The sequence below is a fragment of the Actinomadura sp. NTSP31 genome (genome assembly GCF_041951385.1).
Taxonomy (GTDB): Bacteria; Actinomycetota; Actinomycetes; order Streptosporangiales; family Streptosporangiaceae; genus Spirillospora; species Spirillospora napierensis.
The window spans coordinates 56,057-111,323 of sequence record NZ_JBGNUT010000033.1 but is presented as its reverse complement, the minus strand read 5'-3'; the positions used below and the strand labels follow the sequence as shown (position 1 = coordinate 111,323).

The 55,267-nt window shown below is 74.2% G+C and carries 55 protein-coding genes (2 of these 55 cut by a window edge); 36 read left to right on the top strand and 19 right to left on the bottom strand.

All coding sequences use genetic code 11. From position 1 onward, the window contains the following. The 3 genes in view from ACA514_RS39540 to ACA514_RS39530 are tightly spaced (at most 58 nt apart) and all read left to right on the top strand, a layout consistent with a single transcriptional unit that may run on beyond the window. Positions 1-220, top strand: partial view of a hypothetical protein gene (locus tag ACA514_RS39540; RefSeq protein WP_375046428.1) — the end only. It extends 494 nt beyond the left edge of the window; the window shows 220 of its 714 coding nt (coding positions 495-714); the start codon falls outside the window, past its left edge; its stop codon occupies positions 218-220. Positions 221-278: 58 nt separating this feature from the next. Next, complete coding sequence (locus ACA514_RS39535) at positions 279-896, top strand: TetR-like C-terminal domain-containing protein (protein WP_375046427.1); 618 nt, start codon at positions 279-281, stop codon at positions 894-896. Then, positions 893-1,306 carry a PaaI family thioesterase gene (locus ACA514_RS39530; protein ID WP_375046426.1) on the top strand — a complete coding sequence of 138 codons (414 nt, stop codon included), beginning with the start codon at positions 893-895 and terminating at the stop codon, positions 1,304-1,306. Before ACA514_RS39535 ends, ACA514_RS39530 begins: the two co-directional genes overlap by 4 nt. Before the next feature lie 13 nt (positions 1,307-1,319). On the opposite strand, the gene ACA514_RS39525 is transcribed toward ACA514_RS39530, so the two are convergent. Both ACA514_RS39525 and ACA514_RS39520 read right to left on the bottom strand, forming a co-directional pair. Next, the gene (locus tag ACA514_RS39525; protein WP_375046425.1) at positions 1,320-2,054 is read right to left on the bottom strand and encodes a maleylpyruvate isomerase family mycothiol-dependent enzyme; all 735 of its coding nucleotides are present in this window, start codon (positions 2,052-2,054) and stop codon (positions 1,320-1,322) included. A 56-nt stretch (positions 2,055-2,110) separates the two neighbouring features. Further along, the gene (locus ACA514_RS39520) at positions 2,111-2,992 is read right to left on the bottom strand and encodes an NAD(P)-dependent oxidoreductase (RefSeq protein ID WP_375046424.1); all 882 of its coding nucleotides are present in this window, start codon (positions 2,990-2,992) and stop codon (positions 2,111-2,113) included. A 95-nt stretch (positions 2,993-3,087) separates the two neighbouring features. Here ACA514_RS39520 and ACA514_RS39515 point away from each other — a divergent pair, with 95 nt between their 5' ends. The 6 genes from ACA514_RS39515 (at position 3,088) to ACA514_RS39490 (ending at position 10,006) form a co-directional block, all read left to right on the top strand. After that, complete coding sequence (locus ACA514_RS39515) at positions 3,088-3,462, top strand: winged helix-turn-helix transcriptional regulator (RefSeq protein WP_375046423.1); 375 nt, start codon at positions 3,088-3,090, stop codon at positions 3,460-3,462. 9 nt (positions 3,463-3,471) lie between these two features. After that, on the top strand, positions 3,472-4,101 hold the full coding sequence (locus ACA514_RS39510; RefSeq protein WP_375046422.1) for a LysE family translocator: 630 nt from the start codon (positions 3,472-3,474) through the stop codon (positions 4,099-4,101). Positions 4,102-4,130: 29 nt separating this feature from the next. Then, positions 4,131-5,432: a UDP-N-acetylglucosamine 1-carboxyvinyltransferase gene (gene murA / locus ACA514_RS39505; protein ID WP_375046421.1), complete on the top strand. Its 1,302-nt coding sequence runs from the start codon at positions 4,131-4,133 to the stop codon at positions 5,430-5,432. Positions 5,433-5,511: 79 nt separating this feature from the next. Then, positions 5,512-6,390 carry a hypothetical protein gene (locus ACA514_RS39500; protein ID WP_375046420.1) on the top strand — a complete coding sequence of 293 codons (879 nt, stop codon included), beginning with the start codon at positions 5,512-5,514 and terminating at the stop codon, positions 6,388-6,390. A gap of 90 nt (positions 6,391-6,480) precedes the next feature. Continuing rightward, positions 6,481-8,007: an FAD-dependent monooxygenase gene (locus tag ACA514_RS39495; protein WP_375046419.1), complete on the top strand. Its 1,527-nt coding sequence runs from the start codon at positions 6,481-6,483 to the stop codon at positions 8,005-8,007. A gap of 37 nt (positions 8,008-8,044) precedes the next feature. After that, positions 8,045-10,006, top strand: coding sequence for an aconitate hydratase (locus ACA514_RS39490; RefSeq protein ID WP_375046418.1), 1,962 nt, complete (start codon positions 8,045-8,047; stop codon positions 10,004-10,006). 73 nt (positions 10,007-10,079) lie between these two features. Here the strand turns inward: ACA514_RS39490 and ACA514_RS39485 are convergent, their stop codons facing one another. Then, positions 10,080-10,487 carry a DUF2795 domain-containing protein gene (locus ACA514_RS39485; protein WP_375046417.1) on the bottom strand — a complete coding sequence of 136 codons (408 nt, stop codon included), beginning with the start codon at positions 10,485-10,487 and terminating at the stop codon, positions 10,080-10,082. A 100-nt stretch (positions 10,488-10,587) separates the two neighbouring features. Between ACA514_RS39485 and ACA514_RS39480 the strand changes: the two genes are divergently transcribed. Together ACA514_RS39480 and ACA514_RS39475 are read left to right on the top strand one after the other, a co-directional pair. After that, positions 10,588-10,956: a hypothetical protein gene (locus tag ACA514_RS39480; RefSeq protein ID WP_375046416.1), complete on the top strand. Its 369-nt coding sequence runs from the start codon at positions 10,588-10,590 to the stop codon at positions 10,954-10,956. Positions 10,957-10,994: 38 nt separating this feature from the next. Continuing rightward, the gene (locus ACA514_RS39475) at positions 10,995-12,446 is read left to right on the top strand and encodes an aminotransferase class I/II-fold pyridoxal phosphate-dependent enzyme (RefSeq protein WP_375046415.1); all 1,452 of its coding nucleotides are present in this window, start codon (positions 10,995-10,997) and stop codon (positions 12,444-12,446) included. 20 nt (positions 12,447-12,466) lie between these two features. On the opposite strand, the gene ACA514_RS39470 is transcribed toward ACA514_RS39475, so the two are convergent. Then, on the bottom strand, positions 12,467-13,879 hold the full coding sequence (locus ACA514_RS39470; RefSeq protein ID WP_375046414.1) for a cytochrome: 1,413 nt from the start codon (positions 13,877-13,879) through the stop codon (positions 12,467-12,469). 143 nt (positions 13,880-14,022) lie between these two features. Between ACA514_RS39470 and ACA514_RS39465 the strand changes: the two genes are divergently transcribed. Continuing rightward, on the top strand, positions 14,023-14,211 hold the full coding sequence (locus ACA514_RS39465; RefSeq protein ID WP_375046413.1) for a DUF5302 domain-containing protein: 189 nt from the start codon (positions 14,023-14,025) through the stop codon (positions 14,209-14,211). A 92-nt stretch (positions 14,212-14,303) separates the two neighbouring features. Here ACA514_RS39465 and ACA514_RS39460 read toward each other — a convergent pair whose 3' ends face one another. Beyond that, positions 14,304-14,978, bottom strand: a complete 675-nt coding sequence (locus ACA514_RS39460) for a pyridoxamine 5'-phosphate oxidase family protein (protein WP_375046412.1) — start codon at positions 14,976-14,978, stop codon at positions 14,304-14,306. Positions 14,979-15,146: 168 nt separating this feature from the next. Between ACA514_RS39460 and ACA514_RS39455 the strand changes: the two genes are divergently transcribed. After that, positions 15,147-15,749, top strand: coding sequence for a TIGR03086 family metal-binding protein (locus ACA514_RS39455; RefSeq protein ID WP_375046411.1), 603 nt, complete (start codon positions 15,147-15,149; stop codon positions 15,747-15,749). Here ACA514_RS39455 and ACA514_RS39450 read toward each other — a convergent pair. Beyond that, complete coding sequence (locus ACA514_RS39450; RefSeq protein WP_375046410.1) at positions 15,731-16,768, bottom strand: MBL fold metallo-hydrolase; 1,038 nt, start codon at positions 16,766-16,768, stop codon at positions 15,731-15,733. The genes ACA514_RS39455 and ACA514_RS39450 overlap by 19 nt on opposite strands. A gap of 89 nt (positions 16,769-16,857) precedes the next feature. Then, on the bottom strand, positions 16,858-17,742 hold the full coding sequence (locus tag ACA514_RS39445; protein WP_375046409.1) for a hypothetical protein: 885 nt from the start codon (positions 17,740-17,742) through the stop codon (positions 16,858-16,860). A gap of 109 nt (positions 17,743-17,851) precedes the next feature. Between ACA514_RS39445 and ACA514_RS39440 the strand changes: the two genes are divergently transcribed. From ACA514_RS39440 to ACA514_RS39430, 3 genes are all read left to right on the top strand, one after another. Next, the gene (locus ACA514_RS39440; protein WP_375046408.1) at positions 17,852-18,496 is read left to right on the top strand and encodes a PadR family transcriptional regulator; all 645 of its coding nucleotides are present in this window, start codon (positions 17,852-17,854) and stop codon (positions 18,494-18,496) included. A gap of 149 nt (positions 18,497-18,645) precedes the next feature. Next, complete coding sequence (locus tag ACA514_RS39435) at positions 18,646-19,662, top strand: ATP-binding cassette domain-containing protein (protein WP_375046407.1); 1,017 nt, start codon at positions 18,646-18,648, stop codon at positions 19,660-19,662. After that, on the top strand, positions 19,659-20,435 hold the full coding sequence (locus tag ACA514_RS39430; protein WP_375046406.1) for an ABC transporter permease: 777 nt from the start codon (positions 19,659-19,661) through the stop codon (positions 20,433-20,435). The genes ACA514_RS39435 and ACA514_RS39430 overlap by 4 nt, the downstream gene beginning before the upstream one ends. Before the next feature lie 37 nt (positions 20,436-20,472). Here ACA514_RS39430 and ACA514_RS39425 read toward each other — a convergent pair whose 3' ends face one another. Then, positions 20,473-21,831 (bottom strand): M20/M25/M40 family metallo-hydrolase, encoded by a 1,359-nt coding sequence (locus ACA514_RS39425; protein ID WP_375046405.1) that lies wholly within the window; start codon positions 21,829-21,831, stop codon positions 20,473-20,475. 198 nt (positions 21,832-22,029) lie between these two features. Between ACA514_RS39425 and ACA514_RS39420 the strand changes: the two genes are divergently transcribed. The 9 genes from ACA514_RS39420 to ACA514_RS39380 all read left to right on the top strand — a co-directional run bounded on the left by ACA514_RS39420 (position 22,030) and on the right by ACA514_RS39380 (position 32,512). Beyond that, the gene (locus tag ACA514_RS39420; protein WP_375046404.1) at positions 22,030-23,652 is read left to right on the top strand and encodes an ABC transporter substrate-binding protein; all 1,623 of its coding nucleotides are present in this window, start codon (positions 22,030-22,032) and stop codon (positions 23,650-23,652) included. Positions 23,653-23,658: 6 nt separating this feature from the next. Then, entirely contained in the window at positions 23,659-24,585 is a 927-nt protein-coding gene (locus ACA514_RS39415) for an ABC transporter permease (protein ID WP_375046403.1), read from the top strand. A 19-nt stretch (positions 24,586-24,604) separates the two neighbouring features. Then, a complete protein-coding gene (locus ACA514_RS39410) occupies positions 24,605-25,585 on the top strand; it encodes an ABC transporter permease (RefSeq protein WP_375046402.1) in 981 nt (326 codons plus the stop codon). A gap of 22 nt (positions 25,586-25,607) precedes the next feature. After that, positions 25,608-26,642: an ABC transporter ATP-binding protein gene (locus tag ACA514_RS39405; protein WP_375046401.1), complete on the top strand. Its 1,035-nt coding sequence runs from the start codon at positions 25,608-25,610 to the stop codon at positions 26,640-26,642. Beyond that, complete coding sequence (locus tag ACA514_RS39400) at positions 26,626-27,657, top strand: ABC transporter ATP-binding protein (RefSeq protein WP_375046400.1); 1,032 nt, start codon at positions 26,626-26,628, stop codon at positions 27,655-27,657. Before ACA514_RS39405 ends, ACA514_RS39400 begins: the two co-directional genes overlap by 17 nt. A gap of 42 nt (positions 27,658-27,699) precedes the next feature. Continuing rightward, positions 27,700-28,560: a spermidine synthase gene (locus ACA514_RS39395; protein WP_375046399.1), complete on the top strand. Its 861-nt coding sequence runs from the start codon at positions 27,700-27,702 to the stop codon at positions 28,558-28,560. Further along, positions 28,561-29,532: an RNA polymerase sigma-70 factor gene (locus ACA514_RS39390; protein WP_375046398.1), complete on the top strand. Its 972-nt coding sequence runs from the start codon at positions 28,561-28,563 to the stop codon at positions 29,530-29,532. It begins immediately after the preceding gene. 18 nt (positions 29,533-29,550) lie between these two features. Next, a complete protein-coding gene (locus ACA514_RS39385) occupies positions 29,551-30,324 on the top strand; it encodes an SDR family oxidoreductase (RefSeq protein WP_375046397.1) in 774 nt (257 codons plus the stop codon). Positions 30,325-30,508: 184 nt separating this feature from the next. Further along, a complete protein-coding gene (locus ACA514_RS39380) occupies positions 30,509-32,512 on the top strand; it encodes a SpoIIE family protein phosphatase (protein ID WP_375046396.1) in 2,004 nt (667 codons plus the stop codon). Positions 32,513-32,515: 3 nt separating this feature from the next. On the opposite strand, the gene ACA514_RS39375 is transcribed toward ACA514_RS39380, so the two are convergent. From ACA514_RS39375 to ACA514_RS39355, 5 genes are all read right to left on the bottom strand, one after another. Further along, positions 32,516-33,691 (bottom strand): hypothetical protein, encoded by a 1,176-nt coding sequence (locus tag ACA514_RS39375; protein ID WP_375046395.1) that lies wholly within the window; start codon positions 33,689-33,691, stop codon positions 32,516-32,518. Between the two features lie 76 nt (positions 33,692-33,767). After that, positions 33,768-34,154: a DUF2267 domain-containing protein gene (locus ACA514_RS39370; protein ID WP_375046394.1), complete on the bottom strand. Its 387-nt coding sequence runs from the start codon at positions 34,152-34,154 to the stop codon at positions 33,768-33,770. A gap of 102 nt (positions 34,155-34,256) precedes the next feature. Next, positions 34,257-35,891: an ABC-F family ATP-binding cassette domain-containing protein gene (locus ACA514_RS39365; RefSeq protein WP_375046393.1), complete on the bottom strand. Its 1,635-nt coding sequence runs from the start codon at positions 35,889-35,891 to the stop codon at positions 34,257-34,259. Positions 35,892-36,089: 198 nt separating this feature from the next. Continuing rightward, positions 36,090-37,067, bottom strand: a complete 978-nt coding sequence (locus ACA514_RS39360; RefSeq protein WP_375046392.1) for a hypothetical protein — start codon at positions 37,065-37,067, stop codon at positions 36,090-36,092. A gap of 61 nt (positions 37,068-37,128) precedes the next feature. After that, a complete protein-coding gene (locus tag ACA514_RS39355) occupies positions 37,129-38,403 on the bottom strand; it encodes a cytochrome P450 (RefSeq protein WP_375046391.1) in 1,275 nt (424 codons plus the stop codon). Positions 38,404-38,604: 201 nt separating this feature from the next. Between ACA514_RS39355 and ACA514_RS39350 the strand changes: the two genes are divergently transcribed. After that, a complete protein-coding gene (locus tag ACA514_RS39350) occupies positions 38,605-38,862 on the top strand; it encodes a hypothetical protein (protein ID WP_375046390.1) in 258 nt (85 codons plus the stop codon). Positions 38,863-39,128: 266 nt separating this feature from the next. On the opposite strand, the gene ACA514_RS39345 is transcribed toward ACA514_RS39350, so the two are convergent. Beyond that, positions 39,129-40,274, bottom strand: coding sequence for an acyl-CoA dehydrogenase family protein (locus tag ACA514_RS39345; protein ID WP_375046389.1), 1,146 nt, complete (start codon positions 40,272-40,274; stop codon positions 39,129-39,131). Positions 40,275-40,341: 67 nt separating this feature from the next. Here ACA514_RS39345 and ACA514_RS39340 point away from each other — a divergent pair, with 67 nt between their 5' ends. Then, on the top strand, positions 40,342-40,986 hold the full coding sequence (locus ACA514_RS39340; RefSeq protein WP_375046388.1) for a TetR family transcriptional regulator: 645 nt from the start codon (positions 40,342-40,344) through the stop codon (positions 40,984-40,986). On the opposite strand, the gene ACA514_RS39335 is transcribed toward ACA514_RS39340, so the two are convergent. The 3 genes from ACA514_RS39335 to ACA514_RS39325 form a co-directional block, all read right to left on the bottom strand. Further along, positions 40,983-41,843, bottom strand: coding sequence for a DUF4253 domain-containing protein (locus tag ACA514_RS39335; protein WP_375046387.1), 861 nt, complete (start codon positions 41,841-41,843; stop codon positions 40,983-40,985). The two genes, ACA514_RS39340 and ACA514_RS39335, sit on opposite strands and share 4 nt — an antisense overlap. A gap of 156 nt (positions 41,844-41,999) precedes the next feature. After that, entirely contained in the window at positions 42,000-44,441 is a 2,442-nt protein-coding gene (locus ACA514_RS39330) for an FtsX-like permease family protein (RefSeq protein ID WP_375046386.1), read from the bottom strand. Next, complete coding sequence (locus tag ACA514_RS39325) at positions 44,438-45,169, bottom strand: ABC transporter ATP-binding protein (RefSeq protein WP_375046385.1); 732 nt, start codon at positions 45,167-45,169, stop codon at positions 44,438-44,440. The genes ACA514_RS39330 and ACA514_RS39325 overlap by 4 nt, the downstream gene beginning before the upstream one ends. Before the next feature lie 172 nt (positions 45,170-45,341). Between ACA514_RS39325 and ACA514_RS39320 the strand changes: the two genes are divergently transcribed. From ACA514_RS39320 to ACA514_RS39310, 3 genes are read left to right on the top strand one after another with little or no spacing between them, the layout of a single operon-like run. Further along, positions 45,342-46,586: a sensor histidine kinase gene (locus ACA514_RS39320; RefSeq protein WP_375046384.1), complete on the top strand. Its 1,245-nt coding sequence runs from the start codon at positions 45,342-45,344 to the stop codon at positions 46,584-46,586. Then, on the top strand, positions 46,574-47,212 hold the full coding sequence (locus ACA514_RS39315; protein WP_375046383.1) for a LuxR C-terminal-related transcriptional regulator: 639 nt from the start codon (positions 46,574-46,576) through the stop codon (positions 47,210-47,212). The genes ACA514_RS39320 and ACA514_RS39315 overlap by 13 nt, the downstream gene beginning before the upstream one ends. Next, on the top strand, positions 47,209-47,697 hold the full coding sequence (locus tag ACA514_RS39310; protein WP_375046382.1) for an NUDIX domain-containing protein: 489 nt from the start codon (positions 47,209-47,211) through the stop codon (positions 47,695-47,697). Before ACA514_RS39315 ends, ACA514_RS39310 begins: the two co-directional genes overlap by 4 nt. Here the strand turns inward: ACA514_RS39310 and ACA514_RS39305 are convergent. Continuing rightward, the gene (locus ACA514_RS39305) at positions 47,669-49,003 is read right to left on the bottom strand and encodes an aminotransferase class I/II-fold pyridoxal phosphate-dependent enzyme (RefSeq protein ID WP_375046381.1); all 1,335 of its coding nucleotides are present in this window, start codon (positions 49,001-49,003) and stop codon (positions 47,669-47,671) included. The genes ACA514_RS39310 and ACA514_RS39305 overlap by 29 nt on opposite strands. 130 nt (positions 49,004-49,133) lie before the next feature. On the opposite strand from ACA514_RS39305, the gene ACA514_RS39300 reads away from it, so the two are divergent. The 6 genes from ACA514_RS39300 to ACA514_RS39275 all read left to right on the top strand — a co-directional run bounded on the left by ACA514_RS39300 (position 49,134) and on the right by ACA514_RS39275 (position 54,630). Further along, the gene (locus tag ACA514_RS39300; RefSeq protein WP_375046380.1) at positions 49,134-50,072 is read left to right on the top strand and encodes a hypothetical protein; all 939 of its coding nucleotides are present in this window, start codon (positions 49,134-49,136) and stop codon (positions 50,070-50,072) included. Beyond that, positions 50,069-50,878: a deaminated glutathione amidase gene (locus tag ACA514_RS39295; RefSeq protein WP_375046379.1), complete on the top strand. Its 810-nt coding sequence runs from the start codon at positions 50,069-50,071 to the stop codon at positions 50,876-50,878. The genes ACA514_RS39300 and ACA514_RS39295 overlap by 4 nt, the downstream gene beginning before the upstream one ends. Next, positions 50,875-51,825, top strand: coding sequence for an ABC transporter substrate-binding protein (locus ACA514_RS39290; protein ID WP_375046378.1), 951 nt, complete (start codon positions 50,875-50,877; stop codon positions 51,823-51,825). The genes ACA514_RS39295 and ACA514_RS39290 overlap by 4 nt, the downstream gene beginning before the upstream one ends. 13 nt (positions 51,826-51,838) lie before the next feature. Beyond that, positions 51,839-52,777: an amino acid ABC transporter permease gene (locus ACA514_RS39285; protein WP_375046442.1), complete on the top strand. Its 939-nt coding sequence runs from the start codon at positions 51,839-51,841 to the stop codon at positions 52,775-52,777. A gap of 50 nt (positions 52,778-52,827) precedes the next feature. Further along, the gene (locus ACA514_RS39280; RefSeq protein WP_375046441.1) at positions 52,828-53,580 is read left to right on the top strand and encodes an amino acid ABC transporter ATP-binding protein; all 753 of its coding nucleotides are present in this window, start codon (positions 52,828-52,830) and stop codon (positions 53,578-53,580) included. A gap of 171 nt (positions 53,581-53,751) precedes the next feature. Beyond that, complete coding sequence (locus ACA514_RS39275; protein ID WP_375046377.1) at positions 53,752-54,630, top strand: alpha/beta hydrolase; 879 nt, start codon at positions 53,752-53,754, stop codon at positions 54,628-54,630. Here ACA514_RS39275 and ACA514_RS39270 read toward each other — a convergent pair whose 3' ends face one another. Further along, positions 54,631-55,267 carry the 3' portion of a LysR substrate-binding domain-containing protein gene (locus tag ACA514_RS39270; RefSeq protein WP_375046376.1) on the bottom strand. It continues 293 nt past the right edge of the window, so only the last 637 of its 930 coding nucleotides appear in the window; its start codon lies beyond the right edge, outside the window — the gene reads right to left on this strand; it ends in the stop codon at positions 54,631-54,633.

Here is a 55,267-nt window from a genome sequence, read left to right as displayed (position 1 = left end):
CGTCGCGCTGTGGTCGCCGGGCCGGCACACCCGCGCCGGGCTGGCGAGGCGCCTCCTGGCGACCCCCGAGCAGGTCCGGGAGGCCCTGCGGTACCTGACCCGGCGCGGGCTGCTCCGCGTCGGCGGCGCCGTGGACGGCGACCCGACCTCGGTGATCGCGCTGGTCCCGCTCCGCCCGCGGTCCCAGGACGCCGCCGTCCGGTGGCCGACGGCCGGCTGAGGGCGATCGTCCGCCGATATTTCGGATCGCTGATCCGGAATAGGGTACGGTCGGCGGCATGGGACGGCGGAAGACGCGGACGGACGCGCTGCGCGGCGACCTGCTCGCGGTCGCGGCGCGGCTGCTGGCCGCCGGCGGCGCCGGCGCGGTGACGACCCGGGCGGTCGCGGCCGGCGCGGGCGCGTCGCTGGCCGCGGTGAACGAGCTGTTCGGCGGGAAGGCCGGGCTCGCCCGCGCGCTGTTCGCCGCCGGCTTCGCCCGGCTGGCCGCCGACCTGCGCGCCCTGGAGCCCACCGGCGACCCCGAAGCCGACGTGCTGGAGTTGGCGCTCGCCGTGCGGTCGTTCGCCCGGCGCGAGCCGCACCTGCACGAGGTGATGTTCTCCCGGCCGTTCGCCGAGTTCCGCCCGGAGCAGGCCGACGCCCGCGCGGCCGAGGACATCTACGCGATCGTCGTCGGCCGGGTCGCCGCCGTCCTGGGTCCGGACCGCGCCGAGGGCGCCGCCAAGGACTCCGCCGTCGGCCTGTTCGCCACCGTGCAGGGGCTGCTCTCCCTGGAAGCGTCCGGCCTGCTCGGCGGCACCCCCGAGACGGCGGAGCGGCGCTTCCGGCTGACGGTCACCGCGGCGCTGCGCGGCCTTTCCGACGCGGACCGTTCCCCTCAGGAGGCGAGATGACCACCGCACCCGCGGGCTTCGTGCCCTACGACCGTCCGAGCCCGCTGATCACCGCGATCGGCGGCTTCGCTCGGCACGCCGCCGACCCCCTGCGCGCCGGGTTCGCCGTCGACGGCCCCAAGACGAACGCGCGCGGGCTGCTGCACGGCGGCGTGATCGCCGCCGTCGGCGACGTGGCGATCGGGCACGCCCTCGCCGTCCGCACGGACCCGCCGACGCCGCTCATCACCGTCAACCTCTCCTGCGACCTGGTGGGCACCGCACGCGAGGGCGACTGGGTCGACATCGCCGTCACCCCGACCCGGGTCGGCCGCAGGCTCGCGGCGGGAACGGCGGCGTTCACGGCGAACGGCCGCGTCATCGCCACCGTGACCGCCCTGTTCATGCCGTCCTCCGTCCCCGCCCGCTGACGTCGCGGACGGGTCAGGCGGCGTAGTTGCGGACGAGGCGGAGCGCCTCCGCGGCGTCCGGTCCCTCGGCGCGCAGGCCGGTCTGCTCGGGCGTGAGGCGGCGGGCGCCCACCCTGCAGAACTCCGCCGCCGGTCCGGTGATCCGGTTGGGCGCGGCGGGGTCCCCGAACGTCCACCGCGTTCCGTCGGGCGCGGTGAGGTCGCAGAAGACCGGCGCGTCCGGGCGGCCGGCGACGGAGAAGGCGTAGGGCAGCGTCCGGTGGGCGAGCCGCGCGATGTGCCGCAGGCGCGCCGTGTCCGGGTAGGCGATGCCCAGCGGGACGGTGATGTCCTGCGCGTGCGCCCAGTGCTCGGCGAGCCGCGTGGTGGCCAGCGTCCGCGGGGACAGCGGCGTTCGCACCCAGCTGAGGCGGGTGCCCGGCGGGTGGGCGCGCAGCGCGTCCGGCGTGGCGAACGCGGCCTTGCGCCAGCGTGCGAGCAGCTCGCCGGGCGGCGCTCCGCGCTCGGCGGCGACCAGTTCCGCCATGGCGCCGTCGACGGTGGTCGCGGTGGACGGCAGGAACGCGGCGCCGTCGGTGATGGACGGCGCGGTGACCACCTCTTCGCTCTGCGTGAGATGCAGGACCACGTCGGCGACCGTCCAGCCCGCCGCGTCCGACGGCGCGGACCACTGGTCCGGGGTCAGCGCCGCCAGGACGGCGTCCAGTTGCCGGTACTCCGCCGCCAGGTCATCGAAGACGTCCACCATCCCGCCACCATACCGAATGGCGTTCGGTTCGGTATGGCCGTGAGTGGCCGCGAGGCTCAGCGGGCGAGGAGGCCGACGACGCCCGTGGTCCCCTCGTCGGCGTGCCCGTCGTCGAGACGGCGCCGCATGAGGTCCATGAACGGGGTGAGCAGTTCGGGGCTGACCCGCTGCTCCTCGGCCGTGCGCAGGAGCGTCGCGTTGCCCCGGACCATCATGGCGAGGTTGGACGTCACGCCCCGGGTGTAGTCGCCGCTCTCCAGGTGTTCGGCGACCCCGTGCGCGTATCCGGCCATGGCGGTGAGCCAGCCCGTGAGCATCGGGGCGAAGTCCTTCAGCGGGACGTCCTCGTCGCGGACGAGCGCGAAGGCGTGCGCGATCCCCGCCATCATCGCCGTCATGGCGCTCAGCAGCGCCACGTCGTGGAGGGCGGCAAAGCCGGGGTCCGCGCCGACGAAGGTGGCGCCGGCCGGCACGGCGAGCGCGGCGCGGTGCTCCTCGAACAGCGCACGCGACCCGCTGTAGAGGACGTAGCCGCCCGAGCCCGCCACGCCGATCATCGGTGGGACCGCCATGATCCCGCCGTCCAGGAACCGCGCGCCCCGCTCCCCGGCCCACGCGGCGCGTGCGCGGGCCTGGCCGGGCGTGCCGGTGGTGAGGTCGACCACGTCCTTGCCCGCGAGGTCGGCGTCCGCGAGGACCGCGCGGACGGAGGCGTCGTCGAGCAGGCAGGTGACCACGAGGTCGCTCGCCGCCACCGCCTCGGCCACCGTCGCGGCGACCGCGGCGCCCTCGGCGGCGAGCGGCCGGGCGCGGCCGGGCGTGCGGTTCCAGACGGTCACGGGGTGCCCGGCGGCGAGCCACGCCCTGGCGAGCGCGGTGCCCATGGCGCCGAGGCCGAGCAGGGCGATCGGGTGCTTTCCGGAAGTGTCGTTGTCCATGCCGATTAGGCTGGTCGGCGAACCCGAAGATGATCAAGTACGCACTTCGAAGTGCGTGCGCACCTCCGGGTAAGCGACCAGGTGGGGGAGTGGCCATGGCGACCGGGCGCCGGCCGGGTGCGTACGTCTGCGGGATCGACGCGGCGATGGACGTGATCGGCGGCAAATGGAAGGTGCTGATCCTGTGGGCGCTCAACGAGCGGCCCTGCCGCTTCGGCGAGCTGCGCAGGAACCTGCCGGGCATCACCGAGAAGGTGCTCGCCTCGCATCTTCGGGAGCTGGAGGCGGACGGGATCGTGCACCGCGAGGAGTACGAGGAGGTCCCGCCGCGCGTCGAGTACTCGCTGACCGCCCTGGGCGTCTCGCTCAACACGGCCCTGGCGCCGCTGGGCGCCTGGGGGCGCGAGCACGTCCTCGGCGCCGCGGAGCACGCCCGGAACGCCGTTCACCAGGTGCCCGGACGGGCCTAGGATCCGATCATGCTGACCGCAGCGCTCGCGTTCGCCGGCGCCGCGTTGATCATCAACGTGGTACCGGGGCTGGACACCCTGCTCGTCCTGCGGACGTCCGTCGCCCAGGGGCGGTCCGGCGGGCTCGCGGCGGCGTCGGGGATCCTCACCGGCTGCTGCGTGTGGGGCCTCGCCACCGCTGTCGGTCTGACCGCGCTGCTGACCGCGTCCCACGTCGCCTACGACGTGCTGCGCGTCTGCGGGGCCGCCTACCTCGTGTGGCTGGGCGCGACGGCGCTGTGGAAGGCCCGCCGCAAGGAGGCCGTCCGGGAAGCGGTGCCGGAGCCGGTCGCGGCGGCGACGAGACTCGGGGCGTTCCGCGCCGGGGTCGGGACCAACCTGCTGAACCCCAAGGCCGGCGTCTTCTACATGAGCCTGGTCCCGCAGTTCATGCCGCACGGGGCGCCGGTGTTCGGCATGACGGTGCTGTTCACGGCCATCGACCTCGCGGAGCTGGCCGTCTGGTACTGGGTCGTGTCGGGGGCCGCGGCGAAGCTGGCGGAGCGGCTCCGGCGGCCGGAGGTGCGGCGGCGGCTGGAGCAGGTGGCCGGTGTCGCGTTCCTCGGTTTCGCGGCGAACCTTCTGGCCGATCGCGCCTGACGGGTCCGGATCGGCCGTAGGCTTCACGGGTGACCGAGAAGCTTTGGGAGATCGAGCCGTCGGGGCCGCTGCGCGGCGACGTCACCGTGCGGGGGGCGAAGAACGCGGTCAGCAAGCACATGGTCGCGGCGATGCTCGGCGCGGAGGCGAGCACGATCCGCAACGCGCCCGACGTCGGCGAGGTCGGGATCACCGCGGGGATGCTCGAGCACGTCGGGATGACGGTGGAGCGGTCCGGCGGCGAGATCGCCGTAGTGCCGGGGCCGGTGGCGGATCCGAGCGTCGGCAAGGCGTTCACCGGGCTGAACCGGATCCCGATCCTGATGCTCGGCCCGCTGCTGCACCTGACCGGGGAGGCGTTCGTCCCGCTGGTCGGCGGCGACCCGATCGGGCGGCGGCCCGTCGACTTCCACGTGGACGCGCTCCGCGCGTTCGGCGCCGAGGTCACGCTCGCCGCGGACGGCATCCACGCGCGCGCCTCCAGGCTGGTCGGCACGCGGATCGACCTGCCCTACCCGAGCGTCGGCGCCACCGAGACGGTGCTCCTGGCGGCGGTCCGGGCGCAGGGCAAGACGGTCATCCGGAACGCGGCGACGGAACCGGAGATCATCGAGCTGGCGCTGTTCCTGCAGCGGATGGGGGCGCGGATCTCGTTCGCGCCCGACCGCAGGATCGTGGTCGAGGGCGTCGAGCGGCTGAGCGGGGCGGTGACGCGGCTGGCCGGCGACCGGATCGAGGCGTTCTCCTACCTCGTGGCGGGCCTGGTCACCCGGGGCGAGGTCCGGGTGCACGGCTGCCCGCAGGACCGCCTCGTCACCGCGATCACCACGCTGGCCCGGATGGGCGCCCGGTTCGAGATCACCGACGACTGGATCATGGCGTCGGCGCCGGACGGGCTGCGCCCGGCCGCGGTGCAGACCGACACGCACCCCGGGTTCGCCACCGACTGGCAGACCCCGCTGATGGTGCTGTTCACGCAGGCGGACGGCATGTCGGTGCTGCACGAGACCGTCTACGAGAACCGGCTCGCCTACGTTCCGGCGCTGCAGGGCATGGGCGCCGAGATCGAGGTCTACGACACCTGCCTGGGCGGGCCCGCGTGCCGCTACCACGACACGGCGGCGCTGCACTCGGCCGTCGTGCGCGGGGTGACCAAGCTGCGCGGCGGCGACGTGACCATGCCCGACATCCGGGCCGGGTTCTCGGCGGTGCTGGCCGCGGCGGTCGCCGAAGGGCCGTCCACGCTGCGGGGCGTCCACCACATCGAGCGCGGCTACCACCGCCCCGTCGAGCAGTTCCGCGCCCTGGGCCTCGCCCTGCGCGCGGGTTAGCCGCGCGCCTGCCGAGCCTGGACGCGCTGATGGCCGAAAGTTGCAAGACGCCTGGGCGGGCGGCGGCCACGCTGGAGGCATGGATCTGAACAAGGCCTCCGACTTCATGGCGACGCACGCCCGGCTCCTCGACCGGCGCCGCTTCGAACTGCTCACCGGTGAGGGCGACCGTGAGGCGGTGCTGTCCGCGCTGAACGCCTACCGCAATCCCGACGGCGGCTACGGCCACGGACTGGAGCCCGACCTGCGGTCGCGGACGAGCCAGCCGGGCCCGGCCCTGCACGCCTTCGAGGTGTTCGCCGAACTGGCGGCCGCCACCGCCCCGGAAGCGGTGGCGCTGTGCGACTGGCTGCAGGCGGTGGCGCTGCCGGACGGCGGCATCCCGTTCGGGCTGCGCGTCCCCGATCCGGCCGGGTGCGCCCCCTTCTGGGCGGGCGCCGACCCGGACGTCCCGTCGTTGCAGATCACCGCCGTGGTCGCCGCGATGGCGCAGCGCACCGCCGTCCACGACCCGGCGGTCGCCGCCCATCCGTGGCTCGCCCGCGCGACCCGCTTCTGCCTGGACGCCGCCCGCGCGAAGACCGACCTGCACGCGCTGGAACTGGCGTTCGCGCTGTGGCTGCTGGACGCCGTCCACGGCACCGAGCCCGAGGCCGCCGAACTCATCGCGCTGCTGGGTGAGCGCATCCCGCCGGACGGCCTCGTCCATGTCGCGGGCGGGCTGGAGGACGAGATGATGCGGCCCCTCGACTTCGCGCCCTACCCCGACACGCCCGTCCGGGCCCTGTTCGCCCCGGACGTCGTCGCGGCGGAGCTGGACCGGCTGGAGGCGCAGCAGGAGGACGACGGCGGCTGGAGGGTCGACTTCACCAACTACTCGCCCGCCGCCGAGCTGGAGTGGCGTGGCTATCAGACGGTGAAAGCCGTCTCGATCCTGCGTGCCAACGGGCGGGACTGACCGGCCGAGGCCGCCCGCGGCGCGTGAGGATCCGCCGTTCGTGGGAAGGGGTGGAGGGCCGCACCCGCGACGGACGGAGAGGGGAGCCGCATGCCGCCCAAGCCGACGGGGAACGTGCTGATCGTGGGGGCCGGCCCGACGGGGCTGCTGCTCGCGGGCGACCTGGCCTCCGCTGGCGTCGGCTGCACCGTGCTGGAGCGGCGCGAGGAGGAGACCGACAACCTCACCCGCGCGTTCGCGGTGCACGCGCGGACGCTGGAACTGCTGGACGCCCGCGGCGTCGCCGACGAACTGGTCGCCACGGGCGAGCGGGCCGGCGGGCTGCGGCTGCTGGGCGCGGCCGCGCTGGACCTGTCCCGGCTCCCGGGCCGCTTCCCGTACGTGCTGGTCACACCGCAGTACGAGACGGAACGGGTGCTGCGGCGGCGGGCCCTGGAGGCCGGCGCGGAGATCGTCCACGGCGCGGAGGCGACCGGCCTGCGGCAGGACGCCGAGGGCGTGGACGTCGACGTCCGCATGGCCGACGGCTCCACCACGACGCACCGCGCGTCCTACGTCGTCGGCGCCGACGGCGTCCGCAGCACCGTCCGCAAGGCGCTCGGGCTGCCCTTCCCCGGCCGGGCCGTGGTGCGCTCGGTGATGCTGGCGGACGTGCGGCTCGACGACGCGCCCGCCGAGATCCTCACCGCGGGAGCGACGGGGGACGCGTTCGCGTTCCTCGCGCCGTTCGGCGACGGCTGGTACCGGGTGATCGCCTGGAACCGCCGGCACCAGCCCCCGGACTCCGAACCGGTCGACTTCGGCGAGCTCCGCGACGTCGCGCGCCGCGCGCTCGGCTCCGACCACGGCATGCGCGACCCGCGCTGGACGTCCCGCTTCCACAGCGACGAGCGGCAGGTGCCGCGCTACCGGGCGGGGCGGGTGTTCCTCGCCGGCGACGCCGCCCACGTGCACTCCCCGGCGGGCGGCCAGGGCATGAACACCGGGATGCAGGACGCGGCGAACCTCGGCTGGAAGCTCGCCGCCGAACTGCGCGGCTGGGCGCCGTCCTGGCTGCTGGACAGCTACCACGAGGAGCGGTACCCGGTCGGCAGGCAGGTGCTGCGCGGCAGCGGGGCGCTGCTGAGCTTCGCGATGGTCGAGCCGCCGTGGCTGCGGCGGGCCCGCAGCGTCGGGGCCTGGGCGGCCACGCATGTCCGGCCGGTCGCGCGGCGGCTGGCGGGCGCCGTGTCCGGCATCGACATCGCCTATCCGGCGCCGCGCGGCGCGCACCGCCTCACCGGCATGCGCGCCCCGGACGTCCCGGTGGCGGGCGCCCCCGGGCGCCTGTACCGGCTGCTCGGCGACGGCCTGTTCGTGCTGGTGGTGGCCGCGAACGACCCGGCGGTCACCTACCTGGCGACCAAGCGGTGGGCCGGGCGGGTGCACTGCGCGCTCGCCGGCGGCGCGACCCGCACGACGGCGCTGGTCCGCCCGGACGGCTACATCGCGTGGGCGTGCGACGAGACCGCGCCGGACCGGCGGGCGGCGGCGATCCGGGAGGCGCTCGCGCACTGGTGCGGGCGGCCCGCCGACCGTCCGGCGCACGACCGGGGGCGGCCCGCCCACCCCCTCTAGACGATCCCGAGAAAGGCGAGGAGCGGAGGAACCGGCCATGGCAGACGGCACGGGAGGCCGTAACGTCGCCCGCAAACTGATCGGCTCGCACCTGGTGAGCGGCGAGATGGAGCCCGGCACCGAGATCGGGATCCGGATCGACCAGACCCTCACGCAGGACGCCACCGGCACGATGGTGATGCTGGAGCTGGAGGCGCTGGACCTGGACCGCGTCCGCACGGACGTGTCGGTGCAGTACGTCGACCACAACCTGCTGCAGGCCGACGAGCGCAATATGGCCGACCACATCTTCCTGCGGTCGGCGTGCCGCCGCTACGGCCTCTGGTACTCCAAGCCCGGCAACGGCGTCTCCCACCCGACGCACATGCAGCGGTTCGGTGTGCCCGGCGCCACGATGGTCGGCTCCGACTCCCACACCTGCGCGGCCGGGTCGCTCGGCATGCTCGCGATGGGCGTCGGCGGGCTGGAGGCCGCGATGGCGATGGCCGGCGAGCCGATCCACGTCACGATGCCGGAGATCTGGGGAATCCGGCTCAGCGGGGAACTGCCGCCGTGGGTCAGCGCCAAGGACGTCGTCCTGGAGATGCTGCGGCGGCACGGCGTCCGCGGCGGCGTCAACCGGATCATCGAGTACCACGGTCCCGGCCTGGCGTCGCTGACCGCGATGGACCGGCACGTCATCGCGAACATGGGCGCCGAGCTCGGCGCGACGACGACGGTGTTCCCGTCCGACGAGCGCGTCCTGGAGTTCCTGCGCGGCGAGGACCGCGAGGACGACTTCACCGAGATCGTCGCCGACCCGGACGCCTCCTACGACGTCACCGACGAGATCGACCTGCCGGCACTGGAGCCGCTGATCGCCCGGCCGTCCTCGCCGGGCGACGTGGTGCCGGTGCGGGAGGTGGCGGGGGAGGAGGTGCACCAGGTCGTGGTCGGATCGTCGGCGAACCCGGGGCTGCGCGACTTCGCGTCCGTCGCCGCGATCGTCAAGGGCCGCCAGGTGCATCCGCACGTGTCACTGGACGTGAACCCGACGTCCCGGCAGATCCTCGTCGACCTGACGAAGATGGGTGCCGCCACCGACCTCCTCCAGGCCGGCGCGCGGATCCACCAGGCCGGCTGCCTCGGCTGCATCGGCATGGGGCAGGCTCCCGCGATCGGCCGCAACAGCCTGCGGACGTTCCCGCGCAACTTCCCCGGCCGCTCCGGCACGGCCGACGACCGGGTCTGGCTGTGCTCGCCGGAGACCGCCGCGGCCGCCGCGCTCACCGGGAGGATCACCGACCCCCGCGACCTGGACCTGGACCTGGACCCGCCGGCCGTCCGGCTGCCCGCACGCTCCAGCGTCAACCTGGAGATGCTGGAGGCGCCGCTCCCCGAGGACGAGGCGCGCCGCGTCGAACTGGAGAAGGCGCCGAGCATCGGCGTCCTGCCCGAACTGGACCCGCTGCCGGACGACCTGGACGTCCCCGTCGTGATCAAGGTGGGGGACGACGTGTCCACCGACGAGATCCTCATGGCGGGCGCCCAGGCCCTCCCGTACCGCAGCGACATCGCGAAGCTGGCCGATTTCGCCTTCGTCCGCATCGACGAGGGCTACCCGGACCGGGCGCGGCAGGCCAGCGCGCACGCCGTCGTCGGCGGCCGCAACTACGGACAGGGCTCGTCCCGCGAGCACGCCGCGATCGCGCCGCGCCATCTCGGGCTCCGGCTCGTCCTCGCCCGCGGTTACGCGCGGATCCACTGGCAGAACCTGGTGAACTTCGGGATCCTGCCGCTGGAGTTCGCCGACGAGGCCGGCTACGACCGCGTCGAGCAGGGCGACCGGCTGCGGATCGAGGGCGTCCGCGACGCCCTGGAGAAGGGCACCGAGGTCGAGGTCCGCAACGTCACCAAGGACGAGACGTACCGCGCCCGGCACCGCCTGTCGCCCCGCCAGCGCGCCCTCGTCGCCGCCGGCGGCCAGATCCCCGCCCTGCGCGCCCGCACCCGCCGTTGAGTCGCGGCGAGCCGCCGCCGTGAGGTTTCTCACAACGACGGCCCGCCGCAGGTGAACGCCGCTCGGGCGGTGGTCAGAAGCGGCGGTTCTCGCGGCCGTAGCCGAGTTCCTCGGCGACGTCGGCGACGTTCTCGTACTCGCGGTCGGGGAGCGTCTCCAGCGCGCCGATCGCGTCGTCGTCCGCGCCCGCGCCGGAGGCGTGCGCCACCAGGTCGTCGGTGCGGGCCGGATAGCGGACGCCGGTGAGCATCCGGGCGAGGGCGCTGCGGCCCTCCACATCGCCCGCGCTCATCCCCGGCGGCGATCCCTCGCGCGGGTCGCCGGTCGCCGCGGTCGGATCCCAGGGCGCGTCATCGGAGTACGGCTCGGTCTCCTTGAAATCCTCGGCGTGGGTGGAGTGCCCGCCGCTGACCATGCCCTGCGTCTCGTGGCCGATCTCGTCGTCCACCCTGGGACCGTGCTTGTCGCTCTTGTCTGGCATGTTCGTCCTTCCTGCGCCTTGACAGGGACAAGCGTTCCCGGGCGGGCTCGTCTAAACAGCCGGCCGATCATCGGGGGCGCGGCGCGGTACGGTGTGGCGCATGCTGCCGGAGGAGGGCGTGAACGCCGTTCGGGTCGTGGTCGGGCTGCTCGTCCGGGGCGAGTACGAGGAACTGGAGACGCTGACCGACGCCCGCCGGCTCACCGCGGCGCAGCTCGCCGCGGCCCTCGAACGGCACGGGCGGGACCTGATCAGCCCGCCGGAGGCGGCGTTCCGCGAGATCGAGGCGGCGCCCGCGGTGCAGGAGCCGTCGGACGAGCGGGCCTTCCGCGTCGACTTCCCGCTCTGGACGGCCCAGGACGGCCGCTCGGACCTGACCCTCGGGCTCACGGTCGCCGAGGTGATGGAGGGCGTCTGGACGGTCGAGCTGCACGGCGTCCGCCGCGCGGCCGGCGGAACCGCCCACTGAGCCGCGCCGGGGCCCGTTCCAGCCAGGGAGGACGCGCAGTGGCGGCGCACATGACGCCGGAGGAGTTCCGCCGGTACGGCAGGCAGGTCATCGACTGGATCGCCGACTACCAGGAGACGATCGAGTCCTATCCCGTGCTGTCGCGGGCCCGCCCGGGCGACGTGCTGGCGAGCCTGCCCGCGCACCCGCCGGAGAAGGGCGAGGGGTTCGACGCCGTCCTCGCTGACATGGGCCGCGTCGTCATGCCCGGTGTCACCCACTGGCAGCACCCGGGCTTCTTCGCCTACTTCCCGAGCGGCGCCAGCGGCCCGTCGGTCCTCGGCGACCTGCTGTCGGCCGGGCTCGGCGTCCAGGGCATGCTGTGGGCGACGAGCCCCGCCTGCACCGAACTGGAGACGCGGGTGCTCGACTGGTTCGCCGAGCTGCTCGGCCTGCCCGAGCGGTTCCGCGGCGACGGCCCGGGCGGCGGCGTGATCCAGGATTCGGCGTCCGGTGCGGCGCTCGCCGCGATCCTCGCCGCCCTGCACCGCGCGGACGGCGGTGCCGCCGGACGCGACGGCATCACCCGGCGGCACACCCTCTACGTCAGTTCCCAGACGCACTCGTCGCTGGAGAAGGCCGCGCGGATCACCGGGATCGGGGCCGCGAACGTCCGCGTCGTGGACGTCGACCCGGCGACCCTGGCCATGGATCCCGCGCACCTCGACGCGCTGCTCACCGAGGACGCCGCCGCGGGCGCCGTTCCCGTGATGGTGTGCGCGACCATCGGCACCACGTCGACCACGGCGGTCGACCCGGTGCCCGCGATCGGCGAGGTCTGCCGCCGGCACGGCGTCTGGCTGCACGTGGACGCCGCGTACGCGGGCGTCGCGGCCGTCTGCCCCGAACTGCGCGGCATCAACGACGGCGTCGCCGAGCACGCCGACTCCTACGTCACCAACCCGCACAAATGGCTGCTCACCAACTTCGACTGCACCGCGATGTGGGTGGCCGACCGGGAACCGCTCGTGGGCGCGCTGTCGATCCTGCCGGAGTACCTGCGCAACCAGGCGTCCGAGTCCGGAGAGGTGATCGACTACCGCGACTGGCAGATCCCGCTGGGACGCCGGTTCCGGGCGCTGAAGCTCTGGTCGGTCATCCGGTGGTACGGGGCCGAGGGCCTGCGCGAGCACGTCCGGACCGGCGTACGGCTGGCGGCGGGCCTCGCGTCCCGGATCGCCGCCGACCCGGCGTTCGCGCTGCTGGAGGAGCCCCGGCTCAGCCTGGTGTGCTTTCGCCCGCGCTGGGACGGCCTGGACGGCGACGAGGCCGACGCGGCGACGCTGCGGCTGATGGACCGGCTCAACGCGTCCGGCGACCTCTACCTCACCCACACCAAGGCCGGCGGCCGGGTGCTGCTGCGCGTGGCGATCGGCGCCGCCGGCACCACCGACGCGCACATCGACGCGGCGTGGCGGCGGATCCGGGAGGAGGCCGCCGCCCTCGCCTGAGCCGAGGGCTTGGGCGGGGGTCAGCTCTGCGACAGGCGCATGACCCGCAGGATGCGCCGCGCCAGTGAGGCCGGCTCCGCCTCGGGCCGGTTCGCCTCGGGTGCGGCCTCGCCCGTTCCGGACGGTGCGGCGGCCCGGCGCGGCGGCTCGTCCGCCAGTTCGTAGTGGACCGGCAGCGCGCGCAGGCCGCGGATCAGCGGGGACGAGCGCCAGGCCAGCTGGTCCGGCGGCAGCGCCAGCCGCAGCCCGGCGAACCGCTCGAACAGCCGCTCCACCGCGATCGTGGTGACGGTGGTCGCCAGGTCGCGGCCGAGGCAGGCGTGCGGGCCCGCGCTCCACGCCAGGTGGGCCCGCGAGCTGTAGATCGCGTCGGGCGCGCTGTTCCCGGTGAACGCCGGGTCCAGGTGCGCGGCGGCGGGCGACACCATGACCGGGTCGCCGGCCGCGATCTGGAACCGGCCGACGCGCACGTCGGACCGGGGCCAGCGGAACGCCAGGTTCGCCATCGGCGGGTTGGCGGTCGACGCCCGGTTGATCGCCTCATGGATCAGCCCGGCGGACATGCTGGCGCGGGCGCCGGTCTCGCCGATCAGCACCTCGGTGACGGTGTTGCAGATCAGCGTGCCGGTGACGTCGCCGACCAGCCCGGTCATCATCGCCATCTCGCCGGTCAGCTCCTCGGCGGTCAGGTCGGGGACCGCCGCCAGCATGGCGGACGGCAGGTCCCGCCCGGGCGCGGTGGTGCGGGCGGCGCAGACCTCCGCCATCCTCGCCAGCAGCCGGGTGGACGCCTCCTGGGCGTCCGGCCCCGCGTCCAGCACCCGCCACAGGTCGACGAGCAGGCCGTCGTCCCCGTCCCCGCCCCCGTCGCCGGTGCCGAGCAGCCGCCCGACGACCATCAGCGGCAGGGGCCGCGCGTACTGCGCCGCCAGGTCGGCCTGGCCGGTGCGGCCGCCGTTCTCGGCCAGCACGTCGATCAGCTCGTCGGCGTACCGCCGGACCGCCTCCTCCAGCGCCTTGGCCTCCGGGCGGGTGCGGTCCTGGAACGGGCGCAGGCCCTCGCTCCAGGCGCTGCGCAGCCGGGTGGAGTCGGCGCCGTCGCGGAAGCCGCAGTTGTCGGACTCGACCACGGGCAGCATCGGCCAGTCCGCCGGGACCGTTCCCTCCCGGTAGGCGCGCCAGGTCTCCACCCGCCGGCTCCAGATGCCGCGGGCGTCGCGCAGGATGTCGAGCGTCTGCGGGTAGCCGATGACCAGCCACACGGGCACTCCGAGCACGTCCACCGGCGCGACGGGCCCGTACTCGGCGCGCAGCTTCTCGTAGAAGACGGCGGGACGCGCCTCGTAGTCGCTGTTGAGGAGCGGCCGGGCGGCCAGCGACTCCAGCGGCGGATGGGCGGGCGCGGCCTCGGCCTGCGGGATCTGGGGCTCCACGATCACAAACCATAGAGAGTTCCTCCCAGCCTGGCCGGTTGAAGGGGAAAACTCCCAAGTTGATCTTTCGGGCGGGTGCGGATCGCCGTCCGGTCCCCGGGTATGTGAGGCTAGGGGTGCCCCTTACAGAGCTGGAGGTCCGCATGGCCGACTCGGCAGCAGGAAGCGACGGCGGCGAGGACGAGGTGAAGCGCAGGTTCCGGGAGGCCCTGGAGCGCAAGCGCGGCGCCGCGGCCAAGAACGCCGGCGGGACGGGCCGGAACGGCTCGAAGGTGCGCGGCGTGCATGAGCGCGCCGACCACCAGCGCCAGTTCCGCCGCAAGAGCGGCTGACAGGACCGTCCGTAAAGCAGACCCCCGCGCGAAAGGCGCGGGGGTCGTTCCATGCCGGGAGCCGCCGGAACCGGCTCCGCGCCGGCCGGCCGTCAGCCCTTGTAGAGCTTCTTCTCGTAGACGGCGCCGTCGTAGCGCCGCTCCAGATCTTCGAGGCTCTCCTCGGTGTACTGGACGGCCTTGACCATCCGGGCGTGCGAGGGGAGCGTGTCCTCCGCCCACTCCTCGGGCCTCCACAGCTTCGAGCGCATCAGCGCCTTCGCGCAGTGGAAGAAGACCTGCTCGATGTCCACGACCAGCGCCAGCGACGGCCGGTGGCCCTTCACGACCATGTCGTCGAAGAAGGGCGCCTCCCGCACCAGCCGCGCCCGGCCGTTGATCCGCAGCGTCTCGCCCCGGCGCGGGACGAAGAAGATCAGCCCGACGTGCGGGTTGCTCAGCACGTTCATGAAGCCGTCCGCGCGGCGGTTGCCGGGCCGGTCCGGGATGGCGATCGTGGTGTCGTCGAGCACGTGCGCGAACCCGGGCGGGTCGCCCTTGGGGGAGACGTCGCAGGCGCCCTCCGCGTCGCTCGTGGCGATCAGGCAGAACGGGGACCGCGCCAGCCACTCCCGGTCCCAGGCGTGCAGCGTGACGCGCTCCTTGTCGATGGCCCGCCGCATCGGGGCGCCGAGCAGCTCGCGCAGCTCCTCGGGGGAGGTGATCTCGACCACTCCTGGGGCCTCGGTGGCCCTGGGGGTGCCGGTGGCCTCGGGGGCGAGCGTCATGCCGCTCCTTCCGCGGGGGGTTCGGAAGATCATCTTAATCTGCGGCGGAATCGGGCCCGGGGCCGGGGCGGGCGGCCGCGGCGGAACTCCTCGGCCGCCGGCCGGTGACTTTCCGGCCGGGCCGGGGTCAGTTCAGGTGGGGACGGTCCCCGGAAGGCGAGGGCGGGGATGAGCACGGTGGAGACGGTTGCGCTGCTCGAACGGTCCGTCGGCTACGCGCTCGGCGGGCTCGGCGACGTCACGGCCGCGGCACTGGGCCGGGCGACGCCGTGCCGCGGCTGGGACCTGGGGACGCTGCTTCTGCACACCGCCGACTCCCTGGACGCGCTGGTGGAGGCCGTCGACACCGGCTCGGTCCGGCTGCGTCCGGAGCCGCCGCCCGGCGGCCCGCCGTGGGACGATCCGGCCGCGGCGCTGGTGGCGGGGTTCCGGTCCGGGGCCGTCCGGCTCCTCGGCGCCTGGACGGCCGCCGACGACCGGCCCGTCACCGTCGGCGGGTGCGCGATGAGCGCGTGCATGGTCGCCATGACCGGCGCCATCGAGCTCGCCGTGCACGGGTGGGACATCGGCTGCGCCACCGGGAACCCGCGGCCCATCCCGGCCGCCCTCGCGAGCCTGCTGCTCGCCCCCGCCGCGGCGCTGGTCACCGACGCCACGCGTAGCGGGCTGTTCGCCCCCGCCGTTCCGCTGCCCGGCACCGCCGCCCCGGCCGACCAGTTGCTGGCCCACCTGGGCCGCGACCCCGCGCTCTTTCAGGCGCGCGGCGCGTAGCGGCGGACGCCGGCCTCCTCGTGGACGTCCAGGACGCCCTGGTCGGCCAGCACGTCCAGGTGCGCCTCGATCTCCAGCACGGCCAGCATCCGGCTGAAGGAGTCCAGGTCGGCGAGCGTGCGGCGGCGCCGCGTCCAGGTCATCGCCCCGGCGACCGCGAAGGCCGTCCCGTGGCCCGCGCGGACCTTCTCGGCGGCGGCGTCGAGGCGCGCCGCGTGGTGCTCCAGCAGCGCGTCGATCCGGGCGTGCGTGCTCGGCGTCACGGGGCCGTGCGCGGGCAGCAGCAGCGTGTCGGGCATGTCGCGGACGAGCCGCAGCGAGTCCAGGTAGCTGCGCAGCGGCCGCCGCTCCGGCTCGGCCTCCAGCCCGATCGACGGGCTGATGTGCGGCAGCACGTGGTCGCCGGCGAACAGCAGCCCCGCCGCCGCGTCCCGCAGCACCACGTGCCCGCGGGTGTGGCCGGGCGTGGCGAACACGTCCAGCCCGCGGCCCGTCAGCGCGACCCGCTCGCCGTCGTCAAGCCAGGCGTCCGGCGCGGTCAGCGGCGGCTCCGCGTCGGACGGGTCGTTTGGGATCGCGGCGATCTCGGCGGCCAGGTCCGCGGCGCCGCAGCGGCGGAGCATCTCGATCTGGCGCGCGTGCACGCCCCCGGGGGCGCCGGACGCCTCGATCGAGGGCCGCTCGCCGCGCCCGATCCGCACCCGCGTGCCGAACGAGCCGCGCAGCGCGAGCGCCTGCGAGTAGTGGTCCCGGTGCGCGTGCGTGACGAGGAACTGCGCCACGTCGTCGAGCCCGTGGCCGAGCGTGCGCAGCGCGCTCTCCAGGGCCGTCCGGCTGTCGGGCATCGCCCAGCCGGAGTCGACCAGGACCGGGCCGTCCGGGTCCTCGATGACGTAGACGTTGACGGCGTGCAGCGACGGGATCGGCAGCGCCAGCGGGATCCGGTGCACGCCGGGCGCCACCGGGTGGGCCCCCGGCTCGTACCATTCCGCCGCCTGTTCCACCACCGGTGCCGTCACCGCGCGCCCCCCGATTCTCGAATCGCGTTCTATTAGTGGAACTTACTTCATCCCGGAAACCGCCCGTGCCGCCGGGGTGCCGGCACCGGTCAGCCGTGCGCGGCGTCCCGCTCGGCGGCGCGCCGCGCCTCCTGCGCCGCCTTCCGCGCCTCCCGCGCCGCCTCCTCCGCGCGGGCCCGCGCCTGTTCGGCCCGCTCCGCCCGCCGCGCCGCCGAGTCCCGCTCCGCGGTGGCCCGCTCCAACTCGTGCCGCAACCGCCCCACCACGGCGGACGCGTCGTCCGCCGCCCGCTGCGCCGCGTCGGCGCGCTCAGCCTTGTCCGCCAGGGCCCGCTCCGCCTCGTCCGCCCGCCTGGCGAGGGTCTCCGCCCGCTTGGCGCGCGCCGCGCTCGTCCGCGTCACCTTCGGCCGCTCGGGTCTCTTCTCCGCCGGCGCGGCCTTCCTCTCGGCCCTCGGCTGCTTCTCGGCCTCCGGCTTCTGGCTGGGCTCGGGGGCGAGCGCGAACCCCGCCGGGACGAAACCGGTGTGGCTGCGCGGCTGCGGCAGCCGCCCTTCGCGCACCTCGGCCGCGATGTCCTCGTCCACCGTGGCCGCCTGCAAGGTGTCCTCCACCTCCCGGACGGCCTGGTCGCGCAGTGGACGCCCCCGCTCGCCCGCGAGGTCGCCGGCGCGGCGCAGCAGCACCGCCACCAGGCGGGCCCGCTGCTGCTCCAGGTCGCCGAGCCCGCCGCCCGAGCCCCACGCCTCGCGCATCCGCGCGCCGACCTCCAGGAGGCGGCCGAGATCGTCGGACGCCGACCGGGCCAGCAGGTTGACCGCCCACGCCGACAGCGTCGGCCGGCGCAGGCCGCCGATGCGCTTGGCGAGCGCGGCGTCGCCTTCCGCCTTGGCCTCGCGCGCCAGCCGCGTCCGGGTCGCCACGAACTCCTCCGGCACGACCCCGTACAGCTCGTCGGCCGCCGATGAGAACTCCACGCCCCTCTCCTACCCGCCCGGACGCGATGTCAGGGCGCAGGGCGCCCTCGACGAGAGCGAGGAGAGTGCTTATACTCGTAAGCGAATACTCGTAGACGAGGAGCACGATATGGCGAAGCGGCGGAAGGTGAGCAACCTGCTGGGGCTCGCCGTGCTGTCGACGGTCTCCGCCAGGCCGATGCACCCGTACGAGATGGCCTCGCTGATGAAGGCGCGCGGCAAGGACCACGACATGGACATCAAGTGGGGCTCGCTCTACACGGTCGTCCGGAACCTGGAGAAGCACGGCTTCCTGGCGGTGGAGGGCAGCGTCCGCGACGGCGCCCGTCCCGAACGCACCGTCTACCGGATCACCGAAGCCGGCCGCGACGAGCTGGCCGACTGGGTGCGGGAGCTGATCGAGGTCCCCGAGACCGAGCACCGCCGGCTCGAGGCCGGGCTGTCGGTGCTCGGCGCGCTCGGCCCCGACGAGACCGCCGAGCTGCTGTCCCGCCGCCTCGACGCGCTGGAGAAGCGGATCGCGGACGACCGCGCCGCGCTCGCCGCGGCGACCGAGGTGCCGCGCGTCTTCCTCCTGGAGGCCGACTACGCCCTGGCCATCCTGCGGGCGGAGGCGGACTGGGTGCGGGCCTTCCTCGGCGAGATCACCGGCGGCACGCTGGAGGGCCTGGCGATGTGGCGCGCGTTCCACGACACCGGCCGCGTCCCGCCCGAGATCGCCGAACTCGCGGAAAGGGGTGCCACCGAGAGCTGAGCACGGCCCGGCGGCGGTGCTGCAACACCGCCGCCGGGACCGCGGAACCCACCACGCAAACCGCTCGGCGGAGCGGCCCGGCGGCGAGACCTCGCAGCCAGCCTATCCGGGACGCCCCGCCGCGCACGTCACGCCGCATGGAGGCGACCATGGCGCACGCCATCGAGGCCGACCGATTGGTCAAGCGTTACCCCGGCGACGTCCGGGCCCTGGACGGGCTGTCCGTCACCGTCGGCCGGGGCGAGATCCTCGGCCTGCTCGGCCCGAACGGGGCGGGCAAGTCCACCACCGTCAAGATCCTCACCACGCTGGTCCGGCCGGACGCGGGCGCCGCGTCCGTCGCCGGGCACGACGTCCTGCGCCGCCCGGACCGGGTGCGGCGCCTCATCGGGGTCGTGTCGCAGCGGTCCGGCGCCGACCCCGACGCCGGAGGCCGCGCGAACCTGGTCCTGCAAGGGCGGCTCTACGGGATGGCCGGCGCGGACGTGCGCCGCCGCGCCGAGGAGCTGCTCGACCGCTTCGGCCTGCGGGACGCCGCGTCCCGCCCGGTCAAGACCTACTCGGGCGGGATGCGGCGGCGGCTGGACGTGGCGCTCGGCCTCGTCCACCGGCCGCAGGTGCTGTTCCTCGACGAGCCGACCACCGGGCTCGACCCCGAGGCCCGCGCGTCGATGTGGGCGGAGATCGCCCGGCTGGCCGGCGACGACGCGCTCGCGATCCTGCTGACCACGCACTACCTGGACGAGGCCGACCGGCTCGCCCGGCGGCTGGCGATCGTCGACCGCGGCCGGGTCGTCGCCGAGGGCACGCCCGACGCGCTCAAGGGCGAGCTGCGCGGCGACGCCGTCCACCTGGAGTGGCGCGAGGCGCCGGACGGGGCGCGGGTGCGCGCGGCACTCGGCCGGCTGCCCGGCGTCCGCGACATCGTGCTGGACGGCCCGCGGCTCAGCGCGCGGACCGACGACGGCGCCTCCGCCGTTCCCGCCGTCCTGGCCGCCCTCGACCAGGCGGGCGTGCCGGCGTCGGCGGCGACGGTGGCGCGGCCGTCGCTGGACGACGTCTACCTGCGCTATGCCGGACGCCGGTTCGCGCAGGCCGACGGCGCGCAGGCCGACGGCGGCCGGGGCGCGGCGCCCGAGCCCGTGGCGCCGGGAGGTGCGCGATGAGCGGGCTCCTCGCCGGCACGTGGTGGATGACGCGGCGCCGCCTGGCGGCGCTGGCCCGCAACCCGGCCGTCCTGGTCATGACGCTCGTCCAGCCGATGATCTGGCTCTTCCTGTTCGGCGAGCTGTTCAGGCGGGTCGTCGAGCTGCCGGGCTTCGGCGCGCCGTCCTACCTCGACTACCTCGTCCCCGGCGTCGTGGTCATGAACGCGGTGTCGCTGAACTCGTTCGCCGGGATGGCCACGATGGACGAGATCGAGCGCGGGACGCTGAACCGGTTCCTGGTGACGCCGGTGCGGCGCAGCGCGATCGCGAACGCGGGGGTGATCGAGCAGGCGCTCAGCACGGCGTTCCAGTCCATGGTGATCATCGCGCTGGGCCGGGCGGCGGGCGCGCGCTACCCCGGCGGCGCCGGCGGGCTCGCCGCGCTGGTCGCCGCGGCGGTGCTGGTCGGCGTCGTGCTCGCGGCGCTGTCCAACACGCTCGCCCTGCTGCTGCGCGACCGCAACACCATCATCGGGCTGAACGTGATGCTGCTGCTCCCGCTGACGTTCCTGTCGTCGGCGTTCATGGCGAAGGGCCTGATGCCGGCCTGGATCCGGCACGTGGCGGCGTTCAACCCGGTGAGCTGGGCGCTGGACGCCGGACGCGCCGCGATGGCCGGCGACCCGGACTGGGGGTCGGCGGCCATGCACGGCGGATGGCTGCTGGTCCTGACCGTCCTCGCCGTCGCGCTCGCGATCTTCTCTTTCCGCAGCTACCAGAAGTCGCAGTGACCCGGCGCGCGTCGAGTGCTCGGCGCGCGTCCAGGGCTCAGCGCGTGTCGAGGAAGCGGTCGAGGACCCGGGTGCCGAACGCCAGGCCGTCCACCGGGACCCGCTCGTCCACGCCGTGGAACATGCCGAAGTAGTCCAGCTCCGGCCCGAGCAGCAGCGGCGCGAACCCGAAGCTCGTGATCCCGATCCGGTTGAACGACTTGGCGTCGGTGCCGCCCGCCATCACGTACGGGACGGGCCGGGCGAGCGGATCCTCGGCGCGCAGCGACCCGGCGAGCGCGGCGAACGTCGCGCCCGCCGGGTCCGCCGCGGGGGCCTCCTCGTGGTTGATGAACTCCCGGCTGACCTTGGGGCCGAGCAGCCGGTCGATGGTGGCGAGGAACTCCTCGCCGGTGCCGGGCAGGTAGCGGCCGTCCACCTGCGCGGACGCGACGCCCGGCACCACGTTCACCTTGTAGCCGGCGTCCAGCCGCGTCGGGTTCGCCGAGTTGCGGACCGTCCCGGCGAACAGGTGCCCGGTCCGCCCGAGCCGCACCGCCTCCTCGTCGAGACGGTCGTGGTCGATGGTGGTGCCGAGGGCGTCGGCCAGGCCGTCCAGCAGCGCCCGCACGCCGGGGGTGAGCCGCACCGGCCACTCGTGGGAAGCGATCCGCGACACCGCGTGCGCGATCTCCGCGACGGCGTTGTCCGGCGCCGGCTTGGAGCCGTGCCCGGCCGCGCCGCGCGCCGTCAGCCGCATCCAGGCGGTGCCGCGCTCGCCGGTGGCGATCGGGTAGACGCGGGCGCCGCCGGCGTCCACGCTGAACCCGCCCGACTCGCTGATCGCCTCGGTGCAGCCCGTGAAGTACTCGCGGTGCTCGCGCGCCACGTACCGGGAGCCGTACTCGCCGGTGCACTCCTCGTCGGCGAGGAACGCCAGCACCAGGTCGCCGCGCGTGCGGCGGCCCGCGCGCAGCCGCGCCCGGACGGTCGCGAGCGTCATCGCGAGGCTGCCCTTCATGTCGACGGCGCCGCGTCCCCACACGCACCCGTCGCGCACCTCGCCGGAGAACGGCGGGACCGTCCACTCGGACGGCTCGGCGGGGACGACGTCGAGGTGCCCGTGGATCAGGAACGCCGGGTGCGACGGGTCGGTGCCGGGGATCCGGGCGAGCACGCTGGCGCGCCCCGGCGCCGACTCCACGATGTCGGCCGCGACGCCGGCCTCGTCCAGCAGCGCGGCGACGTGCTCGGCGGCGGGCCGCTCCGGCCGCGCCACGCCCTCGCCCTGGTTGGTGGTGTCGAAGCGGATGAGGTCGGCGCAGATCGCCGCCGCCTCCGCACCCGCGTCCCCGCCGCTATCGCTCCCGGTCCGGGGCGTCCCCGTCCCCGTCGTCCCCGCCGCCTGCCGAGTCACCCTGGGGCCCCCTTCCGCAAGAAGGCTTACTTTTCTCCTGCCGCCGACCTGCGTCAACGGTTGATCAACAAGTCTCGATCCGGTTTCGACTCGGTCAGCGCCATACCGAAAGCGGCGCGCCGGTACGACGCTGCCACCAACCTGAAGTGCGGCGGGCGGTCCGGGCCCGGCGCACGAGGGGACAGCACGAGGAGGAGCATGACCAGCCTCAGGGACGCGGGACCGCGCAAGGGCGGGCGCGGGAAGGTCGCGGCGCTCGCCGCGGTGGCGCTGGCGGCCTCGCTCGGCCTGTCGGCCTGCGGAGGGGGCGGGGGCAAGAGCGACGGGGTGTTCACCGCCGGCCACTCCGAGCCCGACCACATGGTCCCGGCCAACACCACGAGCAGCTACTCCTTCGACGTGCTCAGCGGCCTGTTCGACAACCTGGAGGGCCTCACCAAGGAAGGCAAGCCCTACAACCTGGCCGCCGAGTCCATCACCTCGAGCGACCAGAAGGTGTGGACGATCAAGATCCGCGGCGGCCAGAAGTTCCACAACGGCGAGCCCGTCACCGCCGAGAGCTTCGCCGACGCCTGGAACAACGGCGCCTACGGGCCCAACGCCTACTCCGCCAACGACTACTTCTCGCACATCCAGGGGTACGACGCGATGAACCCCGAGGACGAGAAGGCCAAGCCGAAGGCGGACAAGCTCTCCGGCCTCCAGGTCGTGGACCCCGCGACCCTGAAGGTGACGCTCACCGCGCCGTTCAACCAGTTCCCGCTGCTGCTGACCTACCCGGCGTTCGCGCCGATGCCGAAGGCCGGGCTGCAGGACCTCAAGTCCTTCGAGAACCATCCCATCGGCAACGGCCCGTACATGATGAGCGGGAACTGGGAACGCAACAGGCAGATCAAACTCGTCCCGTTCCCCGGTTACACCGGGCCGCGCAAGCCGAAGAACAAGGGCGTGATCTGGAAGAGCTACTCCAGCGCCGACAGCGCCTACACCGACCTGCGCGCCGGCAAGATCGACGTGCTGCAGACGATCCCGGCCGCGAAGGTGCCCGAGGCCAAGCGGCTGCTCGGCGACCGGTTCCTGCCCCGCAAGATGGGCACGATCGACTACCTCGGCTTCCCGCTGTGGGACAAGCGGTTCGCGAACCCGGACCTGCGCAAGGCCATCTCGATGGTCATCGACCGGCAGGGCGTCAACAAGGCCGTCTACAACGGCGACTACTTCCCGGCCGACTCGCTGCTGCCCTCCATCATCGAGGGGCACCGCGCGAACGCGTGCGGCGAGCTGTGCACCTACGACCCGGCGAAGGCCAAGGCGCTGTACGACAAGGCCGGCGGGTTCAAGGGGACGATGGAGCTGTACTTCTCCAACGCGCAGCCCACCTACTACCAGTGGATGCAGATCGTCGCGAACTCGCTGAAGCAGAACCTCGGCATCCAGGACATCCAGTTCCGGCAGGTCCCCGCCTCCGACTACTTCTCGATGCTGAACAAGCGCGAGGAGAAGGGCCCGTACCGGCAGAACTGGGAGGCCGACTACCCGAGCGCCCAGAACTACCTCGAGAACATGTGGGCCTCGTACGCCAACCGGATGGGCTGGAAGAGCAAGGAGTTCGACGACCTCATCGCCAAGGCGAACGCCTCCGCCGACCAGCAGCAGGCGCTGCAGTTCTACAACCAGGCCGAGGACGTCGCCATCCGCGAGATGCCGATGATCCCGCTGTGGACGTGGGCGGGCCAGGGCGGCCGCTCCAGCCACGTGGACAACGTCACCATCACGGCGTGGTCCACCGGCCTGGTCGTCAACGAAGTGACGGTGAAGTAACCGGCGATGTGGCGCTACGTCCTGCGGCGGCTCCTCCAGGCGATCCCCGTCTTCATCGGGACCACCCTGCTCATCTACGCGATGGTGTTCGCGTTGCCGGGCGACCCGATCCAGGCGCTCGCCGGGGACAAGCCCATCCCCGCGAACGTCCTGGACACGCTGCGGGAGCGCTACAACCTGAACGACCCGCTGCTGGTGCAGTACGGCAAGTACATGTGGGGTCTGGTCCAGGGCAACCTGGGGGAGAACTACGACGGGCAGAAGGTCGCGGACATGCTCGGCGGGCGCTGGACGGTGACCGCGCAGCTCGCGCTCACCGCCTGGATCTTCGAGCTGGTCATCGGCATCCTCCTCGGCGTGTGGGCCGGGCTGCGCCGCGGCAGGGTCGCCGACACGCTGGTGCTCGGCGGCACCACGCTGCTGATCGCCGTGCCGGTGTTCGTGCTCGGCTACACCGCGCAGATCCTGTTCGGCCTGCACTGGAAGATCTTCCCGACGGCCGGGACCGACGAGGGCTGGCCGATGAGCTACCTGCTGCCCGGCATCGTGCTCGGCTCGCTCGGCCTGTCGTACGTGGCCCGGCTGACCAGGACGAGCCTCGCCGAGAACCTGCGCGCCGACTACGTCCGCACCGCCAACGCCAAGGGCCTGTCGCGGGCGCGGGTCGTCGGCCGGCACGCGCTGCGCAACTCGCTGATCCCGGTCGTCACCTACCTCGGCGTCGACTTCGGGAACCTGATGGGCGGCGCGATCGTGACCGAGGGCATCTTCAACCTGCCGGGCATCGGGCAGCAGGTGTTCCAGTCCATCCAGCTGAAGGAGGGGCCGGTGGTGGTCGGCGCGGTCACCGTGCTGGTGCTGATCTTCCTGCTGGTCAACCTGGTCGTGGACCTGCTGTACGGGCTGCTGGACCCGCGGATCAGGTACGAGTGACGAGCGACCCGGAGGGGCATTGAAGACGATCGACCCGGGCGCGGCCGACCCCGGCCCGCCCGGCGCGGAACCGGATCCGGCCGGTGTCGGCGCGGGCGCGGGCGCGCCGGGCACCTCCGCGGCGGCCGTCGCGGTCGCCGGCGGGCAGCTCGGCCGGGCGTCGCTGTGGGACGACGCGTGGCGCGACCTGCGGCGCCGCTGGGTGTTCTGGGCCTCGTCGGCGTTCCTGCTGCTCGTCGCGCTGATGGCGGCGGTGCCGCGGCTGTTCACGAGCACGGGCGTGAACGAGGGCTGCGACCCGAACGACGCCAAGCTCGGCCCGTCCGGAGCGCACTGGTTCGGCACCGACCTCGCCGGCTGCGACTACTACGCGCACGTGGTGCACGGCGCCCGCCCGACGCTGCTGATCGGCGTCGCGGTCACCCTGTTCGCGTTCGCGATCGCGCTGGTGTTCGGGATGCTGGCCGGCTACTACGGCGGGGTCCTCGACGCGCTGATCGCCCGGCTCACCGACGTGTTCTTCGGGCTGCCGTTCGTGCTCGGCGCGACCGTCATCCTGGTCGCCTTCCCCAGCCACGGCGTCGGCGCGATGACGCTGGTGCTGGTGCTGCTCGGCTGGACCACGATGATCCGGATCATGCGGGCGCAGGTGATCGCCGTGCGGGACGCCGACTACGTGCAGGCCGCGCGGCTGCTCGGCGCGTCCGACCGGCGGATCATGGCCCGGCACATCCTGCCGAACGCGATCGCGCCGGTGATCGTGGTCGCCACCCTCAACGTCGGCAACGTGATCGCCGGCGAGGCGACGCTGGACTTCCTCGGCGTCGGCCTGCAGTACCCGAAGGTCTCCTGGGGCCTGCAGCTGAACCTGGCGCAGGACTCCTTCGTCGACCACCCGCATCTGCTGATCTTCCCCGCGGTGTTCCTGTCGGCCACCGTGCTGAGCTTCCTGATGCTCGGCGACGCGGCCCGCGACGCCCTCGACCCGAAACTGCGGTGAGCCCGGAGATGGTGACGCGCGCATGACGACCGAGCTGACCGAGGACGTCCCGCAGGAGCCGGCCGTGCCGCCGCCGCTGCTGGAGGTCGACGACCTGCACGTGGTGTTCCGCGTGCGGGGACGCGACGTCCGCGCGGTGAACGGGCTGTCCTACACGCTCGGCGAGGGGGAGACCGTCGCGATCCTCGGGGAGTCCGGGTCGGGCAAGAGCGTCGCGGCGCAGGCCGTGATGGGCATCCTCGACAGCCCGCCCGCGCAGATCACCGGGGGGTCGGTGCGGCTGCGCGGGGAGGAGCTGCTCGGCCTGCCCGAGCGGCGCCGCCGCGGCTACCGCGGCGACCGCATCTCGATGATCTTCCAGGACGCGCTGACCGCGCTGAACCCGGTGTTCACCGTCGGCGACCAGATCCGCGAGATGTACCGGGTGCACCGCGGGCTCGGCCGGCGGGCGGCCCGCGACAAGGCGGTCGAGCTGATGGAGCGGGTGCGGATCCCGTCCGCCGCGCAGCGGCTCGGCGACTACCCGCACCAGTTCTCCGGCGGCATGCGCCAGCGCATCATGATCGCGATGGCGCTGGCGCTGGAGCCGGACGTGCTGATCGCCGACGAGCCGACCACCGCCCTGGACGTCACCGTGCAGGCGCAGATCATGCGGCTGCTCGCCGGGCTCCAGGACGAGCTGCGCATGGGCATGGTGCTGATCACCCACGACCTCGGGGTCGTCGCCGGGGTCGCGGACCGGATCGTCGTCATGTACGCCGGGTCGGTCGCCGAGCAGGCGCCCGCCCGGGAGCTGTACGCCCGGCCCGCCCACCCGTACACGCGCGGGCTGCTCGCGTCCGTCCCGCGGCTGGACCGGCGCGGGGACGCGCTCGTCCCGATCAAGGGGACGCCGCCGAACCCCGCCGCGCTGCCGCCGGGCTGCCCGTTCCAGCCGCGCTGCCCGCGCGCCGAGGCGCTGTGCGCCGCCGAGCGGCCGCCGCTGGTCACGGTCGCGCCCGGGCACGAGGCCGCCTGCCATTTCGCCGAGGAGGTGCACGGTGCCGCCATCGACTGACGGTCCGGGCGAGGACCCGATCCTGCGGGTCGAGGGCCTGGTCAAGCACTACCCCGTCACCCGTGGCGTGGTGGTCAGGCGCGCGGTCGGGTACGTCCGGGCCGTCGACGGCGTGGACCTGGAGCTGCGCCGCGGCGAGACCCTCGGCGTCGTCGGCGAGTCCGGCTGCGGGAAGTCGACGCTCGCGAAACTGCTGCTGGCGGCCGAGCGCCCGACCGCCGGGACCGTCCGGTTCGAGGGCAGGGACGTCTTCACGCTGCCGCGCAAGGAGCTGCGGGCGCTGCGCCGCCGCATCCAGATGGTCCTGCAGGACCCGTACTCCTCGCTGAACCCGCGGATGACCGTCGGCGACATCGTGGGGGAGCCGTTCGCCATCCACCCGGAGGTGGCACCCAAGGGGGAGCGGCGCGCCCGCGTCCAGGAGCTGCTGGAACTCGTCGGCCTCGACCCCGACCACGTCAGCCGCTACCCGCACCAGTTCTCCGGAGGCCAGCGCCAGCGCGTCGGGATTGCCCGCGCCCTCGCGCTGCGCCCCGACGTCATCGTCTGCGACGAGCCGGTGTCCGCGCTCGACGTCTCCGTCCAGGCGCAGGTCATGAATCTGCTCGCCGACCTGCAGCGCGAGCTCGGCCTGGCGTACGTGTTCATCGCGCACGACCTCGCCGCCGTCCGGCACATCTCCGACCGGATCGCCGTCATGTACCTCGGCCGGGTCGTGGAGACCGGTGACGAGACGCAGATCTACGAGCACCCCACTCACCCGTACACGCAGGCGCTGCTGTCGGCCGTCCCGGTGCCCGACCCGGACGCGCCCGGCTGGGCGGGGCAGATCCAGCTGGAGGGCGAGCCGCCGTCGCCGCTGGACCCGCCGTCCGGCTGCCGGTTCCGCACCCGCTGCTGGAAGGCGCAGGACGTCTGCGCGCAGGACGTCCCGGCGCTGGAGGAGCGCGACGGCTCCGCCCACCCCAGCGCCTGCCACTTCGCGGAGGAGCAGGCGCTCACCGAACAGGCCTGACACCGGTCGGCCCCGCACGGGAGGGTTCCGTAGGGTGGGGGCATGGCGCGCAAGGGCAGGCACGGTCCGCGGCCGGACACCTTCACGATCGCGGGCGGCGAGGCCGAGCTGCTGCGCGACGCCGACCGCGACGGCGGCTGGATGCTGCTCGTCGGCGGCGTCCCGCAGTCCTACGTGGACCTGTCCGACCCCACCTACCTCGACTTCGAGTACATGCGCCTGATGGGCGACGTCGTCGACGCGCTCGGCCCGGAGAACGAGGCGTTCGACGCGGTGCACATCGGCGGCGCCGGCTGCACCCTGCCCCGCTACATCGCCGCGACCCGGCCGGGATCGCGGCAGATCGTCCTGGAACCGGACGCGGAGCTGGTGCGGGTGGTGCGCGAGCGGCTGCCCGTCAAGGGCGTGCCGGGCCTGCGGATCCGGATCACCGACGGGCGCAGCGGCGTCGCCGCGCTCGCCGACGAGTCCGACGACCTGGTCGTGATGGACGCCTTCGCCGAGGCCTCGATGCCGGTGGAGCTGGCGACCCGCGAGTTCGTGCTGGACGCGGCGCGGGTGCTGCGGCCCCGCGGGGTGTACCTGGCGAACGTCGCCGACGGGTTCCGGCTGCCGTTCGCGCGCCGCGTCGCCGCCACCGTCCGGTCGGTGTTCCCGCACGCGCTGCTGATGGGCGATCCGGGCGTGCTGCGCGGGCGCCGGTTCGGCAACCTCATCCTCGCCGGGTCCCGCGAGCCGCTGCCGGTCGCCGAGCTGGCCCGGCGCGCGGCCGGCGGCATCGCCCGGGCCCGGATGGTGGCGGGCGACGACCTCGCCGCGTTCTGCGCTGGCGCGGCGCCGCTGCACGACGGCGAGGAGATCGTCACGCCCACGCCGCCGCCGCAGGTCTTCGGGAGGTCCTGAGTGGAGACGGGGATCGGGCCCGCGGAACCCGGGGCCATGGACGCCGGCGGGCTCACGGCGTTCGAGGAGCTGCGGCCCCGCCTGACGGGCCTGGCGTACCGGATGCTCGGCGAGGTGCAGGAGGCCGAGGACGCGGTGCAGGACGCCTACCTGCGCTGGAACGGGACGGACCGGGCGGCCGTCGCGGAGCCGCGCGCCTGGCTGATCAAGGTCGTCACCAACCTGTGCCTGAACCGGCTCGCCTCGGCGCGGGCGCGCCGCGAGACCTACACGGGCCCGTGGCTGCCCGAGCCGGTGCCCGGCGGCGCCGGCGGGCTCGGCGCGCGGGTCCTCGGGCCGCTGGAGACCGCGGAGCAGCGCGACTCGGTGTCGCTGGCGCTGCTCATGCTGATGGAGTCGCTCACTCCGGCCGAGCGCGCGGTCTATGTGCTGCGCGAGGCGTTCGGCTACAAGCACCGGGACATCGCCGGGGTGCTCGACGTGAGCGAGACCGCGAGCCGCCAGCTGCACCGCCGCGCCCGGCAGCGCGTCGCGTCCGCCGAGCGGCGGTTCGCGCCGCCGGGCGAGCGGTGGCGGCGACTGGTCGAACGGTTCCTCGACGCGGCCGTGCGCGGCGACCTGGCCGGGCTGGAAGCGGTACTGGCCGAGGACGTCGTCTCCTGGTCGGACGGCGGCGGCAAGGTCACCGCCGCCCGCAACGCGGTCACCGGGCGCGTCCGGATGGCGCGGTACATCGCCGGCCTCGCCCGCCGCGCACTGGAACTGCCGGGGGTGTCGGTCGAGCCGTCGGTCGAGGACGTCAACGGCGCGCCGGGGCTGGTCGTCCGGGTGGACGGCGAGGTCACCATGGTCGTCGGGCTGGAGGCGTCCGGGGACCGCATCACCGCCGTGCACGCCGTGCTGAATCCGGACAAGCTCGCATTCGCCGCCCGCGCGCTGTCACGCTCTGGGAGACTGCCCGGTCCCTCTTAGCGGACGAAGGAGGAGTCAATGATCATCGTGACCGGGGCGAGCGGGACGCTCGGCGCACCCCTGACCCGCGGCCTCGCCGCCGCCGACGGCGCCCGGGTGCGCGCGCTGAGCCGGCGTTCCAGGACCGGCGAGGACGGCGTGACCTGGCATCGGGCGGACCTCAAGACCGGCGAGGGGCTCGGCGCGGCCCTCGCCGGCGCCGAGACGATCGTGCACTGCGCCAGCGACTGGCGGCACCCCAAGGACGACCTGGCGGCCGCCCGGAACCTCGTCGACGCCGCCTGGAAGCAGGGGGCGCCGCATCTGGTCTACATCTCGATCGTCGGCGTCGACAAGATCCCGTACCCGTATTACCGCGTCAAGCACCAGGTGGAACGGCTCATCGAGGATTCCGGGCTGCCCTACACGATCCTGCGGACCACCCAGTTCCACACGCTCCCCGCGATGGTGCTGGACGCCCTGACGAAGGTCCCGGGGATCATGCCGTTGCCGACCGGGCTGCGGGTGCAGCCGATCGACGTGGGCGAGGTCGCCGGGCGGATGGCCGAGCTGGCGCTCGCGCCCGGGCCCGCCCGCCGCGTCGACGACATGGGCGGCCCCGAGGTGCTGACGCTGGAGGAGATCGCCCGGAGCTACCTCCGGGCGCGGGGCAGGCGCGGCGTGCGGCTGCCGTTCCCGCTGTTCGGCAAGACCGCGCGCGGCTTCAAGGAAGGCCACCACCTCGCCCCCGGCCACAAGGCCGGCAAGCGGACCTGGCAGGAGTACCTGGACGAACGCCGGACGGGCGGCTGACCGGCGGCGCGCGGAGCGGACCGCGCGGGTGCGGGCCCCACGGGCCCGTATCCGCGCGCCCGTATCCGCGCCGGCCCGCGGAGCCCATTCGCCGATTTCGGGCCCACCCGCGGAACGCAATTGCGGACCGGTCTCCCGAGCCGTATCGGCCTCATCCGGGGCCGCCATGTCCCATAATCGAGCGATGGAGTCGTCCACCCGAATTCTCATTCTCGGCACGGATTCCTCGGGCAGAATACTCCAGTCCGAGCGGAACGCCGCCGCCGTTCTGTCCGCGAATCCGGGCGGACTCCTGGGCGCCTGCCTCGACGAGGTGATCCCCGGCGCGCTCGAACCGCTGCTGGAGGCGGTGAAGCACGGGCGGGAGCGCACCGCGATGCTCGCCGTCGAGACCGCCACCGGCGGCACGCTCGACGCGGTCGTCACCGTGCACCCGATGAACGGCGGCGAGCCCGGCGGCCTCGCCGCGCTGGCGGTCATCCGGGTCCCGGTGCCGCTCGCCGACCGGTTCGTCGACCCCGCCGTCATCCGCCGGGCGCTGCTGGACGACGGGTTACCCCGCATCGGCTCGACCCTCGACCTGGAACTCCTCGCGCGCGGGCTGATGGACGTCCTCGTCCCGCACTTCTGCAATTCCGGCGGGCTGATGCTGCTGGAGAGCCACCTGGACGCCGACGAGGCGCCCGCGGGCCCGGCGGGTCCGCCGCTGCGCCGGATGGCGATCGGGTTCGACGACGGCGACCCCGCCTGGGACGCCGCCTTCCCGACCGGCGAGTCCGTCGTCTACCCGGCGGGCACCCCGTACGCGCGGTGCCTGGAGACCGGCGGGCCGGAGCTGACCGCGCTCGGCGGCGAGGGCGCGGCGCGGCTCGCCGAGGTCTGGCACCGGCCGCCGGTCGCCGACCTGCTCAAGGGCTCCTCGATGCTGCTGCTGCCGATCATCTCGGCGGCGGGCGTGCTGGGCTTCTTCGTCTGCGTCCGCAACGTCGCGCATCGCCCGTTCGACCGCTACGACATCGAGATCGGCATGGAGTTCGCCGGCCGCGCGTCCGTCTTCGTGGAGAGCGCCCGGCAGTACTCGCTGGAGCGGGCGACCGCGCTGACGCTGCAGCGCAGCCTGCTGCCGACCGGGCTGTCGGCGCCGTCCCCGATCGAGGTGCACCACCGCTACCTGCCGGGCAGCCGGCTCATCGAGGTCGGCGGCGACTGGTACGAGTCGATCGCGCTGCCGGGGGCGCGGGTCGCGCTCGTCGTCGGCGACGTCGCCGGGCACGGGGTGAAGGCGGCGGTGACGATGGGGCGGCTGCGCACCGCGATCCACACCCTGGCCGAGCTGGAGCTGCCGCCCGCCGAGGCGCTGGAGCGGCTCGACTCGCTGATGCGGACCCTCGGCGACCGCGAACCCCACTTCGCCACCTGCGCCTACGTCGTGTACGACGCGGTCAGCGGCCGGTGCGAGGTCGCCAGCGCCGGGCACCTGCCGCCGCTGCTGGCCCCGCCCGGCGCCGCGTCGCACTACCTGGCGGTGCCGCCCGCGCCGCCGCTCGGCGTCGGCGGCGACGGCCCGATCGTCAGCCGCGAGTTCCTCGTCGAGGACGGCACGCTGCTGTTCCTGTACACCGACGGGCTGGTGGAGAACCGCGCCCGCGACATCGACGACGGCCTGGCCCGGCTGCAGCGCACCTTCGGCCCGGGCGCGGCGGCCCGGCCGCTCGGGGAGCTGTGCCAGGACGCGCTCGACGGCGTCTACGACGACCAGCACCGCGACGACATCGCGATGCTGGTGGCGCGGTTGTGCCGGATCCCCGAGGACCACCACGCCACCTGGGAGCTGCCCGCCGAGCCGGCCGCCGTGCGGCGGGCGCGCGGCCTGGTCCGCGACCGGCTCGCCCGGTGGGGGCTGGAGGAGCTCACCGACTCCACCGTCCTGCTGGCCTCCGAGCTGGTCACCAACGCGATCGGCCACGCCGGCGGGCGCGTCGGGCTGCGGCTGGTCCGCGAGGGCGGCTTGGTGTGCGAGGTGTTCGATTCCTCCGACGGCCGGCCCCGGGTCCGCCATCAGGACGACGAGGACGACATGCCGGAGTCGGGCCGCGGGCTGCACGTCGTCGGGCGGCTCGCGCAGCGCTGGGGGGTGCGCCGCACCACCGAGGGCAAGTCCGTGTGGTGCGAGCAGGAACTGCCCTGACCGCTACCGCAGGACCGAGATGTGCACGTGGTCGTAGTGGTTCTGGGTGATGCCGCCGCGGTCGGCCATCGGGCGCCATCCGCCGCCCCGCACGTTCCAGATGTGCTGCTTCCAGATCACGTAGGAGACGCCGAGACGCCGGGCGTTGGCGACCGCGTACGCCGCGACCTCGTCGCCGTGCCGCTGCGCGGCGGCGCTCGGCATGCGGCCCGCGGTGTTCTCCATGAAGTCGCAGGCCCGGCCGTCGCCGTGGTCCTGCGGGTCGCCGGTGGAGCGGTAGCAGCCGATGGTGGGGAACGGCCCGAACATCCCGTTGATGTCCAGCAGCGCCGCGCGCATCACCGGCGTCATCAGGTTGCCGGTGATGGGGGTGCGCGCGGGCGGCGCCCCGTCCGGGCGTCCGGTGAACCGGGGCGCGCTTCTGGGCTTGACGGCCCTGGCGGGGGAGGACGCCGCGTTCAGCGTCGCGATCTTCGTCCCGCGGGGCAGGATCCGCTTCAGCCGCTTGCCCAGCTTGCGGACGTCGGCCTTGGGTGCGCTGAGCAGCAGGGCGTTGCCTTCGGGCAGGCCGAGGGCGCGGGCCTGCGTGCGCGAGACGACCGCGTCGACGCTGCCGATGCCCATCGAGGCGTAGGCGCCGACCCGCACCCGGCCGGGGTGCGCGCTGCCGCCCGCCTGGACGACCGTGCCGAGCGGGAACGCGCCGTCCTGCCCGAGCGTGAACGACAGGGCGAGACCGCCGGACGCCACCGTCCGCCACAGCTGGTCGGATTCGGCGGTCGCCGCCGGCGCGAACGCCCGGAACGACGACGGGTCCACGCCGAGCAGCCCGACGCGGTGCCCGCCGACCTGCGCGCGGGCCGCGTCGACGACCGTGACCCCGGTGACGCCCTTCAGCCGCCGGGCGCGCTCGACCGCCGACGCCGGCAGCGGCGCGGCTCCGGCGACCAGCAGGTGCGGCGTGTAACGGCGGGTCAGCGGGGCGACGGCCGGGACGGGCGGCGCGCCCGCCCGGGCGACCGACACCAGGTCGCCGCGCGGGCGCTCGCGCCCGCCGCCGTCCGCCCGGCCCGTCGTGATCACCCACGCGTCGGCGGCGAGGGTCAGCGCCACCGCCGCCGCGACGGCCGCGGGCAGCGTCCTGCCTCGCCTGCGCAGTGTCCCGTCCCGCCCGCGCATCGAGCCGCCCCCGTCCCGTCGGTCCCCTGCGCCGCATCGTAGAGGACCGGGCACGCGCGGCCCCGGCCGGGCGCGGTCAGTGCTGGACGGGCTGGGTGCCGAGCAGGTCGTCGTAGTCGGCCGGGAGCTGCGCGATCACATGCTCGAACAGGCCCGGTTCGACGGACGCCTTGACGCCGGCCACCACCGCGCGGGCGTGCTGGCGCGCCTGCGCCGGCCGCGTGCCCTCGGCGTCGGCCACGCGCTGGTAGAACTCCTCCATCCCGAACCGCTGCCCGCCGCCGTGGCCGGGCAGCGACGCGGCGAGCCCGGGCGGCAGCTGGGCGGCCAGGTCGCGGCTCTGGCCGCCGGCCAGGCGCTCCCCGAGGACCGCCAGCGTGGCGTCGATGGCGCGTTCGGCGTGGTCGGGAGTGTCGATGCGCCCGGTCTCGCGGACGGCCGACACCAGTTCGTGCTCCTTCATGATCCCCCCGAAGGTCGGCTCAGACGGTCACGGCCACGTCCGTCCCGATACCCGCCCTCGAATCGGACATTCATCGCAAAACCGCTGGACGTGGCGGTGATCTCAGGCCGGCGCGGAGTCCTCCGCCAGCCGCCCGTCCGCCAGCCGCAGCCGGCGCCTCACCCCGATGTCGGCGAGGAACCGCTCGTCATGGCTGACCACCACGAACGCGCCCCGGTACGCGTTGAGCGCGGCGACGAGCCAGGCGACGCCGGTCAGGTCGAGGTTGTTCGTCGGCTCGTCCAGGAGCAGCAGCTGCGGCGCCGGCTCGGCGTACAGCACGCACGCGAGGGTCGCGCGCAGCCGTTCGCCGCCGGACAGCACGCCCACCGGCAGATGCGCGCGGTCGCCGCGGAACAGGAACCGGGCGAGCAGGTTCATCCGCTCGGCCTCCGGCATCCCCGGCGCGAACGCGGCGAGGTTCTGCGCCACGGTGCGGCCGGGGTCCAGCAGGTCGAGCCGCTGCGACAGGTACGCGACGCGGCCGTCGGCCCGGCGCGTCCGCCCGTCGCCCGCCGGCCCGAGGTCGCCGTTGACCAGCCGCAGCAGCGTCGACTTGCCGGCGCCGTTCGCGCCGGTCAGCGCGATGCGCTCGGGACCGCGGATCTCCAGGCTCACGCCGGGCCCGGCGAACACGTCCCGGTCGCCGTGGCGGACCCGCATCCGCTCGCCGAGGAAGACCGTCCGCCCGGCGGGGACGGCGGTGCCGGGCAGCTCCAGGCTGATCGTCTGGTCGTCGCGCAGCGCGCGTTCGGCCTCCTGGAGCCGGGTGCGGGCGTCGCCGAGACGCGCGGCGTGCGTCCCGTCGGCCCGCCCGGCCGACTCCTGGGCGCGCCGCTTGCGCGCACCGGCGAGGATCTTGGGCAGCCCCGCGTCCTTGACGTTGCGGGCGGCGTTGCTCTGCCGGCGCGCCGCCCGCTCGCGGGCCTGCTGCATCTCCCGCTTCTCGCGCCGCACCTCCTGCTCGGCGCTGCGGACGTCCTTCTCGACGGCCTCCCGCTCGACCCGCAGCGCCTCCTCGTAGGCGGTGAAGTTCCCGCCGTACAGGCGCATCTCACCGCGGTCGAGTTCGGCGATGCGGTCCATCCGGTCGAGGAGGGCGCGGTCGTGGCTCACGACCAGCAGGCAGCCGTTCCAGTCCTCCAGGACGCCGTACAGCCGGTGCCGCGCGTCGGCGTCGAGGTTGTTGGTCGGCTCGTCCAGCAGCAGCACGTCCGGCCGCTTCAGCAGCTGCGCGGCGAGGCCGAGCGAGACGACCTGGCCGCCGCTGAGGGTGTCCAGGCGGCGGGACAGGCCGACGTCGCCGAGGCCGAGCCGGTCGAGCTGGGCGCGGGTGCGCTCCTCGACGTCCCAGTCGTCGCCGATGACGGCGAAGTGCTCCTCGGCGGCGTCGCCGGACTCGATGGCGTCCAGCGCCCGGATCACCGGGGCGACGCCGAGGACGTCCGCCACGGTCAGGTCGCCCGCGAGCGGCAGCGTCTGCGGCAGGTGGCCGAGCACGCCCTCGACCGAGACGGTGCCGGCGGACGGCCGGTGCTCACCGGCGATCAGCCCGAGCAGCGTGCTCTTGCCCGCGCCGTTGGGCGCGACCAGGCCGGTGCGGCCGCCGCCGAGGGTGAAGGACAGGTCCTGGAAGACCGGGACGTCGCCGGGCCAGGAGAAGGACAGGCCGGAGCAGATGATGCAAGCGTCGGACATGGGGACGACCTCGTGGGAAGAGCGGGCGCGCTGGAGCCGCCCGGCAGGGGCAGGAATGGTCAGACGACGGCACGGCCACGGCGGCGGCGCTCGTCCGCGCGCACCGGTGGCCGATCATGTCCGGGATCACCCGGAGATGTCGTCTTCACCTGCCACTTCTGGTCTCCCTCTGCGAGATCACTCGTCCGCCGTAGTTTATCAGCGCCCCGCGCGGGCGGCGCCCAGCTGCCCGAGCAGCACCGCGGCGGCGTCCTCCGCGAGGGCGCCGGGCAGGTCGGAGCCCGTCCTGCGGGCGGCCGCGGCCCGCAGCCGGACACCGGCCGCCGCGCTCGCGGTGGCGGCCGCGGCGGCGACGAGCACCGGGGGCCCGCTGCGGATCCCGTCCCGGCGCGCCACCGCCCGCGCGGCCGTCGCCGCGAGCAGCACCCGCGGCGCCAGGCCCTGGGGCGAGGTGCGCTCCGGGACGGACGGCAGCTTGTCCAACCCCATCTCGGCCGCGGTGAGCAGGCCGTTCACCGTCTTGACGGCGGGATGGGAGAGCCGTCCGGACAGGCCGGGGTGGTAGCGGCGCGAACGCAGCGCGAGCGCGCTCAGCCCGGCGGAACTGCGGGCGCCGGTCGCCGCGCCCAGCGCCGCGGCGCGCACCAGGGCCCGGCGGGACGGCCGGTCGGGCGCGGGCTGCCGCAGGGCCCGGCGCTCCTCGTCGGCGCGGAACAGCGCGGCGAGCGCGGCATGCGTCGTGATCCCGTAGACGAGGTGCGGTACGGCGTCGGAGATCCAGTCCGCCCTGCTCCAGGTGCGCGGGTCGGAGATCCCCAGCCGCGCGATCGGCAGGTCCGCAGCCGCCATCGCGGCCGCCCCCAGCAGCGGTCCGGCGATGACCGCGGGCAGCCGGATCCCCGCCGCGCGCAGGCCTCCCGCCAGCGCGCCGACGGCGACCCCGGTGAGCGAGCCGCCGAGCGCGCCGAGGCCCTCCAGCCGGTCGCCGCGCTCCCGGTCGTCGCCGGGAACGCGCACGCCGGCGAGGTCGGCCAGCCCGGAGACGACGTCGGCCGGCGTCCCGCTCGCCGGCCGGCCCCGTATCGCCATGTCCGCTTCGGTCGTCGCGTTGAGCGCGGTCGTCCCGGCGGCGCCGGCCGCCATGCCGCGCAGGACGCCTTTCAGTAGTGAGGTCACGCGGGGGCACTACCCGCGCTCCCCGCGATTACCCGTGCCGGCAACCCGCGCCGGCGGGCGCTCAGCCGAGGTGCACGGGCAGGGACTCGACGCCGTAGACGATCGACAGCTTGCGGTAGCTGAGCTCGTCCGGTTCGACGGCCAGCCGCAGGTCCGGGAACCGGCGGACGAGCGCCGGATAGGCGGCGCGCAGCTCCATCTTCGCCAGCTCCGCGCCGATGCAGCGGTGCGCGCCCCAGCCGAACGCCAGGTGCGGCGGCGTCTTGCGGCCGGCGTCGAAGCCGTCCATCTCCGCGCCGAGCGCGGCGTCGCGGTTGGCGGCCGACAGCGAGATCAGCACGACGTCCCCCTCGGCGATGTGCACCCCGGCGACCTCGGTGTCCTTGCGGGCGAACCGCGGGAACGCCAGCTGCACCACGGTCAGGTAGCGCAGCAGCTCGTCCACGAACGGGCCGATCGCCCCCTCGTCGTCTTGCACCCGCTTGAACTGCTCCCGGTCGCGCAGCAGCACGATCGAGCCGAGCGCGAGCATGCTCGCGGTCGTCTCCAGGCCGCCGGTGAGCACGCCGTCGGAGAGCCCGGCGATCTCCAGGTCGTCGAGCTCGTCGCCGTGCTCGCGGATCAGCATGCCGATCAGGCCGGGACCCGGCTCGACCCGCTGCCGGCGGACGACCTCGAGCAGGTAGTCCATCGACTCGGAGATCGCGCCGACGGAGGCGCTCGCGCCGCCGAACAGGTCGAACCGGGCGCTGCTCAGCCGCTGGAAGTCGCTGCGGTCGTGGTGGGAGACGCCGAGCAGCTCGCAGATCGTCAGCAGCGGCACGGGCAGCGCGAACGCCTCCATCAGGTCGACCGGCCCGGTCCGGTCCGCCATCGCGTCGAGCCGCTCCTCGACGATCTTGTGGATCAGCGGGGTGAGCCGGCTCAGCCGGCGCATGGTGAACTCCGGCGTCAGCAGCTTGCGCCGCCGGGTGTGGACGGGCGGGTCGGAGAACCCCAGCCCGCCCGGGGTGAACCCGGCCGGGACGTCCACCTTGCCCACCAGGTTGGACAGGTCGTTGCTGAACCCGTCCGCGTCCGCCAGCACGGCCTTGGCCGCGTCGTATCCGGTCACCAGCCAGACGCCGAAGCCGAACGGCAGGGGGAGCTTGCTGACCGGCCGCGCCTCGCGTATCTCGGTGAGGTCGCTGACCGGGTCCAGGCCGTCGCGGCGCAGCGGCGCCAGCGTGGAGTTGGGCAGGAACCGGATCGACTCGAGATTGAACCCGGCACGCTGCTTCCTGGCGATGTATCCCCGTACAAGCCACTTGGCCGCGCGTGCCCCGACATTCGCCATGATCGCAGGTTATTGATCAGAAGCGCTCGTCGCACCTCCGTGCAGGATCTAAAACATCACATCTTTGAGACGGTCGCGACCCGAACGCCGCTGCGCGTCCGGTTCGTCCCCCTCTGCGACCGGCACGCGATGCGGTCGAATGCCGCTGGGGCGGGTGGGTACGACCGCCATCGGACGATACGCCGGAGACGAGGGGGGACCATGGCCGGCAAGAAGATGGAAGGGAATGAGGAGCAGCGCCGGAAGGCCGCCCGGGAGGCCAGGGCGGAGGGGAAGGCCCCGAGTGCCCGGAACGTCACCACGGGCGCGTCCAAGCAGCCGCACACGGCACCGAAGCACCAGCCGCACCATCACGCAGAGCGGCTGGACAACATCCATCGGGGCAAGCAGCAGGGCACCTCGCCCGACCCCAAGCCCGGTTACGGCGAGCCGGGGTCCAAGCGGCACCGCGAGGGCTGACGCCCTCAGGTCGGGACGCCACATTCCCGGAATGCGATCAATTCGACACGCTGGGTAGTGGACGGGTGTGAACCGGGGACGGGGACGGCCGCGAGCCGCCGGCGGAACTGGTCCGGATCGCACTGCGGCCGATGGCCGGCAGCGCGCCAAGGCCGCCCGGAGCGCTCTGGAGGGCGACCTCGGCCGGCAGATCGACCACATCACCCACGAGGCCGGGGTCCGGCGGCAGCTCCAGGTCCGGTGGCCGCGGCCTGCGGCGTCCCGGGTCAGAGGCCCGCGTCGCGGCCGATGATCTCCTTCATGATCTCGTTGGAGCCGGCCCAGATGCGGGTGACGCGGGCGTCCATCCAGGCGCGCGCCACGCGGTACTCGCGCATGTAGCCGTAGCCGCCGAACAGCTGCACGCAGCCGTCGATGATCTGGTTCTGCACGTCCGAGCTCCACCACTTGGCCTTGGACGCGTCGACCGCGGACAGCTCGCCCGCCACGTGGGCGGCCAGGCACTGGTCGACGAACGCCTGCGCGACGTCCAGCTTCGTGATCAGTTCGGCGACCAGGAACTTGTTGTGCTGGAAGTTGCCGATGGGCTGCCCGAAGGCCGTGCGCTCCTTGACGTAGGCGATGGTCTCGTCCAGGACGCCGCGGGCGTGCGCGACGTTGGCGATGGCGCAGGACAGCCGCTCCTGCGAGAGCCGCTCCATCATGTGGATGAAACCGCGGTTCAGCTCGCCGATGACGTGGGAGTCCGGAACCCGGACGTTCTCCAAGAACAGCTCGGAGGTGTCGGCTTCGGGCTGGCCGACCTTGTCGAGCTTCGTGCCGCGGCTGAAGCCGGGAGTGCCGGCCTCGACGCCGAACAGGGTGATGCCCTTCGCGCCGCGCTCGGGATCGGTCTTGGCCGCGACGATGACCAGGTCGGCGTGGCCGCCGTTGGTGATGAACGTCTTCGACCCGTTGACCACCCACTGGCCGCCGTCGCGGACCGCGGTGGTCTTCAGCGCCGCGAGGTCGGAGCCGCCGGACGGCTCGGTCATCCCGATCGCGGTGACCAGCTCGCCGGTGCAGAACCCGGGCAGCCACTTCTTCTTCGCCTCGTCGGTCGCCAGCTCGAGCAGGTACGGGGCGCAGATGTCGATGTGGATGGAGACGATCGAGTTGTAGGCGACCGCCACGCGCGCGAGCTCCTCGCCGATGACGGCGTTGAAGCGGAAGTCCCCGGCGGCCTGGCCGCCGTACTCCTCGGGCACCTGCATGCCGAGGAAGCCCTGCCGGCCCGCCTCCAGCCACACCTCGCGCCTGAGCATCCGCTCATTGCGGATGTCCTCGTCCAGGGGCAGGAGCGTCCGCTCGACGAACTCCCGCACGGACTCCCTGAACAGCTCGTGGTCGGCCTCGAAGACGGTGCGCCGCATGTGGATCCTCCCGGAATGGTGCGAAGTGCCGGCCCAGTGTACTGAGCGATCGCTTAGGCTTCTGCGCATGGCTCCCGGCAGCGACTCCGAGGACGGCGACGGCGGCATGTGGGCGGGCGTGGCGCCGGACGCGTCGCGCCGCCTGCTGGTCGCCGCGGTCGACTCCTTCGCCGAACTCGGCTACCACGGCACCTCGACGCGGCACATCGCCGCCGGTGCGGGGATGAGCGCGGGCGCCCTCTACGTGCACTACCGGACGAAGGCGGACCTGCTGTTCCAGATCGCGCTGACCGTCCACGAGTCCGTGCGCGCGGAACTGGAGGCAGCGGTCGAGGGCGTCGACGGGCACGCCGCGCGCGTCCGGGCGCTGATGTACGCGTTCGCGCGCTGGCACGCCCGCCACCACCGCGCCGCCCGCGTCATCCAGAACGAGCTGGGGGCGCTGGACGCGGCGCACGCGCGGAGGATCGCCGCGATCCGCCGCCGCGTCCGCGCCCTGGTGCGCGAGGAGGTGCGGGCCGGTGCCGCGGCGGGCGCGTTCGACGTGGCCGACATCGAGGGCACCGCGCGCGCCCTGTCGTCGCTCGCGATCGACGTGTGCCGCTGGTACCGCCCCGAAGGGCCGCGCTCACCCGAGGAGATCGGCGCGCTGACCGCTCACCTGTCGCTGCGGATGCTCGGCGCGCCCCTGGTGCCGCCGGGGCGTCGCTAGTCCCACCAGAACGACCAGTGCGTCTTGCCGCGGATCTCCTCGGCGTAGCCGGCGAGGGTGCCGGGGCCCTGGAACAGGATGTCCGGGCAGAACGCCCAGTGCTCCGCCGCGACGTGCACCGCGTGGCGGATGGTCACGGGCGGCGCGGCGACGCTCAGATCCAGCGTGTTGAACCCGAGCCCGACGACGCGGGCGCCGAACCGCTCCTCCCAGCCGCGCAGGACGGCGGCGAGCGGCGCGGTCCACTCGTTGTGGTTGAGCGCCCCCTGCCAGCCGACCGCGGCGATCGCGTCGGCGCCGCGCTCCACCGCGACCAGGCCGAGGGACGGGCCCCGCACGCCGAGGGTCCGGGCGTACCGGTCGGCGACGGCGTCCGGGTCGTCCAGCAGGGTGCCGGCCGGGGCGGGTCCCGGGCAGTGCCTCCCGAACGGGGCGAGGTCGTCGTGGTCCTCGTCGGCCGCCTGCTCCGCCCAGTCGGCCCAGACCTCGTACAGGAACGCGTCGGGCGAGTAGTTGCCGATCTCCTCCACGGGCTCGGGCGCGATCTGCCCCGACGCCCAGGGCTGGTCGGTCTCGTCCAGCAGCAGCGGCCACAGCCCGGACCGGGGGTGCTCGGCGCGCAGCCGGCCCCACAGCTCGCCGTGCACGGGGTCGTCGCTCAGCCAGAAGGCGGGGCGCATGAGCAGCGACCGCTGCGGGTAGCCGGGGTCGGGCCACACGACGTCGCCCTCGGGCAGCGAGACCGACAGCGTCCGCCCGGGGGCGCCGTCCGCGCCCGGGCCGGCGCCGTCCGCGCCGTCGGCGAACAGCTGCGGGAGGTTGCCCGGCAGGTGCCGCCGGATCTCGACATCATCCATTTCACGCCGTTCCGGTACAGAGCATGCCAACGGGATCTTGGCACTCCGAGATGGTAACGGCGGCGCGGGCCGCCCGGGGGACGAGCGGGCGGGTTCGGTCCGCCCGAGCGGCGTGGCGTCCCTGCTCAGCGCTCCCGGCGGCGGGCTCGGACGGGGTCAGGGGATGTTCGGGGATGTGCGCCGGCGGAGCAGGGCCCGGGCGGGCAGCAGGACGGCGGCGGCGCCGGAGCCCGCCACGGTCGCGAGGATCGCCGCGCAGGTCAGCGGGGACACCGCGGGCAGCGGCAGCCCGGTGACCGCGATCGCGAACGCCGGGATCACGACCGCGACGATCAGGGAGCCGGTGGCGGCGCCGGTGCCGAGCACGATGAGGGCCTCCAGCCGCAGCATCCGCAGCACCTGCCGGCGGGTCGCGCCGACGAGCCTGAGCAGCGCGAACTCGCGGCGCCGCGCGCCGGTCGCCAGCGCGAGCGTCGTGACGAGGCCGATGACGATGAACCCGGCGATCGCGCCGACCACGACGTAGCTGATGAAGCCCTGCAGCCTCGTCTCGTCCGAGAGCCGCGCGCCGAAGGCGTCGCGGTCGACGGCCCGCGCGCCCAGGTAGGCGGCCGTGACGGACCGGAGGTCGGCGTTCCCGCGGACGAGGACGTGGTCGTCGAGAGGCGTGGACGAATGCGCGGCGACCAGATCGTGGGGGAGCAGCACGTCACCGAAGCCGAGCCCCCGGTCGTACACCGCCACGACCCGGGCGTCGACCCGGGTGCCGTCGCCCAGCCAAAGCGGGGTGGTGGAGCCGACGTGGAGCCCGCCCGCGACGTCCCGGCTGAGCGCGACCGTGTTGCCGCGCAGCGCGGCGAGCCCGCCGGAGGCGACCCCCGGGTCCATCGTGGCGGCGGCGTCCGCGCCGACGCCCTGGGCGCCCAGCGACCGCAGGTTCTTCTCGCCCAGTTCCTTCACCGCCATGACCACCGCGGTGCGCTTGACGGGGGTCGCGGCGGTGACGCCGGGGACGCGCCGCGCGGCGTCCGCCGCACCCTGCGGCAGACCCGGGCCGTCCGCCACGATGACCTGGTCGGCGCGGTTGCCGTCGGCGAACTGCGCGGCCGTCGCGTGGACGACCGTGGACTGCGCGAACAACTGCACGCCCGCGAACGCGACGGCCAGCGCGACCGGCGTCATGATCGAGCCGGCGCGCAGCGAGGCGGCGACCGCCGCGTGGCGGGCCAGCCGTCCGGCGACCGGGGACAGCGCGGCGGCGACGCGTCCGAGGACCCGCTCACCGGCCCGCGCCAGCAGTGGCCCGAGCAGCGCGACCGCGACGATGAGCGCCATGACCAGCCCGCCGAGCGAGGCGCTCGCGGTCGGCCCGGTCGTGACCGCGGACACGCCGAGGGCGTTCACGCCGACGACGAGGAACGCGACGCCGGCTATGACGCGCCACCGGGGGAGTCCCGCCGGTTCGGCGGCCGACTCGCCGAGGGCCTGCACCGGCCGGATCCGGGAGATCCGCAGTGACGCCAGCAGCGCGGACGCAGTCGCGGCGAGGACGGTGACGGCGAGCGCGGCCAGCGCGGGCAGCGGGGTGAGCGACAGTCCGAACCCGTCGGGCAGCACACCCTTGCGGATCATGGCCGCGTGCATCGCCGCACCCGCGCCGAGTGACAGGACGCCACCGGCCAGCCCGGCCGGGACCGCGGCGCGCGCGGTCTCGCGGACGAGCCGTCCCCGCACCTGCCAGGGCGTCGCGCCCACCGCGCGCAGCAGCGCGAACTCGCGGCCCCGCTCCCGCACCGACAGCACGACCAGCCCGCCGACGACGACCAGCGCCGTCATGACGGCGAGGCCGCCGAACGATCCGGCGATCTCCACGATGTCGGGACGGGCGGAGGCGACCGCGCGGTCCTCGGCATCGCCGCGCGCCGAACCGGTGGCGACCGTCAGGCCCGGCGCCGCCTTGCGCAGCGCGTCCGCGTCCGGCTTCCCGTCGGTCAGCACCGCCAGGGCATCGGCGTGGCCGGGGTGCCCGTTCAGCGCCATCGCGGTCCCGGTGGTGAAGAACGCCGCCGCCGGTCCGGACGGCACCACCCCGGTGACCCGGTACGAGCGGGGCGTCCCGGCGACCTGCAGCCGCACGGCCGCGCCCGGCCGGACACCGGCCGACCGGCTCAGCACCACCTCGTCGGGCCGCTGCGGCGCCCGTCCCTCGCTCAGTTCGTAGGGGCGCAGGGCGGCCGAGTCCCAGCCGTGGCCCGTGACCGCGCGCCCGGTCGAGGTCAGGACGGGGAACGACACGTCCGCGACCACCGCGCGGACGCCCGGCACCGCGCGCAGCGGCCCGGCCGCCGCGACCGGGACCCGGGCGCGCTCGGCGATGGGCCTGCTCTGCTTCTCCGGGTCGTCGCCGAGCCTCTTCATCCGCTGCGTCACGTTCTGCGGGCCCGTCACGATCGCGTCCGCCGCGGCGAACCGGTGCACCGGCGCGTGCGCGCGCAACGCCGACTCCAGCAGCACTCCGCACGCCCCGACCAGCACTGCGGCGAACAGCAGCGCCGCGAAGATCCCCGCGAACGCGCCCTTGCCCTCGATTCTCTTCACAGCGTCTCCCAGCGGTTCATCACGGCCGCGACGGACGGGGCGGGCAGCTGGTCCACGATCCGGCCGCCTCTGAGGAACAGCACCGAGTCGGCGGTCGCGGCGGCCAGCGGGTCGTGGGTGACGAGCACGACCGTCTGCCCGGTGAGGTCCGCCGCGTCGCGCAGCAGCCGCAGCACCTCGCGGGCCGAACGCGGGTCGAGCGCACCGGTCGGCTCGTCGGCGAACACCACCTCGGGACGGGTGACCAGCGCGCGGGCGACGGCGGCGCGCTGCTGCTGCCCGCCCGACAGCTCCGCCGGACGGTGCCGCAGCCGGTCCTCCAGCCCGACCCGGCGCACCACCTCGCCCAGCCACGCAGGGTCGGGTTCCGTCCCGCCGAGCCGCAGCGGCAGCGTGATGTTCTGCTCCACGTCCATGGAGGGGACCAGGTTGAACGCCTGGAACACGAACCCGATCCGCTCGCGGCGCAGCCGGGTCAGCTTGGCCTCGCCGAGCCGGCCGAGGTCGGTGCCGCCGATCCGGACGGTCCCCGCGGTCGGCCGGTCCAGCCCGGACGCGCAGTGCAGGAACGTGCTCTTGCCCGAACCCGACGGCCCCATCACGGCCGTGAACCCGCCGCGCGGGAACGTCCAGCTGACGTCGTCGAGCGCCCGCACCGCGCCGTAGGTCCTGGTGACCGACTCCAGGCGCACCGCCACCGCGGTCGCCTCGGCCGTCATCGTCGTCATGCTCGCCCTCCGTGGAAGCCCGCTCTCACCAGGACGAACCTAGGTTCCGGGGCAGGGCCGCCACATCGGGGCGCACTCCCCGATCGATGGTGTAGCGGGCTACACCATCGGCTGGGGACCCGGCCCCGGTGCGCCGCGCGACGTGCTCACATAGCGTGTGCGGTGAGGCGACATGACAAGGGCACAGATGAGCGTGACGGCGGCGCTTCGGCGCAGCGCGGAGGCGACCGGCCGGCTGGTGGCCGCGCTGCGCATCACCGTGCCCGCGCTGCTCGGCCTGGCGCCGCTGCTGGTCTTCCTGGCCCTGCTGGTCGTCGCGCTGCCGTGGCTTCCGGACGCGGTGAAGCCGCTGCGCGCCTTGGCGAACGCGGAACGGCGCCGGGCGGGCCGGGTGCTCGGCCGCGAGATCCCCGAGCCGTACCACGACGGCAGGGACACCGGCCTGGGGGAGGCGCGCCGGATGGTGCGGTCGCCGGCCCTGTGGCGGGACATCGCGTGGATGGTGGCGAGCGGGTACACCGGCCTGCTCATGGCGGTGCTGGCCGTGGGGCTCTGGCCCGCGATCCCGTACGCGGCGTCGATGCCGCTGTGGTGGTGGGCCGCGCCCAAGGGCTCGGTGTCGGCGTTCGTGGACCTGTACACCTGGCCGCAGGCGCTCACGCTGCCGTTCCTCCAGACGGCTCTCGACGTGGCGCTGCTGCTGTGGCTGGTGCCGCGGCTGGTGCGCTGGCAGGCCCGGCTGGGGGAGCTGCTGCTGCGCCCCACCCGCCGCACCAGCCTGACCGAGCGGGTCGAGGAGCTCACCGAGACCCGCGCCGAGGCGCTGGAGGCGCACGGCGCCGAGCTGCGCCGCATCGAGCGCGACCTGCACGACGGGACGCAGGCGCAGCTGGTCGCCGCCGCGCTGCGGCTCGGCCTCGCCGACCGCCGCTTCGACGCCGACCCGGGCGCCGCCCGCGCGCTGCTCCTGGAGGCCCGCGACGGCGTGGAGGAGGCGCTGACCCAGCTGCGGACGGTCATCCGCGGCGTGTACCCGCCGATCCTGTCCGACCGGGGCCTGGCCGGGGCGGTGCGCGCGCTCGCCGCCGGGCAGCACATCCCGGTCGAGATGGACCTCGACGGGGCCGGCCGGGCGCCCGCCGCCGTCGAGGCCGCCGCCTACTTCGTCGTCGCCGAGGCGCTCACCAACGTCGCCAAGCACAGCGGCGCCCGCACCGCGTCGGTCACCGTCCGCCGCGAAGGCGCCCGGCTGCTGATCAGAGTGCGCGATGATGGCAAGGGCGGGGCCGACGCGGGCCGCGGCAGCGGCCTGGCCGGCATCCGCCGCCGGGTGGCCGCGCTCGACGGGACCGCCCGCATCGACAGCCCCGACGGGGGAGGGACGACGCTGGAAGCGGACCTGCCGTGCGGATCGTGATCGCCGAGGACAACGTGCTGCTGCGCGAGGGCCTGGTGCTGCTGCTGACCTCCGACGGGCACGAGGTCGCCGCCGTCGCCGGCAGCGGCCCCGAGGTACTGCCGGCGCTGCTGGAGCACCGGCCCGACGCCGCCGTCCTGGACGTCCGGCTGCCGCCCGGGTTCCGGGACGAGGGGCTGCGCGCCGCGATCGAGGCGCGCAAGCGGATCCCCGGGCTGCCGGTGCTCGTGCTCTCGCAGTACGTCGAGGAGACCTACGCGGCGGAGCTGCTGTCCGGCGGCGCGGAGGGCGTCGGGTACCTGCTCAAGGACCGGGTCGGCCGGGTCGACGAGTTCCTCGACGCGCTCGCCCGGGTCGCCGCCGGCGGCACCGCCCTGGACCCGGAGGTCGTCTCCCAGCTGATGACCGCCCGCAGCGACCCGCTGCGGGCCCTCACGCCGCGCGAGCGGGAGGTGCTCGGGCTGATGGCGCAGGGCCTCGACAACGCCACCATCGCGACCACGCTCGTCATCACCGAGCGGTCGGTCAGCAAGCACATCGGCGCGGTGTTCGCCAAGCTCGGCCTGCCGCCGACCGACGGCGGGCACCGCCGCGTCTTGGCCGTCCTCGCCTACCTCAACTCATGACCGGCGGCCCCGCGCCCCGCATCCGGCGGGCCGTCCGCGCCCTGCTCCTGGACGGCGGCGACCTGGTCCTGCTGCGCCGCACCGTGCCCGGCCGCGCCGTCTACTGGACGACCCCCGGCGGCAAGATCGAGCCGGCCGACGCCGGGCCGGAGGCGGCGCTGCGCCGGGAGCTGGACGAGGAGCTCGGCGCCACCGCCGGCCCCGTCCGCCAGGTGTTCGCGTGCAGTGAACAGCTCCCGGAGCTACACCGCCTGAACGTCTTCTACGTCTGCCGCCTTCTCACGATGGACCTGTCGCTGCGGCACGGTCCGGAGTTCGACGACCCGTCCAAGGGCCGGTACGACGTCGACCGCTTCCCGTGCACGCCCGCGGGACTCGCGCCGGTCGCCCTCATCCCGGAGACCCTGGCCGCCTACCTCCAGAGCCACGCCGGGGACCTTCCCGGCCTCCTGCCGGTCAGCGGGGACGCGCCGCCAGCGCCATGAGGTCGGCCAGCTCCGCGACGCCGAGCGGCGCGTCGGGGAGACGGCTGGTCGCGATCCGGACATGGGCGCCGGCCGGGGCGATCTGGTACCGGCTGCCGGGGGCGGCGGCGACCCCGTGCGCCGCGAGCGTGACCAGCGCGGCGGACTCGTCGGCGACCGGGACCCACAGCATCAGCCCGTCCCGGTTCCCGGTGCGGACGCCGCGCTCGGCGAGGGCGGACGCGAGGCCCTCGCGGCGTTCGGCGTAGGTGCCGCGGGCCCGGGCGACGGTGGCGACGGCGGCCGGATCGGTCAGCAGGTGCGCCAGCGCGTCCTGCAGGATGCGGCTCGTCCAGCCGGTGCCGAAGCTGCGCAGGACGCGGACGCGCTCCACCGGTTCCGCCGCGCCGCCGATCACGGCGATGCGCAGGTCCGGGCCGTGCGACTTGGAGTAGGAGCGGACGAGCACCGTGCGCTCGGGCAGGTGTGCTCCGACGCTCACCATGGGGGAGGACGACACCTCCCCGGTGCCGTCGTCCTCGATGGCGAGGGTGTTGGTCGGGGCGAGCAGTTCCGCCAGGGCCGCCGCGCGCGCCGGGGTCAGCGCGTGCCCGCGCGGGGTGTGGGCGCGCGGCTGGTAGACGAACGCGGCGGGCTTGGCGGCGAGCGCCTCGGCGAGCGCGTCCGGCTCGGGCCCCTCGTCGTCGCAGGCGACCGGCACGACCTCGGCGCCCTGCGCCTCCAGGATGTCCAGCAGGCGGGCGCCGGTCGGGTCCTCGACGGCGACGCGGTCGCCGGGCACCGCGACGGTCTGGCAGACGAGCTGGACGCCCTCGTAGCCGCCGCCCACGGTGAGCAGCCCGGCCGGCGGGAACGGCCAGCCGGGCTCGACGGCCGCGCGCAGCGCCGGGGTGATCGTCTCGCGGGTGTAGTCGTTCAGCCGGGGGGCGCGGGCGCCGGCGGCGAGCGCGGCGTCCAGCGGCGGCAGCAGCGCGGGGTCGGGCGCCGCGATCGCCAGGTCGACGGCCAGCCGGTTGCCGAACTCGCCGATGCGCTCGTACCGGGCCGGGTGCGGCACGTTCGGGGGGCCGATCACGACCGTGCCGCGGCGCCGCTGGGCGCTGACGACGCGGTGCCGGCGCAGCGTCGACCAGGCGTCGGCGACCGTGCCCGGGCTGACCCCGAGCTCGGCGGCGAGGCCCCGCACGGTCGGCAGCCGCGTCCCGGCCGGGAGGTCCCCGCTGCGGATCAGGTGGGTCATCGAGGCGGCGATGCCCCGGGCCGTGCGGTCGCCGATGCGCTCGGCCAGCCACGCCGCGTCGATCACGTTACCTCCGCGCAAAACTTTGTGTAGTAACAAAACACCCATTGTACGCGGTACAAACGCGGCCTAAAGTCGGGTCCCATCGCGCCGAGAGCGCGGCAAAACCCCCTCTCACATGCAGAAATGGAGCGTTGTGCCGATTCCACGTATTCGCCTGGCGCTGCGGGACTGGGACCACCTCGTCCCGCTGCTCACCGGCCGGGTGCGCGCCCGCGGCGTGGCGCTGGAGATCGAGACCCGCGAGGTCACCCCGGACGTGCTCGCCGAACCGGACCTGCACGGCGGCGAGACGTCCTTCAGCAGGTACGCCCTCGGGCGCGGCGACGGCGACGAGCGGCTCGCCGGGCTGCCGGTGTTCGTGATGCGCGGCTTCCGGCAGCGCTGCGTGCTCGTCCGGAACGACAGCGCGCACACCGCGCCCCGCGACCTGGCGGGCGCGACGATCGGGCTGACCGGATGGCCCGACTCCGGCAACACCTGGACCCGGGCGCTGCTGCGCGCCGACGGCGTCGACCTGTCGGCGATCGAATGGCGCGTCGGCCCGCTGACGACCGGCGAGAGCGGCAAGGACCGGGTCGGGACGCGTCCGCTGCCCGCCAACGTGCGGGTCGCGGACCGCTCGCTGGTCGACGGGCTCGCCGACGGCACCTTCGACGCCGTCTTCACCCCGTTCATGCCGCCGGAGATGTTCACCGCGGACAGCCGCTTCCGGCACCTCTACGGCGACCACCGCCAGGCCGAGAAGGACTACTTCGCCCGGACGGGCTTCGTCCCCGGCATCCACATCCTCGCTCTCAAGCGCGAGGTCGTGGACGAGCACCCGTGGCTCCCCGAGGTGCTGCAGGACGCGTTCGAGGAGTCCAAGCGCGTCTGGCTGGAGCGCCGCCGCCTGCTCACCGACACCACGCCCTGGCTGCTGGACGAGCTGGAGACGCAGGCGCGCCTCTTCGGCGACGACTGGATGCCGTACGGCGCCGAGGCCAACGCCGCGATGATCGCGGCGTTCTGCGAGGAACTGCACGAGCAGGGCATCGCGCCCCGCCCCATCAAGGCCGAGGAGGTCTTCGCGTGAGGATCGCCGTGGGCCAGTTCGCCTCCACCGAGGACTGGCAGACCAACCTCAAGACCTGCGTGACGCTCATCGACGAGGCCGTGGAGGGCGGCGCGGACCTGCTCGTCCTGCCCGAGGACTCCCTCGCCCTGTTCATCGACGAGCCGGAGCGGATCGCCGAGGCCGCGCAGCCCCTCGACGGCCCGTTCGTCACGGGCCTGCTGGAGCACACCGCGGGCTCGCGCACCACCGTCGTCGTCGGGATCCACGAGCCCGCCGGCGGCGGCAAGGTGCACAACACCCTCGCCGCGATCCGCGACGGCCGGATCGTCGCCGTCTACCGGAAGGTCCACCTGTACGACGCGTTCGGCGCGCGGGAGTCCGACCGGGTCCGCCCCGGCGACGGCGAGCCGGTCGTGTTCGACTGCGCCGGCTGGCAGGTGGGGCTCATGACCTGCTACGACGTAAGATTCCCGGAAATGGCCAGGCTGCTGGTCGACGCGGGCGCGGACGTGCTCGCCCTGCCGGCGGCCTGGGTGCGCGGCCCCGCCAAGGAGCGGCACTGGGAGGTCATGGTCACCGCCCGGGCGCTGGAGAACACCTGCTACGTGGCGGCCTCCGGCGAGTGCGGCCGCCGCAACATCGGAGCGAGCATGGTCGTCGACCCGCTCGGCACCGTCCGCGACCGGCTCGCCGACCGGCCCGGGCTGCTGTGGGCGGTCGCCGACCGGGAGGAGCTCGACGAGGCCCGGCGCAGGCTGCCGGTCCTGGCGAACCGGCGCTTCCGGGTCGACCCGTCCATCCGGCCGAGAGAGGAGACGGCATGAGGGGCCGCACGGCGATCTCCGCCGCCCTCGCGGGCGCGCTGCTCGCCGCGACGGCCGCGTGCGGCGCGAACCCGCCCGAGGCCGAGGGGATCCTCGGCGACGGCAAGTCCGCGCAGGGGGCCAAGGCCGCCGACCTGCGCCAGCCCATCGACCACGCGCTGCACGACGCGCTGCCCGCCAAGAACAAGGCGTCCGGCAAGCTGATCTCGGTCAACAACGGCTCGTTCCCGCCGTACGAGATCGCCGGGTCGGACGGCCGGTCGCTGTCGGGGGCCTCGGCCGACCTCGCGACCGCGCTCAGCCAGCTGCTCGGCGTGAAGATCGAGCACGTCACCGTCGACGGGCTGCCCAGCGAGCTGACCGGCATCAAGGCCGGCCGGTACGACTTCGCGCTCGGCCCGATCGGCGACTTCCCCGAGCGGGAGGGCGACAACGTCTTCGTCGACTGGGTCCGCGAGTTCGTCGTGTTCGCCGTCCCGAAGGGCAACCCGAAGCACATCGGGTCCATCGCCGACACCTGCGGGCTGAAGATCTCGGTGATGGCGGGCGGCTCCGCCGAGGACGTCGCCAAGAAGCAGTCCGGGACCTGCGTCCAGCAGGGCAAACCGGCCGTGCAGGTCCAGTCGTACAAGGACCAGCCGACCGCGACCCTCGCCGTCCGCTCGCACCGCGCCGACGCGTTCTTCTCCTCGCAGGCACCGCTCGGCTACTTCGTCAAGCAGTCCGGCGACGACCTGCAGCTCGCGGGCACCGGCAAGGCCAACGGCTTCGACGACCTCTACCAGGGCGCCGTCGTGGCCAAGGACTCGCCGCTGAAGGACGTCCTGCTGCGGGCGATGCGCAAGCTCATGGAGAACGGCACCTACAAGAAGGTCATGACCGAATGGGGCCTGACCGCGAACATGCTCGACGAGCCGGGCGTGAACCTGGCGCCCAGGGAGGGGTGAACCGGCGGTGACCATGACCGAGAAGCGCTCCGGCGACACCGTCGCCGACGTCGACGTGGCCGGCGCCGCGCACGTCCGGCACCCGCTGCGGTGGGTGGCCTCACTGGTCGTGCTGGTCCTCGCGGCCCAGTTCGCCCACCTGCTGTGGACCAACGACAACTTCCAGTGGGACGTCGTCGGCCGCTACGTCAACGCCTCCCTCATCGGGGACGGCATCGCCGTCACGCTCGAACTGACCGTCATCGCGATGGCGGTCGGCATCGCGGGCGGGATCCTGCTCGCGGTCGGACGGCTGTCGGACAACCCGCTGCTGCGCACGGCCTGCGGGCTCTACGTCTGGTTCTTCCGCGGCATCCCCGTGCTCGTGCAGCTGGTCATCTGGTACAACCTGTCGGCGCTGCTGCCGCGCCTCTCGGTCGGGATCCCCTTCGGGCCGGAGTTCGCGCACGGCAGCACCAACCAGCTCATCACCCCGCTGGTCGCGGCGATCCTCGGGCTCGGCCTGAACGAGGCCGCCTACATGGCCGAGATCATCCGCGGCGGGCTGCTCGCCGTCGACCCCGGCCAGACCGAGGCCGCGCAGGCGCTCGGGATGGGCGGCGTCCGCACCTTCCGCCGGATCGTCCTGCCGCAGGCGATGCGGTTCATCGTGCCGCCGACCGGCAGCCAGGTGATCAACATGCTGAAGGCCACCTCGCTGGTCAGCGTGATCGCGCTCGCCGACCTCCTCTACACCGTCCAGTCCATCTACAACCGGACGTTCCAGACCATCCCGCTGCTGCTCGTCGCCTGCCTCTGGTACCTGGTGATCACCTCGATCCTGTACGTCGGGCAGTCGTTCATCGAGCACCACTACGCGCGCGGCGCGACCCGCAACGCCCGGCAGGGCTTCTGGGACTTCGTCCTGATGCGGCGCCGCCGCCCCGTCCCGCCCCCGGAGGTGACCGCTTGAGCACGCTGGAGAAGGACACGCCGCCGGAGGCGTCGCGTACCGGAGTGCCGATGGTCCGCGCCCGCAACGTCCGCAAGAAGTTCGGGCACCTGGAGGTGCTGAAGGGCGTCGACCTCGAGGTGGACCCCGGCGAGGTCGTGGTGGTCCTCGGGCCCTCGGGGTCCGGCAAGTCGACGTTCCTGCGGTGCGTGAACCACCTGGAGACCATCGACGGCGGCTCGGTGCACGTGGACGGCGAGCTGATCGGGTTCAGCGCGTCCGGCGGGAAGGTGCGGCACCTGCGCAAGCGCGAGATCACCCGGCAGCGCCGCGAGATCGGCATGGTGTTCCAGCAGTTCAACCTGTTCCCGCACCTGACCGTCCTGCAGAACGTCATCGAGGCGCCCACCGGCGTGCGCCGGGAGCCCCGCGGGCAGGCGCGCGACCGGGCCCGCGAGCTGCTCGCCAAGGTGGGGCTCGCCGACAAGGCCGACGGCTACCCGCGGCAGCTGTCCGGCGGCCAGCAGCAGCGCGTCGCGATCGCCCGCGCGCTGGCGATGCGGCCGAAGCTGATGCTGTTCGACGAGCCGACGAGCGCCCTGGACCCCGAGCTGGTCGGCGACGTGCTGGAGACGATGAAGACCCTCGCCGAGGAGGGCCTCACCATGATCGTCGTCACGCACGAGATCGGCTTCGCGCGCGAGGTGGCCGACCGCGTGGTGTTCATGGACGGCGGCGTCGTCGTCGAGTCGGGACGCCCCGCCGACGTGCTCGACAACCCGTCCAACGAGCGCACGAAGGCGTTCCTCAGCAAGGTCCTCTGAACCCGTCCGCGCCCGGTCCCGCCCTCCGGGGACCGGGCGCGGCCCTGTCCTCTCGATCAGGAGTCGGTGGAGCCGGTGTGGGCATAGCGCGATGGTCATAGCGGCCGACGAGACCGGTATTTGATCCCTCCGCCGCCGCGGCGGGAGGCTGGGGCGGACCGGGAGGGGTGGGTGGTCGTGGTCGACCTGAACGACTGGCCGGGGAACGAGCTGAGCGACGAGGAGCTGGACGTCGCCTACAACGTGCGGCGCAAGGCCGGGCCGGAACTGTTCGAGCGGCACATGGTCCGGTACCGGGCCGAGTCGGAGGCGGCCGTGGACGGGCTGCCCGGGCACCCCGGGATCGTCTACGACGAGCCGAGCGGCGAGCGGCTGGACGTGTGGGGCGTCGGCGACGACGGCCTGCGGCCGGTGTTCGTTTTCCTGCACGGCGGTTACTGGATGGCGCTGTCGCGAGCGGATTCGTCGTTCATGGCGCGGACGCTCCACGAGCACGGCATCGCGACCGTGGTGCCGGACTACACGCTCGCGCCGCAGGCGACGCTGGAGGAGATCGTCCGGCAGGTGCGCGCGTCCATCGCGTGGGTTCACCGGCACGGCCGCGAGCACGGCCTCGACCCCGACCGGATCGTGGTCGGCGGCAGCTCCGCCGGCGGGCACCTCACCGGCATGACGATGGTCGGCGGGTGGCAGGAGGAGTTCGGGCTCCCTGAGGACGTGGTGAAGGCGGCCATGCCGTTCAGCGGGCTGTTCGACATCCGCCCGATCACCCGCGTCTACGTCAACGAGTACGTGAAGCTGGACGTGGAGCGCGCGGCGGCGCTCAGTCCCGCGCTGCTGGCGGGCGGGCGGCGCTGCCCGGCGGTCGTCGCGGTCGCCGAGCACGACGGCGCCGGGTTCGTCGAGCAGTCCCGGAGGTTCGCGCCGCTGTGGGGCGCGGGCGAGGCGATGGTCGTGCCGGACCGCGACCACTTCGACGTGGTGCTCGACCTCGGCGATCCGGCGTCGGCGGTTTTCCAGGCGCTGCTCGGCCTGGCCGGCTCGCTGTGATCAGGCCGCCGCGATCTTCACGGCCTCGCGGCGCAGGTGGTCGAGCATCAGCCGGGCGGACGGCGTCGGCGCGCGGTGCGCGGGCAGCGTGACGCCGACCTGGCGGCGGACGGTCTCCAGCGGCACCGGCAGCGGCGCGAGGTCGGCGTCGGTCTCGGCGACCAGCTGCGGCAGCGCGGCGATCATGTCGGTGTCGCGGACCAGGGTCCGGACGGTCAGCACCGACGTGCACTCCACCAGGTCGCCGGGCGGCTCCAGGCCGCCGGCGCGGAACACCTGCTCCAGCTCGGCGCGCAGCGCGGTCTGCTCCAGCGGCAGCACCCACGGGTAGTCGAGCAGGTCGGCGAGCGTGAGTCCGGCGCGGGCGCGGGCCGGATGGCCGTGCCGCGCGACCAGCCGGATCGGCTCGCCGTACAGCGTGACCTGGCGCAGCCCGCGCAGGTCGCCGATCGGGTTGAGGCGGCCGAGGATCAGGTCGATCTCGCCGTCCAGCAGCCGCGGCACCTGCGCGTCGAAGGTGGCCTCCTGGACGATCACGGTGATGCCGGGGCGGTCCTTCTTCAGCGCCGCGATCGCGCGGGGCAGCAGCACGTTCGACCCGGCCAGCAGGGTGCCGATGGTGACGGTGCCGACCTCG

Excerpts from the sequence above, each read along its gene's own strand:
- ACA514_RS39535 (WP_375046427.1), top strand. The coding sequence starts at position 279 with ATGGGACGGCGGAAGACGCGGACGGACGCGCTGCGCGGCGACCTGCTC.
- ACA514_RS39530 (WP_375046426.1), top strand. The coding sequence starts at position 893 with ATGACCACCGCACCCGCGGGCTTCGTGCCCTACGACCGTCCGAGCCCG.
- ACA514_RS39525 (WP_375046425.1), bottom strand. The coding sequence starts at position 2,054 with ATGGTGGACGTCTTCGATGACCTGGCGGCGGAGTACCGGCAACTGGAC.
- ACA514_RS39520 (WP_375046424.1), bottom strand. The coding sequence starts at position 2,992 with ATGGACAACGACACTTCCGGAAAGCACCCGATCGCCCTGCTCGGCCTC.
- ACA514_RS39515 (WP_375046423.1), top strand. The coding sequence starts at position 3,088 with ATGGCGACCGGGCGCCGGCCGGGTGCGTACGTCTGCGGGATCGACGCG.
- ACA514_RS39510 (WP_375046422.1), top strand. The coding sequence starts at position 3,472 with ATGCTGACCGCAGCGCTCGCGTTCGCCGGCGCCGCGTTGATCATCAAC.
- ACA514_RS39500 (WP_375046420.1), top strand. The coding sequence starts at position 5,512 with ATGGATCTGAACAAGGCCTCCGACTTCATGGCGACGCACGCCCGGCTC.
- ACA514_RS39495 (WP_375046419.1), top strand. The coding sequence starts at position 6,481 with ATGCCGCCCAAGCCGACGGGGAACGTGCTGATCGTGGGGGCCGGCCCG.
- ACA514_RS39490 (WP_375046418.1), top strand. The coding sequence starts at position 8,045 with ATGGCAGACGGCACGGGAGGCCGTAACGTCGCCCGCAAACTGATCGGC.
- ACA514_RS39485 (WP_375046417.1), bottom strand. The coding sequence starts at position 10,487 with ATGCCAGACAAGAGCGACAAGCACGGTCCCAGGGTGGACGACGAGATC.
- ACA514_RS39480 (WP_375046416.1), top strand. The coding sequence starts at position 10,588 with ATGCTGCCGGAGGAGGGCGTGAACGCCGTTCGGGTCGTGGTCGGGCTG.
- ACA514_RS39465 (WP_375046413.1), top strand. The coding sequence starts at position 14,023 with ATGGCCGACTCGGCAGCAGGAAGCGACGGCGGCGAGGACGAGGTGAAG.
- ACA514_RS39460 (WP_375046412.1), bottom strand. The coding sequence starts at position 14,978 with ATGACGCTCGCCCCCGAGGCCACCGGCACCCCCAGGGCCACCGAGGCC.
- ACA514_RS39455 (WP_375046411.1), top strand. The coding sequence starts at position 15,147 with ATGAGCACGGTGGAGACGGTTGCGCTGCTCGAACGGTCCGTCGGCTAC.
- ACA514_RS39440 (WP_375046408.1), top strand. The coding sequence starts at position 17,852 with ATGGCGAAGCGGCGGAAGGTGAGCAACCTGCTGGGGCTCGCCGTGCTG.
- ACA514_RS39435 (WP_375046407.1), top strand. The coding sequence starts at position 18,646 with ATGGCGCACGCCATCGAGGCCGACCGATTGGTCAAGCGTTACCCCGGC.
- ACA514_RS39430 (WP_375046406.1), top strand. The coding sequence starts at position 19,659 with ATGAGCGGGCTCCTCGCCGGCACGTGGTGGATGACGCGGCGCCGCCTG.
- ACA514_RS39420 (WP_375046404.1), top strand. The coding sequence starts at position 22,030 with ATGACCAGCCTCAGGGACGCGGGACCGCGCAAGGGCGGGCGCGGGAAG.
- ACA514_RS39415 (WP_375046403.1), top strand. The coding sequence starts at position 23,659 with ATGTGGCGCTACGTCCTGCGGCGGCTCCTCCAGGCGATCCCCGTCTTC.
- ACA514_RS39405 (WP_375046401.1), top strand. The coding sequence starts at position 25,608 with ATGACGACCGAGCTGACCGAGGACGTCCCGCAGGAGCCGGCCGTGCCG.
- ACA514_RS39395 (WP_375046399.1), top strand. The coding sequence starts at position 27,700 with ATGGCGCGCAAGGGCAGGCACGGTCCGCGGCCGGACACCTTCACGATC.
- ACA514_RS39385 (WP_375046397.1), top strand. The coding sequence starts at position 29,551 with ATGATCATCGTGACCGGGGCGAGCGGGACGCTCGGCGCACCCCTGACC.
- ACA514_RS39380 (WP_375046396.1), top strand. The coding sequence starts at position 30,509 with ATGGAGTCGTCCACCCGAATTCTCATTCTCGGCACGGATTCCTCGGGC.
- ACA514_RS39375 (WP_375046395.1), bottom strand. The coding sequence starts at position 33,691 with ATGCGCGGGCGGGACGGGACACTGCGCAGGCGAGGCAGGACGCTGCCC.
- ACA514_RS39370 (WP_375046394.1), bottom strand. The coding sequence starts at position 34,154 with ATGAAGGAGCACGAACTGGTGTCGGCCGTCCGCGAGACCGGGCGCATC.
- ACA514_RS39365 (WP_375046393.1), bottom strand. The coding sequence starts at position 35,891 with ATGTCCGACGCTTGCATCATCTGCTCCGGCCTGTCCTTCTCCTGGCCC.
- ACA514_RS39355 (WP_375046391.1), bottom strand. The coding sequence starts at position 38,403 with ATGGCGAATGTCGGGGCACGCGCGGCCAAGTGGCTTGTACGGGGATAC.
- ACA514_RS39350 (WP_375046390.1), top strand. The coding sequence starts at position 38,605 with ATGGCCGGCAAGAAGATGGAAGGGAATGAGGAGCAGCGCCGGAAGGCC.
- ACA514_RS39345 (WP_375046389.1), bottom strand. The coding sequence starts at position 40,274 with ATGCGGCGCACCGTCTTCGAGGCCGACCACGAGCTGTTCAGGGAGTCC.
- ACA514_RS39340 (WP_375046388.1), top strand. The coding sequence starts at position 40,342 with ATGGCTCCCGGCAGCGACTCCGAGGACGGCGACGGCGGCATGTGGGCG.
- ACA514_RS39335 (WP_375046387.1), bottom strand. The coding sequence starts at position 41,843 with ATGGATGATGTCGAGATCCGGCGGCACCTGCCGGGCAACCTCCCGCAG.
- ACA514_RS39325 (WP_375046385.1), bottom strand. The coding sequence starts at position 45,169 with ATGACGACGATGACGGCCGAGGCGACCGCGGTGGCGGTGCGCCTGGAG.
- ACA514_RS39320 (WP_375046384.1), top strand. The coding sequence starts at position 45,342 with ATGACAAGGGCACAGATGAGCGTGACGGCGGCGCTTCGGCGCAGCGCG.
- ACA514_RS39310 (WP_375046382.1), top strand. The coding sequence starts at position 47,209 with ATGACCGGCGGCCCCGCGCCCCGCATCCGGCGGGCCGTCCGCGCCCTG.
- ACA514_RS39290 (WP_375046378.1), top strand. The coding sequence starts at position 50,875 with ATGAGGGGCCGCACGGCGATCTCCGCCGCCCTCGCGGGCGCGCTGCTC.
- ACA514_RS39285 (WP_375046442.1), top strand. The coding sequence starts at position 51,839 with ATGACCGAGAAGCGCTCCGGCGACACCGTCGCCGACGTCGACGTGGCC.
- ACA514_RS39280 (WP_375046441.1), top strand. The coding sequence starts at position 52,828 with ATGGTCCGCGCCCGCAACGTCCGCAAGAAGTTCGGGCACCTGGAGGTG.